The following is a 56,739-nucleotide window of genomic DNA, read 5'->3' as shown; positions in this document are numbered from 1 at the left end:
ACTCCCGCGAATTCGAGTGGGACACCGTGTGTCCGGCCGACCAGTGGAAGCACAGCCACAACTACCTGCACCACACGTTCACCAACATCATCGGCGAGGACCGCGACATCGGTTACGGCATCCTGCGGATGGCGCGTGACCAGAAGTGGAATCCCTACTACCTGGGCAACCTCGGCTATGCGACCGCCCTCATGCTCCTCTTCGAGTGGGGCGTCATGCTCCATGACCTGGAGGCGGAGAACGTGATCCAGGGCAAGCGCAAGTGGAGTGACATCAAGGGCCTGGTGAAAGGCATGTGGCGCAAGGCAGGCCGGCAGGTCCTCAAGGACTACGTCGTCTTCCCGGCGCTGACCGGCCCGCTGTTCGTTCCGACGCTCGTCGGCAACGCCGCCGCCAACCTGGTGCGCAACGTCTGGACGTACTCGATCATCTTCTGCGGCCACTTCCCCACCGGGGCACAGACTTTCACCTCGGAGGAATGCCAGAACGAGACCCGCGGACAGTGGTACCTGCGGCAGATGCTCGGCTCGGCCAACATCACCGGCAGCCCCCTGTTCCACATCATGAGCGGCAACCTGTCCCACCAGATCGAACACCACCTGTTCCCGGACATCCCCGCGAGCCGCTACCCGTCGATGTCCGCCGAGGTCCAAGAGATCTGCGAGCGCTACGGATTGCCGTACAACACCGGCTCGCTCAGTCACCAGCTGGCGTCGACCTGGAAGAAGATCGCAAAGCTGTCGCTGCCCAACTGGATGACCCGCGACGACGACGATCTGACCGTCATCGTCGAGCGCGAGAAGCCCGTTTCTGCTGCCTGACCAGCGCATTTTAGGAATCGTTTGATCAGCTGGTCCCGAGGGTACCCTCGGGACCAGCCGCACGTACGGCCGTGCGCGGACACTCACACGCGGGGACACACACCCTTCAGCACCCAGGGGGTTAGAGATGGTCGACAGCATCGAACGCAACAAGGACCTGTTCCAGGAACTGATCGAGTCGACGGCCACGCACGTCGGCCGGATCGCGACGATCATCACCGGCGCCGTAGCCGGTGTCACCCGCGAGATCGGGGAGATCGTCACCGACGGGTTCGAGATGCGTGAGGCCGCACGTAAGGCAAAGGCCGACGAGCGGGCCCGAGGCGGCGATTGGGAGATCATCGACGCCGAGTTCGCCTACGCCGAGGCGATCAAAGACGCCGACATGTCGGCGCCCTTCTCCGAATCCGAGCAGGCACGCAAAGTGACAGGAGTGGACATGGACGAGGTTCCCGACCGCATCGACGTCGGCGAGCAGACCGGAATCGACCAGGAGGGCGAGATCTCCCGTGAGGCCGAACTCGCCAACGACGGTGGTGTCACAGATCAGGACGAACCCGACGTAGCCGACCCGCGGGAGATCGCGGCCGAGGAACCCCGCATCGCACCTGACACCGATCATTTGTGAGACAGAACTCACCTCTGTTGCGATCTGGGTGAATACAACCTTTGCCAAAGCGCGGGCTCACCCGTAACTTGGTCCTGGTTTTCCTAGTTCATGGAGGTTTCTGTCGATGTCGGTGCGTGAGGTTCTCACCTTTCCCAACCCCGTGAACGACTATGCGGCCCGGACCACCGCCGGCCTGGTTGTCGTCCTCGCGATCATCGCGGTCGCGGTCAACGAACCGATCGTCTACGGCCTTCTGGCCCTCGGCTTCGCGCTGCGCGTGGCGTCGGGTCCGACGCTCTCCCCTTTCGGTCAGCTCTCGGTGAAGTTCATCGTCCCGAAGATCGTCCGCAAGGAGAAGCTCGTCCCGGGTCCGCCGAAGCGTTTCGCCCAGGCCATCGGCCTGGTGGTCAGCGGTGTCGCGTTCGTGCTCAGCCTGTTCGGTTTCGGCCTGGCCGCACAGCTCGCCACCGGCATCCTGATCGCCGCCGCGACACTCGAATCGGTCTTCGGATTCTGCCTCGGTTGCACCATCTTCGGTTTCCTGCAGCGTGAAGGCATCATCCCCGAGTCGGTCTGCGAGGCGTGCAACAACATCTCGCTGCGGAACCCCGCAGCCGTCTGACACGCAAACCCCCCTCTTTTCGGCAGAATCACCACCCCGCGAGGTGGTGATTCTGCCGAAAAGGGGTGGGTTTACATCCGCTCCCTGAGGAGCCCGGAGCTTGCGGAGGGCGTCTCGAAGGGTTAGTCCTTCACCGCGCGGTCGGGCACGGTCATCGCCATCATCATGATCTCGGTCTCGCTGTAGTCCCGGCCGGGATGTTCGGCCGCCAGATGGGCCTGGACCTTGGGGACGAAGTCGTCCTCGAGTGCGGTGATGGACTCGCCACAGGGGCAGTGCAGGTTGTATGCCATGCGTCACATCTTATCGGGCCGGCCGCTCAGTCCAGAATGCCCAGCGCGATCCCGTCGAGGATGTCGTGTTCGCTGACGACGAGTTCGGCGATACCCGCGCGTTCGGACAGCACCCGGGCCAGTTCCAGCGTGACCAGCGATCCCCCACCGATGACGTCGACGCGACCGGGATGCATCGGCCCCAGCGCGGCACGATCGGCGCGCGTCATGCCGATGAGGTCCCAGCACACGCGGTCCAGGTCGGGCAGCGAGATACGGGAGAGGTGGATCTTCTCGGAGTCGTATTCGGTGAGTCCGGCGCCGAGCACGGCGAGCGTCGTCATCGTCCCGGCAACGCCGACCCACGTGCGGGCCGACTCCACCGGCACCCGCGTGAAGGCCTCGGCCAACCGCTCTGCGGCGAACGCCTGGGCCGCGGCGATCTCGTCGGCGGTCGGCGGGTCCGACGGCAGAGTCCGTTCGGTCAGGCGCACGCACCCGATGTCCGCGGAGTATGCGGCGTGGACACCGTCGGCGTCGCCGAGCACCACCTCGGTCGAACCTCCGCCGAGATCGGTGACCACGAAAGGTCCACTGGCCGGGTCCAATTCGCCGACGGCACCGCGGAACGACAGCCGTGCCTCCTCGTCACCCGAGATGACCTCGGCGATCGCGCCGTCGGACACACATCCCAGCAGATCGGCGGTCATCGCGAAGAACTCGTCGCGGTTCGACGCGTCGCGGGTCGCCGACGTCGCGACCATCCGGACCTTCTCGACGCCCAGCGATTCCATCGTCGTGACGTAGTCGGCGAGCGCGATCCGGGTACGTTCGATCGATTCCGGCGCGAACTGTCCCGTGGCGTCCACGCCGTAACCGAGTCGCACAATCCGCATTTCGCGATGCAGGTCGACGAGGCGCCCGTCCTCCCCCGGCCGTGCGATGAGCAGACGGATCGAGTTGGTACCGCAGTCGACGGCACCGACGATCGTCACGCGTCGTCTCCGGAGGTCTCCGTCGGCGGCAAGGTCTCAGTCGGCAAGGTCTCCGGCCAGTCGGCGGGAATCGCGCTGCCGCGCAACCCATTGGCGGCCGCGAGGGCGACCGCTTCGTCGCCGAGCGGGTTGAGTCCCGGCCCCTTGGCGAGCGAGTGGGCGATCAGCACGTGCAGGCACTTCACCCGATCCGGCATCCCGCCGCCGGTGAAGTCGGTGCCGAGCGATTCGATGGCGTCGCGTTCGGCGAGGTAGTCCTCGTGCGCGCGACGGTATGCGGCGGCGAGTTCCGGGTCCGACGACAACCGGGCCGTCATCCCCTTCATGACCCCGGCCGATTCCTGCCGGCTCGCCTCGGCGGTCAGCCGCGGATCGGTCAGGTAGTACAGCGTCGGGAACGGGGTGCCGTCGGGCAGCCGCGGCGCGGTCTTGACCACCGCCGGCTGACCGTCGGGAGTGCGATAGCTGATCTCGATGACCCCGCGCGGTTCACGCCCCAGCTGGGCTGCGACGGTGGCGAGGTCGTCTTCGGACACGCTCACGGTCTCTGACCTCACTGCGCGGCGGGCGGAGTCGACAGGGTGTCCCAGAGGTTGCCGTACCAGGGCGCACGCGCGCGCTCCTCGGCTCGTTCGGCGGCCTCGCGGCGGGCCTCGTCGGCGGGGAACAACATCACGAGCGGAATCTCTCCTGGTTTGACGAATTGCAGACGCGTCCGCGCCTGGGCCTCGATGTAGGCGGGGTCGTTCTGCTCGTTGACCTTCTGCTGATAGTCGGCGACCTCGCGCCGCAGCTGTTCGTTCGACGCGGTGAGCTGCCGGAACTCCGAACGCTGACTGAAGTAGGTGCGCAGCGGCATGGCCAGCGTGAGGGCCACGACGCAGACCACGACGACGGTGATGACGAGCGTTGCGACCGTCGCCGGGGTCATCTCGAGCCGGCGGAGCCGAGCACCCAGTCCGGATCGCATCCGGCCGCGGGATGCGCTCGGGCGGGGTCGTGTGGTGACTCGCTCCCCGGACGGGGCCGGGCTGTCGGCGGCGCTGTCCTGGCCTTCGGCCGCCGCGTCGTCGCTGATCAGCTCCTGCTCACCGGTCTCGACGACCGAGACCGGTGATACAGGTCGGGCCGGCCGGCCGGACCGATCGTGTCGTCGCGTGCGACGGGCGTCGCGTACGCGCGGGTCGACCCTCCGGTCCCGCGCACGCTGACGCCCGTCACCGCGGTGACGTCGATCAGAAGCCATGAAGACAGCTAATCACGAACCAAACGAGAAACGCGGGAAGGCGAGGTCGCCCGCGTAGCGTGCCGCATCGCCGAGACCCTCTTCGATGCGCAGCAGCTGGTTGTACTTGGCGACGCGCTCGGAACGAGCGGGCGCGCCGGTCTTGATCTGGCCGCAGCTGCAGGCGACGGCCAGGTCGGCGATGGTGGTGTCCTCGGTCTCGCCCGACCGGTGGCTCATCATCGACTTGTAGCCGTTGTTGTGCGCGAGAGCGACGGCGTCGAGGGTCTCGGTCAGCGTGCCGATCTGGTTGACCTTGACCAGCAACGCGTTGGCGATGCCCTTCGAGATGCCCTCTTCGAGGCGCTCGGGGTTGGTCACGAACAGGTCGTCACCGACCAGCTGCACCTTGTCGCCGATCGACTCGGTCAGCTTGGCCCAGCCGGCCCAGTCGTCCTCGGACAGACCGTCCTCGATCGACACGATCGGGTAGTCGCTGATGAGCTTCTCGTAGAACGAGACCATGTCGTCGGCGCCGAACTCCTTGCCCTCGAGCTTGTAGGCGCCGTTCGAGTAGAACTCGGTCGACGCCGCGTCGAGCGCGATGACGACGTCGCGACCGAAGTTGTAGCCGGCCTTGCCGACGGCCTCACCGATCACGGCGATCGCGGCCTCGGTGTTCGGCAGGTCGGGGGCGAAGCCGCCCTCGTCACCGAGCGCGGTGTTCAGGCCCTGCTTGTTCAGCACCGACTTGAGCGCGTGGTAGACCTCGGCGCCGCAGCGGAGGGCCTCCTTGAAGGTGGGAGCGCCGACCGGCGCGATCATGAACTCCTGGAAGTCGATGCCGTTGTCGGCATGCTCACCGCCGTTGATGATGTTCATCATCGGGACCGGCAGGATGTGGGCGTTGGGGCCGCCGATGTAGCGGAACAGGGGCAGACCGGCCGACTCGGCGGCGCCCTTGGCGACCGCGAGCGACACGCCGAGCAGCGCGTTGGCACCGATGCGGCTCTTGTCCGGGGTTCCGTCGCAATCCAGCAGTGCCTGGTCGACGAGACGCTGTTCCTCGGCCTCGATGCCGATCACCGCGGGGGCCAGCTCGCCGAGGACGCCCTCGACGGCCTTGGTGACACCCTTGCCCAGGTACCGCTCGCCACCGTCACGGAGCTCGACGGCCTCGTGTTCCCCGGTGGATGCGCCCGAGGGAACGGCGGCGCGGGTGAAGGTGCCGTCGTCCAGGACGACCTCGACCTCGACCGTCGGGTTTCCCCGCGAATCGAGAATCTCGCGCGCACCTACCTGCTCGATGATTGCCACGACTGAACTCCGATCTCGGTGGACGTGCCGGCTGTGATGCCGGTCGGTAGGTCAAAGAGTAGTGGCTGCCCCCACGGTGCACGAGACAAGGTCTCGGGCCACGGCAGCAACCGTCCGGATCCCGGTTACCAGCCGGGCGTCGACGGAGTCAGAATCGAACACCGACGGGGTCAGAACCGAACATTGATGGAGTAGGCGTTGGCGTGATCGCGTACGTCGAGGACGTATGCCATCGAGTTGTTGTATCGGCGGATGGCCTTCTCCCACCCTTCGGCGACCGTCATGTCGTTGCCCGACGAGACGCACAGGTAGCGGGCCGCGGAGAGGGCCGCGTCGTCGATGTTGTCCGGGTCCGGCACACCGTCCCCGCTGGCGTCCACGCCGTAGCGCTTCCACGTCTCGGGGATGAACTGGAACGGCCCCATGGCGCGATCGTGGGTGGAGTCGCCGTCGAGACCGCCGCCGTCGGAGTCACGGATCTCCATATTGCCCTTGGTGCCGTCGAGCTTGACCCCGCGGATCGGCGGGCTGACGTCGCCGTTGGCGGCGACATCGGAACCACGGTAGTGCCCGTGTTTGCTCTCGACACCTGCGATTCCGGCGAGGGTCGTCCACGCGAGGCCGCATTCGGGGTGCTGCTGGCGCTGGATCTCGGCGGCGTTGCCGTAGGCCTGCAGGGACACGACCGGGATGCCGGTCGACTTCGAGATGGGCTCGGCCCACTCGCGCATCTTGTCGGCGGTCCGGCCGGGTGCGTTGATGTCGATGTAGGGCTGCGGCACCCCGGCGCCGGGCGGGATGCCCTCGGGGATGTCCGGCCTGTTCAGCGACGGGAGGTCGATGCACGCGGAGAGCAGCACCGACGATGCGATCGCCACGACACCCGCCACGAGCCCACTCCTCCACGAGCGACGATTCCGCCCCCGGCCCACCACACGCATTCCCCGTTCCACTCCTGTCTCAGGTCTGGAGCGAGCCGATGCCCGCCCGAGCGACCACGATCGCACATGTGACGGCGTGGTCCCGCACACAACACACAACCGCGTGGCTCACAAAAGACAACTGCCGGCGGTTGCGTTCGGTTCCCCGGGTCGGTCCGGACCGGGGCGCGCGTCGCCCCACGGATAGCGGGCACCACGCAGTCCACCGCGCGCGGTCTACTCCCGCTGAGCCTCGGTCGGCAGCGTCCGGCCCGAAACCCTTGACACGTAACGACTGTAGTGAGTGTCCAGACGGGGTGGCTCTCGGCTCAGCGGCGCGACCCCCGGGGACGACGCGACGGCAACGCGTCTTCCTGCGACTCCACCCGCGGCGCCTTCGCATTCAAAGCGCCCATGAAGCGTTGGGCGATGGCCGTGCCGGTGGCCTCGTCCGGCAGGTCGTCACCGGTCTCGGCGCGCCACGCGGAGAGGGTCGCGGCGAGTGCCGCACGCACCTCGGCATACGCCGGGTCCTCGGCGACATTGTTGCGCTCATGGGGATCGGAACGCAGGTCGTACAACTCGACCCGCGGCCGGTCCTGTTGTATCGCTTCGATATCCAGCGATCGTGCGGACAGGCTGTCGGCGATGTCGAGCGGCAACAACAGCGCCGGGCGGGTCGCGAAGTTCTCGATGTAGCTGTGCTCCTTGGTGCGCACGGCGCGGATCGGGTCGAAGGCGTCGTGATAGGTCTTCTCGGTGAACACCTCGGTGCGGACGGCCGCGGCCGGCTCGCCGAGCGGCCCGACGAGAGCCGACGCGTGAGAGTCACCGTCCACCTCGTCGGGGATCTCGACACCGAGCAGCTCCAGCAGGGTCGGCGTCAGGTCGACTCCGGAGAACAGGTCGTCGTAGACCTGCGGTTCGATCCCGCGCTGCGTCGGTGGCCGCATGATGAGCGCGACGCCGGTCCCCGCCGCGTAGAGCGTCGACTTCGCGCGCGGGAACGCCAGGCCGTGGTCGGTGATGAACACGATCCACGTCGACGAATCCAGACCCAGCTCGGCAACGGTGTCGAGCAGGCGCCCGACCGCGGCGTCGGCCTTGGTGATGGAGCCATGGAGACCCGCGAGGTCCTCGCGGACGTCATCGGTGTCGGGCAGGAATCCCGGGACGGCGATGCCACTGGTGTCGGACGGCTCGTACTCGTCCGCCGGGTACGGCCGATGGGTCTCGAAGAAGCCGGCGGTCAGGAAGAAGGGCCGATCCTCGTCGGCGTGGCGCCGGAGCCAGTCCTGGGACTGCTCGACCACGTGGTCGCACCGGGAGTCGGAGACGTCGACCGAGTCGAAGCCGAGGCGCTGCGGGTCCGCGCTCTCGTGTTGCATCCCGAACAGCACCGACCGGTACCCCGCGTCGGCGAGCAGCGACGGCAGTGTCCGCACATCCGCGTGGTACTCGAACCCGTGGTGGGCGAGCCCGACGAGCCCGTTGCGGTGGGGGTATCGCCCGGTGAACAGCGATCCGCGAGCCGGGGAGCACAGCGGCGCGGTGGAATGGGCGTCGGCGAAACGGATGCCGTGCGCGGCCAGCTGATCGAGGGCCGGTGACGAGACGCCGTCCGCGCCGTAGCACGTCAGATGGCGTCCGAGGTCGTGCCAGTGGATCAGGATGACGTTCTCGCGGGCCATTCCCCATGATGACGCAGATGGACGGCGGTGCCGGGGTCGCACCGACGCCGAATACCGACATACCGCCCACCGCAGCGGCCCCGCAGTTGAATTCATCGTGCGCCGAACTCCGCGGCGACGGGCGACGCACGCCCGGGTAGGGCGATGTGCCCTATGCGCCCTCCGACCCTGGGTCTACTCTCGCTATGGCTAGCCTTACAGAACAAACGGTGCCGCGGGGCGCCAAGGAGATGGACCACCGAGTGGATTACATATCGGCACTTGCCTCCAGCGGCACGTCTTTCCTCGCTGCCGGCGGGGGCCCGTCGATCTACACCCAGATGTTCGGCAGCGCCCTCATCGGTCTCCGCGAGGGTCTCGAGACCGGCATCGTGGTCATGGTCCTGGTCGCGTTCGTCGTCAAGACCGACCGCCGGGACGCCCTGAAGTGGATCTGGGCGGGCGTGGGTGCGGCAATCGCCATGACCCTCGTGGTGTTCCTCGTCATCCACTTCGGTACGTCGACGATGACGCCGCTCGCGGCCGAGACCATCGCCGGCGTCGCATCGCTGGTGGCGGTCGGAATCGTGACGTTCATGGTGCTGTGGATGAGCGAGGCCTCGTCCCACATCTCCGCCGACCTCAAGAGCGGGATGTCGAAGGCGCTCCTCGCCGGCGGTGCGTCGGTGCTGGGTCTGGCGTTCCTGGCCGTCGGACGTGAGGGCTTCGAGACCGCGCTGCTGATGGTCGGCTATGCCGAGAGTGTGTCCGGCGGGTTGTGGCCACTGCTTGGACTCGTGGTCGGGATCCTCGCCGCCATCGTGCTGACGGTGCTGATCTACCGCGGCGCCATCCGGATGAACCTCTCGGTGTTCTTCACCTACACGGGTCTGTTCCTGATCGTCGTCGCCGCCGGAATCCTCACCTACGGAATCCGCGCGCTGCAGACGGTGGGCTGGCTACCCGGTCTCGGCAACATCGCGTTCGACGTCTCCGGCACGTACGACGCCTCCTCGTGGTACGGAACCGTCCTGGGCGGCATCTTCAACGTGCGGCCGGATCCGACGGTGCTGCAGGTGCTCGTCTGGATCGTCTACGTGGTCGTGGTGACCGCGATCTTCTTCCGCCGCCAGCGAGCCGGCCGGCGGGCCGTCGCCCAGAGGACCCGAACCCCCGACGAGAGCCCCGCACCTGCGGAGCCCACCCCCGAAAGGAATCCTCAGTGAACCGTAGAACCGTGGTGGCCGCATCTGCGGCCGCGGTGGTGCTCACCCCCATCTTGCTGACCGGCTGTACCGAGAAGAGCAGCGCCGAGGGCGCGATCGCCGTGACCTCCACCGCCGACGCCTGCGAGCTGGCTTCGAACGAGGCCACGACCGGGAACATCGACTTCACGGTCACCAACTCGGGCAACAAGGTCACCGAGTTCTACGTCTACGGAAACAACAACCGCGTGCTCGGCGAGGTCGAGAACATCGGCCCCGGACTCTCGGGGAACCTGACCGTCGAGATCGTCGAACCCGGCACCTACACCGTCGCGTGCAAGCCCGGCATGGTCGGTACCGGCATCCGTACCGAGCTCGAGGTCGGCGGTGAGCGCAAGGAGAAATCCGGCGTCCCGGCCGACGTGACGGCCGCCAAGGCGCAGTACCTCGAATACGTCCGCAATCAGCTGAACACACTGCACGCCCAGACGACGACGTTCGTCGACAACATCAAGAAGGGCGATCTCGACGCTGCGCGAGCGCAATTCGGCCTCGTCCGCACGCCGTACGAACGGATCGAGCCGGTCGCCGAGTCCTTCCCCGACCTCGACCCCGCCGTCGACATGCGGTGGGACGACACCGAGGACGGCTCCCAGCCGTTCACCGGATTCCATCGCATCGAACGTTTCCTGTGGCCGCCGCAGCCCGCCGAGATCGGCGATGCGCCCGGGCAGATCACCCCGTCGGATGCCGCGAACGCCAAGGAGACCGACAACCCGCAGGCCATCGCCGGGATCGCCGACGGTCTGCTCGCCAACGTCACCAAGCTTCGCGACGAGGTCAGCAAACCCGACTTCGAGTTCGAGACACTCTCGTTCGTGAAGGGCCCGCAGGCGCTGATCGACGAGGTCGCCGCCACCAAGGTCGACGGCGAGGAGGACCGCTACTCCCACACCGATCTCTGGGACTTCGCGGGCAACCTCGACGGTTCGGAAACCGCGATCGCGACGCTGCAGCCGATCATCTCCGCCAAGAACCCGGCGCTGATGGACAAGATCACCGCCCAGTTCGCGACGGTTCGCACCTCGGTCAACTCCTACCGTGAAGGTGACGGCTACGTGTCGTACACCGAGGTCACCCCGGAGCAGCGCAAAGAACTGTCGAATCAGATCGACGCACTGTCGGCCACCCTGTCCCAGGTACCAGGAATCGTGTTGCAGCAATGAATGATCCGGCTCCCCGCCCCGACGACGCACAGACCACCGAACCCGTGAGGCGCACGACACGACGCGGTCTGTCGCGTCGTGCGATCCTCGGCGGGACCGGCGCCGGGTTGCTCGTCGCCGCGGGCGGGGTGGCCGTCGGGCGCGCCACCACCCCGGCACCGTCAGCCGATCACGTGGTCGAGTTCCGGGGTCCGCGCCAGGCGGGCATCATCACCGCCGCCCAGGATCGTCTGCATTTCGCGAGTTTCGACGTGGTCACCGACAACCGGGACGAACTCGTGTCCGTGCTGCGCCGCTGGACCGAGGCCGCCGAACGCATGACCCGTGGTGAGGAGACCGTCGCCGACGGCGCCACCGGACTCGGCGAGTACACGCCACCGGAGGACACCGGAGAAGCGTTGGGACTGAGCGCCGCTCACCTGACCCTCACGATCGGCTTCGGACCCGGACTCTTCGGTCCCAGCGCGTCGGCTCCCGACCGTCCCGATCGGTTCGGGCTCGCCGACCGTCGACCGCCGGCGCTCGTCGACCTGCCGATGTTCGCGGCCGAGAAGATCGAACCCGCACGGTCGTACGGCGACATCTGCGTGCAGGCCTGCGCCGACGATCCGCAGGTCGCGGTCCACGCGATCCGCAACCTGGCGCGGATGGCGGTGGGCGTCATGTCGGTCCGCTGGTCGCAGCTCGGGTTCGGCCGGACGTCGTCGACGACGCAGTCCCAGGACACACCCCGAAACCTGTTCGGATTCAAGGACGGAACGGCGAACCTGCGCGCCGAGGACACCGACCTCCTCGACCGCTGGGTGTGGGTCGGTCCCGAGGACAATCCACCGGCGGCGCAGTGGATGACCGGCGGCACCTACCTCGTCGCCCGCCGCATCCGCATGGACATCGAACCGTGGGACCGCGCCAACCTCTTCGAGCAGGAGCAGATCGTCGGCCGCACCAAACGGTCCGGTGCACCGTTGGGCAAGTCCGGCGAGTTCGACGACCCCGACTTCGCGATCACCTCCGGGGGCACACCGGTCATCGCGCGGAACTCCCATGTGCGGCTGGCGCATCCGGACAATCTCGGTGGCGTGCGGATTCTTCGCCGCGGCTACAACTTCACCGACGGCTCCGACGGGTTCGGCCACCTCGACGCCGGCCTGTTCTTCATCGCCTTCAACCGCGACACCGGCAAACAGTTCGTCCCCATGCAGCAGATCCTGTCCCGCCAGGACGCGATGACCGAGTACCTGATCCCCAACGGCTCGTCGACCTTCGCGATCCCACCGGGCCTCGAGCCCGGCGAGTGGTGGGGGCAGCGACTTTTCGAGTGAGGTCCTGCTCAGCCCGCGAGCACGCTCAGCCACGCCTCGCGTGAATCGAGTACGACGCCCTGCTCCCTGGCCCGTGCCTCGGCGGCGTACACCGACGCCATCAGTGCCAGAGCCTTGTCCCGGGCCTGCGCCTCGACGCTGTCGTCGCCTGCGGTGACGGTGACCGTCCAGGTCTCGGCCGGGATCGTCTCCACCGGATACGACGCGGCGGTGAGACGTTCGAGGATCTTCTGCAGCAGAGCGAGCGACGGTTGTGTGGTGGCGACCCCGTCGAGGACGGAACCGCGCTGCTTCTCGGCGGCCTTGCGTTCCTCCCATTCCCGGATCTGGGTCTCGAGGTCGGCGTGGGCGCCCGACAGCACACCGGGGGTGCGTCCCATCACCTTGGCGGTGAAACTGCGTGCGACGTCGTCGATGTCGAACGGCGACTCCGGATCGTCGGCGGCGATGCGCGCATGGAAGAGCACCTGCAGCAACAGGTCACCGAGTTCTTCCTTCAGCTCGATCTGGTCGCCGGTCTCGATGGCGTCGAGCAGTTCGTAGACCTCCTCGAGCAGGTAGCGCCGCAGTGAGTGATGCGTCTGGGTGCTCTCCCACGGTCCGTTGCGGCGCAACGTGTCCATCAGGGCGACCGAGTCGAGCAGCGCCATCCCCGACACCTTCGCCGCGGCGATGACCTGCTCACCGCGGGCGGCGCGGGCGCGGACGAGCGGGTGATCGGCGTCGGTGCTCACCAGCACGGAGTCGACGGGGGTCTCACCGAGCACCTCGTCGAAAACCGGTTCGACGTGGTCGAATTCCCAGAGGAGGACGGCGGGCACGTCCTCGGTGACCTTGACCGGTCCCGTGAGCCAGGCGCGCGCCCGGATGGGGATCAGGTCGGGCCGTGCCGGGTCCAGCAGCACCACCGTCATTCGTCGTACGTCCTTTCTCGACCCCCGACTTGCTTCTCGACCGTCCCCCGAAAACCACCCCTGGAAACCGCCCCCGAAAACCACCCTGAGCAGGCACTTCGACGACATAGTGTCACTCACACCGCCCTGACGGGTGCTTTCCAGGGGTGGTTTTCAGTGGTCAGCCGCTCGGCTCCGGCTTCAGCTGCGTCAGGAACGTGGTGAGGTACTCGATCAGCTCGTCGTCGCGCAGACGTGCCGAGCCGACTCCCCCGGTCCGCGGGATCGGGAGCGTGACCACCGAGGTCGTCGCCCGGTATGTCGCCGACGAGTACAACCGCCGCAGGCGCACCTGTTCGCTGTCGAGCAGGGGCAGCGGCGAGATCTTGACCCCCTGTCCGGCCAGACCGATCTCGGCGATCCCGCGTTCGCGGCAGCGCAGACGCAGACGTGCGATCGACGCGAGTCGGGTGGTCTCGACCGGTGGCGGACCATAGCGGTCGGTGAGTTCGACGAGAACCGCGTCTACCGCGGCGTCGTCGCCGGCCGACGCGAGTTTGCGATACGCCTCCAGGCGCAGGCGGTCGGAGTCGACGTACTCGACCGGGATGTGCGCATCCACCGGCAGATCGATGCGCACCTCGCCCGTCTCCTGCGTCTCCACGGGTTGGCCGTCGGCGGCCGCGCGATACGCCTCGACGGCCTCACCGACCAGGCGTACGTACAGATCGAAGCCCACACCCGCGACGTGACCCGATTGCTCTGCGCCGAGCACGTTTCCGGCACCGCGCAGCTCGAGGTCCTTGAGCGCCACCGCCATCCCGGCGCCGAGTTCGTTGTTCTGGGCGATCGTCGCCAGCCGGTCGTAGGCGGTCTCGGTCAGCGGACGATCGGGACTGTAGAGCAGATAGGCGTAACCGCGCTCACGACTTCGGCCGACGCGTCCGCGCAACTGATGAAGCTGCGAGAGGCCGAGGTTCTCGGCACGGTCGACGATGAGCGTGTTGGCGTTGGAGATGTCGAGACCGGTCTCGATGATGGTCGTACAGACCAGCACGTCGTATTCGCGGTTCCAGAACCCCGACACCGTGCGCTCGAGCTGGTCCTCCCCCATCTGGCCATGTGCCACGACGACTCTCGCCTCCGGGACCATGTTGGAGATGTCCTTGGCCATCTTGTCGATGGTCGAGACACGATTGTGGACGTAGAACACCTGACCGTCGCGCAGCAGCTCACGACGGATCGCGGCGGCGACCTGCTTCGGCGCGTAGGCGCCGACGTAGGTGAGCACCGGATGGCGTTCCTCCGGCGGGGTGAGGATCGTCGACATCTCGCGGATGCCGGCCATCGACATCTCCAGCGTTCGCGGAATCGGTGTCGCGGACATGGTCAGCACGTCGACGTGGGTGCGCAGCGACTTGATGTGTTCCTTGTGTTCGACGCCGAATCGCTGTTCCTCGTCGACGATCACGAGTCCGAGGTCTTTCCAGGTGATGCCGGTCTGCAGGAGACGATGCGTACCGATGACGATGTCGACCTCGCCCTTGGCCATCGCCTCGGTGATCTCGCGGGATTCCTTGGCGTCGGTGAAACGCGACAGCCCGCGCACCCGCACGGGGAATCCGCTCATCCGCTCGGTGAACGTCTGCAGATGCTGTTGCGCGAGAATGGTCGTCGGCACCAGGACGGCCACCTGCTTGCCGTCCTGGACGGCCTTGAACGCGGCACGCACGGCGATCTCGGTCTTGCCGTAGCCGACGTCGCCGACGACGACGCGGTCCATCGGGACCGGACGTTCCATGTCGGCCTTGACCTCGGCGATGACGGTCAGCTGATCGATCGTCTCGGTGAAGTCGAAGGCGTCTTCCATCTCCTGCTGCCACGGGGTGTCGGGCCCGAAGGCGTGACCCGGGGCAGCATGACGTGCGGCGTAGAGCTGTACCAGCTCACCGGCGATCTCGCGAACGGCCTTGCGCGCCTTGCGCTTCGTGTTCTGCCAGTCCGACCCGCCGAGCTTGGACAGCGAGGGCTGCTCGCCACCGACGTACCGGGACAGCTGATCGAGGGCGTCCATCGGCACGTACAACCGGTCGGCGGGCTGGCCGCGTTTGCTCGATGCATACTCCAGGACCAGGTATTCGCGACGCGCACCCGAGACGGTGCGTTCGATCATCTCGACGAACTTGCCGATGCCGTGCTGGTCGTGCACGACGAGGTCACCGGCGGTCAAGGCCAGCGGGTCGACCTGATTGCGACGCTTGGCCGGGAGTTTGCGCCCGTCGCGGACATTCGCCACGCGGGTACCGGTGAGGTCCGCTTCGGTGACGACGACGAGACCGGCGTCGGCGCAGACGATGCCGTTGCGCAGCGTCGCACCGAAGACCGCGACCTCGCCCGGCTCGGGACGATGTCCCGGCTCGGCGATCACGTACGGCACCTCGGCCTCGGACAGTCGCTCGCCGACGCGCTGGGCGGTGCCCTTGCCGGCGACGACGATCGCGGCGGTCTTGCCGTCGGACACATGGGCTCGCAGCTGGGCGAACGTGGCTGCGATCTCGCGTTCGTCGCCGCGTGGAGCGGGCCCGGGGACCAGGTCCAGCTCGAGTTCGTCCCCACTCCCGGTCGACAACGGCGACAGGGTCCACCAGGGGCGGCCCGCCTCGAGCGTCGCAGCGCGCACGTCGTCGAGCGGACGGTAGGCGCTCGCCTCCAGGTCGATGCCGACACCCGAGCGGCCGTCGATGGGTGCATTCGCACCCATCGCCGCGGCCGTCCACGACGCCTCGAGGAACTCCGCACCGGTCTTGGACAGATCGGCGGCGCGGGTCCGGACCTTCTCCGGATCGAGGACGAGCACACGCGTCCCGGCCGGGACGACCGCGGTCAGCAGCTGCATCTCGCCGTCGACGAGCGCCGGGATCAGCGCCTCCATCCCCTCCACCGGAATGCCCTCGGCCAGTTTGCCGAGCATCTCGGAGAGCGTGGTGTCGTCCGGGTTCTCCGCGGCGAGATCGCTTGCGCGCGTGCGGACCTTCTCGGTGAGGAGCAGTTCGCGTCCCGGGTGGATGCGCACCTCGGTCGCTTCGACCTCCGGCTGGCTGCGCTGGTCGGCGACCGAGAACGCCCGCATCTCGGTGATCTCGTCGCCCCAGAACTCGACGCGGACCGGGTGGTCGGCGGTCGTCGGGAAGACGTCGAGGATGCCGCCGCGGACCGCGAACTCGCCGCGGCGTCCGACCATGTCCACACGCTCGTAGGCCATCTCGACGAGTTGGGCGAGCAAGCCGTCGAAGTCGACCTCGATGCCCTCGCGCAGGGTGACCGTGGCGACGTCTCCGAGGCCCGGCGCCATCGGCTGCACGAGTGAGCGGACCGTGGTGACCACGACCCGCAGCGGCCTGTCGCCGGGATTGGCGAGACGGTGCAGCACCGCGAGTCGCTGACCCACGGTGTCCGCGCTGGGCGACAGCCGCTCGTGCGGGAGGGTCTCCCACGACGGGAATTGGGCCACCGCGTCGGCGTCGTCGAGCATCTCCGCGAGCTCGGCGGTCAGATCGTCGGCCTCCCGACCGTTGGCGGAGACGACGAGAAGCGGGGCGTCGGCGTCGGCGGCCAGGCACGAGACGAGGAATGGCCGCGCCGCATCGGGTGCGGTGATGTCGAGGCGCTGTTCGCCACGGCGTTCGCGGACCTCGCGGAAGGACTTGTCCGCACACGCGAGCGCGGCCAGACCGGACAGGGCACGGAGCGTCGACACTCCGCCGATTGTATGGGGCCGCGCTCCGCGCCCGGTCATCCGGTGGATCAGCGGACCAGGCCCGCCCCCAGCACCTCCCCTCGACGTGCCCCGGGAAGGATGGCGTAGACCGCCGATCCGATGGGCGTCGTCCACCGGTTCAGCGCGTCGTGTTCGGCCAGCCGCGCCTGGACCGGCGCGTACTGCGCGTCGACGTCGCGCTGGAAGGCGGCGAACAGGAGGCCGCTGTTCGAGGTCGGGACGTTGCCTGCGGCATCGGGTTCCGGCGGGTCGTCGTAGTTGTATCCGCGCCGGAGGAAACGCTCCACCTCGCTGCGGCGGCGAGCCCGCGCGATATGCGACGACGCCGGGATGGCGGGGAGTCCGTCGACGACCGCCTCGAAGTCCGGGTCGTCGTGTTCGGTCCCGCCGCTCAGGGGCGCCCCGTCGGCGATCCTGCGGCCGACCGAGAGTTCCTGGTCCCGCGGATCGAGCTCCTGCCACGTGTCGAGGTTCATCGCGATCCGCCGGAGCACCATCGACGTGCCGCCGGCGAACCAGGGCTGCTCGGCACCGTCGTCCCAGACGAGACTGTCGTGATCGGCCGGTCCCAGATTGACCGTCCCGTCGACCTGACCCATCAGATTCCTCATCGTCACGGACTCGTCCTGCGTCCCGCGGGCGTTGCGGAAACCCCGCTGCACCCATCTCAGACGCACACGGCCCGCGACATTCGCGGTGAGCACGCGGGTCGCGTGGGCGATCGTGATCGGGTCGTCGGCGCAGATCTGGAGCAGCACATCGGTCTGCCCCCAGCGTCGCTGGTCGAGCCGGTCGATGACGTATCGCGGCAACGGATGCAGCCAGCGCGGCCGGCGATTTTCCAGTCCCGTGCCGGTGAACGCACCGGGCCCCAGGCCCACGGTCACGGTGAGCCGGGCGGGCAGCCGGGCGAGGTCCGGTTCGCTGTCGGCGAGAGCCGGATCACCCGCGGTGAGGCGGGCTGCGTCCTCGGTCCACACCTGCAGCACGCCGGCGAGAGCCGCCTGCATGTCGCGTTCGCCGCCCGACGACACGAGGTCGAGGCCCACATAGTTCACGTGCGCGGGTGGCGGCGTCGTCACACCGGCCTGGTGGTCCCCGTAGAACTCGACCACGTCACGTCCATGGGTCGGCGCCTCGTCGGAGGCGTGGGCGGTGACCGCCTTCACACCCACGCCGAGCCCGGCGAGTCCGGCCGCACCCACGAACAGGGTGCGGCGCCTCAGCGCGGGGCCGCCGCCCCCGGACTCAGCCATCGGTGCCGGCGGCGGGCGCGCCGTGGCCCGGTGCGTAGTCCTCTCGTGCCCCGTTGAAATCACGGGCACGTGCCACGAACTCGCGCGTCGAGCCGTCGCCGAATCGCAGTGTCAGCGTGACGGTGTCGCCGGCCTTGATCGGTTGCCGCAGGTCCATCAGCATGATGTGGTTGCCGCCCGGCCTGAGCTCGACCGTCTGTTCGGGGCCGATGTCGAGACCGCCCTCGATGGGTCGCATCACCATGCCGCCGCCATCGGACGGCGCCATCTCGTGCACCTCGACGCGCCCGGCCACCTCGGTGGTACCGCCGGTGAGGGTGACCTCGGTTCCGGACGTGTTGGCGACGGTGCCGAAGGCCGCGGTCATCCCGGTGTCGGCCGACTTCACCCATTGATCGCTGATGGTCACCGATTGTGCCTGCGTGGTGGCGTCGTCGTCCGACGAACATGCGGCGAGCAGGGTGATCGGGAGCGTCGCCATGGCCAGGACCGCCAGCGGCCGACGAACGGACGAGGGAACGAAAGTTGTTGAGAACATGATTTTTTCACCTTTTGTGGTGCGCGGATCACCGCCGGCGGTCCACGGGCCGCGGCGGGAAGGAGGAAGGATGGGTCAGCGCACCGCGATGGGTGGGCCGCGCGTCGGATTCCCCGACAGCCGAGTCGGTGTGAGCGGTATGGCGTCGGCCGCCGCGACGACGAGGACGGCCCGGGGAGGGATCGACCGCTCCCCCGAGATCGCGGCGATGATCCGCGAACCGACCCGTCGCGAGCACTCCTCGGCGCCGACCAGCAACACCGCTGCGGCGGCGAGCGCCGCGAGGTGGCAGAGGAGCATGGTCGGGCCGGGTGTCACCGCGTCCACCGGCGCGTGGTGATCGCCGGATCTCATGGCGAGGTGCCCGAAGAGTTGCGCGGTGGCGAGTGCCGATCCGACCGAGAGCGCGGCAGATGCGCGACCGCGGACGCGGTCGGCGAGCCCGGCGTTCAGGACCCAGCCCAGCCCGGCACTGATCGCGAGAAGCAGAACCGCGTGCGACGGCGTCGGAGTGCCCCCGCCCGCCGCCAGTCCGTGGGCGCCGACGCCCAGCGCCGCCGACACGATTGCGGCAGCGACCGACCACCAGGGATGCACTCCCTGGTAGTCGGAATCGGAGGCCGCGCGCACGGTAGCCAATCTACCGCCTCTACTACCACTGGTCGTAGGTGCGCCGTCACACCCCGGGTCGGGCTCGCCGATATCCTCGTCGGAATGCACGGTTCCCACTCAGACGAGGTGCGGCAGATCGTCGTCGACGACGCGACGGTCGACGACCTCGACGCGGTCGCCGAGATCTATGCGCACTACGTGCAGCACACCGTCGCGACCTTCGACTACGTCGTCCCCACGCTCGAGCAGTGGCACGCCAAGCACGCCGCGATCACCGCGGCCGGCCGGCCGTTCGTGGTGGCCCGCGCGTTCGACGAGTCCGTTACGGAACAGACCGTCGGCTACGCCTACCTGGGCACGTTCCGCGGGATGCCGGCGTACGACCGGTCCACCGAGGACTCCATCTACGTCCGGCCCGGCTTCGGCGGCCGCGGCGTCGGATCAGCGCTGATGGCCGGGATGCTCGATCGTGCGAACCCCGAGAACGTCCGCCAGATCGTCGCGGTGATCGCCGCCACCGGCGGGGACGGGTCGATCGCTCTGCATTCGCGGTTCGGGTTCACCGAGGCCGGCCGCCTGCGTGCCATCGGCCACAAGGCCGGCCAATGGATCGATTGCGTCTACATGCAGAAGGACATCTGGGAGTCACGCGACCGGTAGCGGCGTCACCGGTCGAGGCCGGCGGCCTCGGCAGCGGCGTCGGCCAGACCCACGCCGGTCCCCTCGTAGATGTGGAAGGCCACGTCGGCACCCCGACTGAGCAGTTCGTCGCGTTCGTCGTCGTACTGGGCGACGACTGCGATGGTGCCGGCGAACTCTCTCTCCTCCACCCGATCGAGGGCCACCAGATTGGAGCCGTGGAACGGCATGGCGAAGACGAGGATGTCGAGGTCGGAGACCCCTTCGCACCGTTCCCAGAACCCCGTCTCGGTCGCGTCGGCCTCGATCACCCGCAGTCCGCGCGCACGGAGGTCGACCACCTTCAGGGGGTCGTTCTCCACTCCGACGACGCTCAGCCCGTACTCGTCGACGAGTCGGTTGTAGACCGAACTGCCCACCCGTCCGAGTCCGAAGACGACCGCCCGGGCGGGTGCGAGGTCGATCGTCGCGTCCTCGGGATGGGCACGCGCGGCGGCCGGCGTCGGGACGTACGCCGAGAGCCGGCTCACCCATCGGGACCCGCGGCGGTTGACGAGCGTGGAGAACACGAAACTCGCGGCGACCGCGACCGAGGTGACCACGAGCCAGTCGTCGTCGACGAGGTCCGCGTCCACGCCGGTGGAGATGACGATGAGCCCGAACTCGGAGAAGTTGGCCAGGGCGAGTCCGGCGAGGATCGAGGTGCGCCGACGCAGGCCGAACATGGCCAGCATGAAGGTGAACAGCGCCGCCTCGAGGGGCAGGAGGACCACGAGGAGCAGCCCGAGGACAACGGTGTCGAGAGTCGGCGTGACGTGCAGGCCGATCGAGACGAAGAAGCCCACCAGCAGCAGTTCACGAAGCCCGAACAGCGTGCGTGACAGCTCCGACGCCCGCGGATGCGAGGCCAGGAGCACGCCGATGACCATCGCACCGAAATCGCCCTTGATGCCGACGGATTCGAACAGCCAGTACCCCGGCACGAGTGCCATGGTCACACCGAAGAGTGTCTGCAATTCGCCGTGCCCCAGCCGGTTCCACAGTCGCCGGACGACCCATGCACCGGGAATCAGCAGCACCAGTGCGAACGCCCACGGACTGGGCGGCTCACCGCTCATCGCCGTGAGATAGGCGACGGCGACGACGTCCTGCAGGACGAGGATGCCGATCGCGATGCGGCCGTAGAGGGAGCGCGACTCCGAGCGCTCGTCGAGCACCTGGACCACGAACACGGTGCTCGAGAACGACGACGCGAAGCCGAGGAGAGCGAGCGTCTGCCAGCTCTCGCCCATCAGCATCCGGACACCGATCGTCGAGAGCAGTCCGAGGAAGCCGGTGGTGAGACCCAGGATGACCGCGAGATTGAGAGCGGTGGTGAGCAAGACCTCGCGCCGGAACAGCATCCGGAGGTCCAGCTTGAGACCGATGGTGAACAGCAGGATCGTCACGCCCAGTTCGGCGAGGGTGTCGATGATCGGCAACTGTTCGATCCCCGGCGCGTGCAGGATGAACCCGGCCGCCAGGTACCCGACGAGAGTGGGCAGGCGAATCAACCGCGCGAGAAATCCACATCCGAAGATGACCACGAGGTAGATGCCGACTGTCTCCACGCGCCGGGAGTTCCTTTCCCTCTGGGCCGCCGCGCGGCCGGAGATGTCTGGAACGTTATCGCCCGCCCGCGACGGGAGGCGCGCTGGCCACGCCGGGCGCCCACCCGGCGGCACGGAAACGGACCGCCGCGCGGCCGCGGAACAAAGCGGACCATAGTCCGGTTAGTAGAGGAATGACCGGCTCGACCTCCCCCACGCGTCAACCCGCACTGTTCCTGTCCCACGGCGCCCCACCCCTCGTCGACAGCCCCACCTGGGTCCAACAGCTGAAGACACTCGCCCGCGGACTCGGCCGGCCGACAGCGATCCTCATCGTCTCCGCGCACTGGGAGGCCGCACCCCTCACCATCGGCTCCACCGATTCACGGACACCGCTGACCTACGACTTCGGCGGGTTCCCCGAGAAGTACTACCGCGTCCAGTACCGGTCGCCAGGTGCCCCTGACCTGGCCCGCCGGGTCGCCGCGATGATGCCCGACGGCGAACCGATCGCCCACGACCCCACCCGCCGCCTCGACCACGGCGCGTACGTGCCGATGACGGTCATGTATCCCGAGGCAGACATCCCGGTACTGCAGATCTCACTACCGACTCTCGACCCCGAGCGGCTGCTCGAACTCGGCCGTCGACTCAAGCCGCTGCGCGACGAGGGTGTGCTCGTCATCGGGTCCGGATTCACCACCCACGGCCTGCCGTTCCTGCGCGACTGGCGCCCGGAGGCCACCCCGCCGAGCTGGTCGGCCGAGTTCGACGCGTGGGCCGCCGAGCGGTTCACCGCCGGAGATGTGGAGTCGCTCATCAGGTTCCGTCAGACCGCGCCCGGCATGCCGTATGCCCACCCCACGGTCGAACACTTCGCGCCGCTGTTCGTCGCATTCGGCGCCAGCGACGATGCCGAACAGCGGCCGGATCAGGTGATCGACGGATTCTGGATGGGACTCTCGAAGCGGAGTCTGGTGCTGGCCTGACCGTCGTTCAGACGTCGGCCCGGGCGCCGGGACTCAACTGTCCTCGGCGGTGGTGCGCTCGAGCGGTTCGACGTAGTCGGGACCGACGAGCGCCGGCGACGGGTCGAGGCGTGTGAGTCCGTTCCAGCACAGATTCACCAGGTGGGCGGCCACGACCTCCTTCGACGGCTCACGGACGTCGAGCCACCACTGGGCGGTCGACGACACCATGCCCACCAGGGCCTGCGCGTAGAGCGGGGCGAGTGCGGGGTCGAAGCCGCGGCGCTCGAAGTCGCCGGCCAGGATGTGCTCGACCTGACTCACCGCGTCGTTGAGAAGACTCGAGTAGGTGGCCGTCTCGCCGGTCGACGCGGTGCTGTCGCCGCGCACCAGGATGCGGAAACCGTCCGTGCGTTCCTCCATGTAGGTGAGCAACGCGAGGGCGACCTGCTGGATGCGGTACAGCGACCGGTTCTTCGACAGCGATGCCGTCACCATCTCCAGCAGGGTTTCCATCTCACGGTCGACGACGACCGCGTAGAGGCCTTCCTTACCGCCGAAGTGCTCGTAGACGATCGGCTTGGAAACGCCGGCGCGTTGCGCGATCTCCTCGATCGACGTGCCCTCGTATCCGCGTTCCGCGAACAGTCCGCGCGCCACCTCGATCAGTTGCAGCCGCCGCTGGGCGCCGGTCATCCGCGCCCGCGGTGCCCGCTGCACCTCGGCCGAACCCTCCGCCGGACGTCCGATCGCCATGCGCCAAGCCTAGGACGAGACGCCGTCGAATCACGAATGTTGCATGAACTCCCGCTCCCGATTCGCCCCCGAACGGTTAGTACAGGCTCGACCAGTACGACCAGAACCGCACCGCGATGAGCACGACGACCAGCGTCACGGCGAGCACCAGGATCAGGGCATGACTGCGCGCCACCGCGAGCGCGACACCCGACCGCGAGGTCAGTCCGCTCGCGTGGGCGTTGCGCACGCTGACGAAGACGAAGATCGGCAGCGTCACCGCCCACACCACCATGCAGTACGGGCACAGCGCGCCGATCGAGTACAGGCTCGAGTAGATCAGCCAGCAGATGAAGGCCATCGCCGCGGTCACGCCCACCTGCAGACCGGCCCAGTACCAGCCCGCCAGGCGTGCGCCCGCGAAGATCGCCACACCGGTGGTGATCACCACCGCGAACCCGGCGATACCGAGCAGCGGGTTCGGGAAGCCGAACAGCGCGGCCTGCGGCTTGGCCATCACCGAACCGCAGCTCAGCACCGGATTGAAGTTGCACGTCGGCACGTAGTCGGGGTCGGCGGCGAGTTCGAAGCGCTCGACCGTCAGCACGAACGACGCCACGAACCCGATCACCCCGCCGATGCTGAGCACCCAGGCGGCGATCCGCGTCCACGAACGGACGGCCTCCGCCAGGAGTGCCTGGTCGTCGTCGGGATCGATCCCGGTGCTGGTGGTTGTCGTATCGACTGGGGCGCTCTCACTCACCCTTCCAGGATGACACCGTCCGGGTGGTCATCGGTTCCCGATGTGCGCGGAATCGTGCCGACTCCGCATACGGCGCAAACAGTGGAGGGTGGTTCGCCCGCCGTGAGTGTGATGACGCGCGCGATCCACCAAATGTAGCCACCGTCACTCGACGATGCGTAATGTCGGATTCACCACCGGGGATGGGAACACAACCGTGCAATTGTGGGATTACATCGGCGACAATGCTCGCTCCCTCACGTTCTTGACCTATCAGCACGCGTCACTGTCGTTTCAGACCGTGCTGGTCGGCACCCTGGTCGCCATCGCGGTCGCCGCGCTGGTCTACCGGCTTCCGCTGGCGTCCGCACTCACTCTCACGTCTAGTCGTGTGGCACTGACGATTCCGTCGCTGGCCCTGCTCGCACTGTTGATCGTCCCGTTCGGACTCGGTGTGACACCGTCCTTCCTGATGCTCGCGTTCTTCGCGATGCTGCCGGTGATCGGCAACGCGGTGGTCGGCTTACGCTCGGTTCCGTCCTCGGTCGTCGAATCCGCCCGCGGCATCGGCCTTTCGCGCTGGCGCATCCTGCTGACGGTCGAGTTGCCGATCGCGTGGCCGGTGATCCTGACCGGAATCCGCGTGTCCACGCAGATGATCGTCGGCGTCGCGGCGATCGTCGCCTACGTCCTCGGCCCGGGTCTCGGATCGCTCATCTTCAACGGCCTCGCCCGACTCGGCGGCGCCAACGCCCTCGAATCTGCGCTGGCCGGAACCATTCTCATCGTCATCATCGCGCTCGTCTTCGATGCTCTCCTGGTACTACTCGGCCGACTCACCATCTCCAAGGGACTCTCATGACCGACTCCACCACCGTCCCGTCGTCGAAATCCCCGGCCCGCCAACCGTCGTCCGGCGCGACGGACCGCGTCGTCACCGGCGAATCGATCCGGCTCGAAGGCGTCGTCAAGCGTTATCGGGGCCAGACCAAGCCCGCGGTCGCCCGACTCGACCTGGAGATCGAAGCCGGTGACATCGTCGCCTTCGTCGGCCCGTCGGGCTGCGGCAAGACCACGACCCTCAAGATGATCAACCGGCTCATCGAGCCCACCGAGGGACGTATCTACATCGGCGGCCGAGATGTGACCGCGGAGAACCCGGATCGGTTGCGGCAGTCCATCGGTTACGTGATCCAGTCCGGCGGACTCTTCCCGCACTGGTCGGTGAGCAAGAACATCGGCACCATCCCGCGAATCCTCAAGTGGGACAATAAGCGTATCGCCGAGCGGACCGAATACCTGATGGACCTGGTCGGACTCGACGCCGCGACGTTCGCCGACCGTCTGCCCAAGGACATGTCCGGTGGCCAGCAGCAGCGTGTCGGCGTGGCACGGGCCCTCGCCGCCGACCCGCCCGTCCTGCTGATGGACGAGCCGTTCGGCGCCGTCGACCCCATCACGCGAGCACGCCTGCAGGACAAGCTGATCGCCATCCAGCACGAACTCGGCAAGACGATCGTCATCGTCACCCACGACTTCGAAGAGGCCACCAAACTCGGCGACAAGGTCCTGATCCTCTCCGAGGGCGGGCACATCGAACAGTTCGCCCCGCCGGAAGAGATCCTCGCCAACCCCGCCAGCCCGTTCGTCGAGGAATTCGTCGGTTCGGGTGCGACACTGGCCCACCTGACCCTCACCCGCGTACGCGACGTCGAGATCAAACAGGTGGTCACCGCGCGTGTCGGCGAACCGTCCGGCGGTGTCGTCAACCGGGCCAGAGCGGCCGGTGAGGATTGGCTGGTCGTCGTCGACGAACACGGGCGCCCACGCGCCTGGCCCTCCGTCGACGAGGTCGCCGCCAAACCCGAGGTGTCCGATTATCTCGACCCGCGGCTGCCGGTCGTCGCACAGTCCTCGACGCTCAACGACGCACTCGACTCGATGCTCGCGACCAGCCAGGGCGGCGTCCTCGTCACCGACGGCCGGGGCGCGGTGATCGGCGCACTGAACATCGCGTCGGTGATGGAGGCGATCCGCGGGCAACTCGCGGATGTCCGCGACGACGACCACCTCGGCTACGTCGACCACACCGAGGGGTCCGCACCCGTCGAGACCCCGGTCGTCGCAGCCGACGACGAGTCGTCGCCCGCCGGCGCCGAGGCAGTCGCGGCACCCGAGCCGAGCGCCGAACGATGACCGCGGTCGCCGACGAATCCGCGCGGGTCACCGCTGCCGCCGAAGAGACTGTTCAGCCACCCCGGGGCGGTTTCCGACGACGGCTCGCGAAGGTCCCCGTCGACGTCTGGTTCGAACCGCTGGTCATCATCGTCATCGGCGTCGGATTCGTGATCTGGTATCAGCGCACGACATTCACCGAGACCGAGAGTGCATCGATGTCGTGGCCGGCATTGCGGTCGACGATCCTCGATCACATTGAGCTCACGCTCGTGGCGACCGTGATCGTCGTGTGTATCGCCATCCCGCTCGGGATCGCCCTGACTCGCCCATCTCTGAAGTGGCTCAACCCGATTGCGATCAACATCGCCAACATCGGGCAGGCGGCTCCGGCGATCGGCCTGCTCGTGCTGTTCACGTTCTGGCTCGGCACCGGATTCAACACGGCGGTCGTCGGTCTCGTCGTCTACGCGGTGCTGCCGATCCTGCAGAACACGATCGTCGGTCTGCGACAGGTCGATCAGCGGACGGTCGAGGCGGCACGCGGAATCGGATTGTCCGGAGTGCGCACACTCTTCCAGGTCGAGTTACCACTCGCGGTCCCCGTCATCTTGAACGGCGTGCGCACCGCGCTGGTCATCCTGGTCGGCACCGCGACGCTGAGTACGTTCATCGGCGCGACGAGCCTCGGCACGCTCATCACGACCGGTATCACCCTGTTCCTACCGAAACTTCTCGTCGCCGGCGCGGTCCTCGTCGCGCTGCTGGCGATGACGATCGACTGGCTCGGACGACTCGTCGAACTGGCCGCGACACCGCGGGGGGTCTCATGAGAAAGACTGCCCTGTCCTCCGTTTCGGCGATACTCATGATCATGGTCGCCGGTTGTGGGTTGGTCAGCTCGTCGGGCACATTCCGCGAGGCGTTCCTGGCCGACGGGTCGACGCCCTTGGCGGGCACCGAGATCCGGGTGACGTCGAAGAACTTCAGTGAGTCCGTTCTGCTGGGCAAGATCACCGCGACCTATCTCGGCGCGGCGGGGGCGGCCGTCAAGGATCTGACGAACGCACCGGGTTCCATGTCGTCGCGCCAGGCACTCCTCAACGGCGACGCCGACATCCTGTGGGAGTACACGGGAACCGCCTGGCAGACCTACCTCGGCGAGACCGAGACCATCTCCGACCCGAACGAGCTGTGGCAACGCGTCCGCGACGCCGATCGCGCCAATGGAGCCGAATGGCTTCCGCCGGCCGCCTTCAACAACACCTACGCATTCGCGGCGTCGGCGCCGACGGCGAAACGTCTCGACGTGACGACGATGTCGGACATCGCGAAACTGCCGGTGTCGGAGCGGACGTTCTGCGTCAACGACGAGTTCCTGAGTCGTGCCGACGGTTTGATCCCGATGCTGAAGGCATATGACATCCCTCTGGGGGAGCCCGACGGCGTGCCGAAGGACAACGTCACGACCATGGACTCCGGTGTCGTCTACACCTCGACGGCACGCAGTACACCCTGCAACTTCGGCATGGTGTACTCCACCGACGGCCGGATCAAGAACCTCGATCTCACGGTGCTCACCGACGACCGGAAGTTCTTCCTGCCGTACAGCGGTTGCGTGGTCTTGAGCACGAGACTCAACAAGGAAGCACCCCAGATCGCCGAGCTGATGGCGCCGGTGTCGGCGAAGCTCACCGACGCGGTGATGCAGGAACTCAACGGCCGCATCGACATCGACGGCGAGGACCCCGCCGACGTCGCCTACGACTGGCTGAAGGCGGAGGGGTTCATCGCCTAGATGTACTGACCCGGGACGTTAGGTACGGGGTTCGGCGAGTCGGCGTGACATAGGGAAGACCTCCGAGTGAGGTGTGGAGCTGTCTAAGAACCGCTCCTCAACCCGGAGGTCTTCATGTCTCACCGTAATTCACCGTTGTCCCCGACTGGCCGGCTGCGTCTGGCTCGGTGTGTTGTCGAGGATGGGTGGCCGCTGCGGCGTGCCGCGGACCGTTTCAATGTCTCGGTGACCACGGCCAAACGGTGGGCCGACCGCTACCGCGACCACGGGCCCGCAGGGATGGTTGACCGCTCAAGCCGGCCCCGCTCATGCCCGCATCGCACCACCCGTCGCCGGGAACGACGGGTGGTGGGGTTACGCGTGTCGCGCCGTTGGGGACCAGCTCGGATCGGGTTCCACCTGGGGTTGAACGTGTCCACAGTCCACCGCATCCTCACCCGGTACCAGTGTGTGCGGTTGTCGTGGACCGACCCGGCCACCGGAGCACCGGTGCGTGCACGACGACGTGAGGTTCGCCGGTATGAACGCGAAGCTGCCGGGGACTTGATCCACGTCGACATCAAGAAGCTGGGCAGGATCCCCGACGGTGGTGGGCACCGCGTGCACGGCCGCGCCCGAGGCGGCCGCAATTCCAGTGCCCATCGCGATCCGTCCCGGCCCCGCACCGTGCATGGCCGCCCCAACCTGGGATACGCCTACCTGCACCACGCCGTCGATGATCACTCCCGATACGCCTATTCGGAGATCCTCGCTGATGAGAAGAAGGAAACCGCGACCGCGTTCATGACGCGTGCCTTGGCCCACTTTGCCTCGATCGGCGTCACGACCACACGGGTGATGACCGACAACGGGTCCTGTTACCGGTCCAGAATGTTCCGGAAACGATTGGCCGACAACGGGATCAAACACAAATGGACACGACCGTACCGGCCGCAAACCAACGGCAAGGTGGAACGATTCAACCGCACACTGCAAGAGGAATGGGCCTACGCCCGCCCCTACAACAGCGAGACCGAACGCGTGGCCGCCTTCGACGAGTTCCTGCGCATCTACAATCACGAACGCGGCCACACCGCACTCAGAGGCGACTCACCCGCCGACCGCGTACCCAACCTGGCGGGTCAGTACACCTAGAACACCCCCGCCCCCTGAGGTGCGGGGAACCCCCTGCTCCCAGCGGTGCGACCCCTCTCCCCGAGGTGCGAGGCCCCTTCGCTCCTTTCAGGCGCTACGAACCCCTGCGCCCTGAGGTGCGAGGAGCGCAAGCGACGAGCCTCGAAGGGCTGGCGACCCGAACACCTAACCCGCCGACAACAACGGCGAGGGCTCAGTACCGCCGTAGGAAACCCTGCGTTCCAACGGCATCGGGGTCCGCGGCGCCTCGGGATGCAGTGCGGCTGCGGCGGCGAAGTTCGTGCGATTGCAGGCGATGGTCGAAGTCGTGGGTGACGCTGGTGATGACGAGTTCGTCGGCCACGGTGACCCGGGCCAGGGTCCGTAGTCCGTCGACGACGACATCGTGCCCGGCGGACTCGACCGCTTCTTCGACGAAGTCGCGCCGGTGCTGCAGGACCGGGCACATGTTGGGCGCGGTCTCACGAGCGACCAGGGGGAAACATGACGATGAAGGCAGATCTCGACATCCTGCACGGGTTGTCGAGCACCCTCGAGGGGCTGTCGCAGGAGTCCGGTTCGCTGTCGGTGACGGGGGTTCCATTGACGCAGCTACTGCCCTTCGGGATCGGTCAGCAGGGTTCGCTGGCGTCGGTCGTCGAGGCAACCGGGATCGCGAGGGACGTGCATACCACGATGTGCGCTGCCGTCACCGAACGTCTGCACGAGGTGAGCAAGGCGATGAACGCCGTGGCCATCCAGTTCGCGCACTCCGATGACGACGCGGCCGTCGGCCTCGCGGACGCATACGAGCGAGCCACCGGCGACTGGAAGGCTCCGGCCCGTTGACTCCGACCCGAGGTCAGCTGGAATCCTTCTACCCGGAGCCCTTGCAGGCAATCGCCCGCGGTCTCTGTGACCTCGGAACCCAGCAACCGCCGACCGTCAAGTGCAACAGTCACTCTCGGATATCCGCGGATCGATGAAGATCGAGTTCGAAGGCATCGCGAACAGCACCACCAACCCGAGCGAGCGACGCTTCAACGAGATCCTGCGCTGGATGTACGAGGAGTTCATGCGCAACGCCCACTCCGACCGGGTCGCGGCGATGAAGCGCAACAACGACTATGCCGACGGCATGGCAGAACTGGCCGCGAACCCGAAGCACTGGTGGCACTGGTTCGCCGACTTCGGCTGCGGCACCGATGCCCGCAACACGGCCTTCGCGTCCTGGTTCGAACGCGTCGCCACGGGCAGACCCTGGGACCACAAGCCGTTCATCCGCAAGGAATGGGGTGTCGCCGAGGGCGATTACGACGGCGACCTCAACTTCGAGGAGCCCGGGACCGGCCGATCCGTCTACTACGACATGTGGTCGAACATGCACTACGGCTACGTCGGACGCGCAGCCGGCTTCGACGGGCAGACGCTCCTAGACGCGCAGAATCTCCCGGTCCCCGGGGTCGGCGGCACGAGCCGCGGCGACGACATCGCCACATCCTGGGGTGTCGAGATGTGGGAACGGTACGGCGACGACATGACCGAGGACGAGTTCGCGACCGGGGTCACCGAGATGATCGACCAGATGGCACGGGAGAAGTCCGTCGCCCCGGACACCACACCCGACATCAACCTGAAGTACGGCACCCCGTGACGTGGCTCCGGCGGCTCGGCCCCGTCTGGTGTCTCGCGCTGAGCGTCGCCGCAGCTTTCGCGGCGGTGTGGATCCAGGGCCGGCTGTACGCCGCTTGCGAACCCCAGACCGGCCCCGGCCCGGCCGACGGCCCATATGTGTGGTTCTTCGTCATCCCGGCGACCGCAGTGGTCGCACTCGCGGCGTCGAGCGCCGGTTACATCCTGACGATGCTTGCCCGAACCCCGGTCTCCTATCTCGCACCCGCCGTCGCACTCGTGGCGGCGTGCCTGGTCGTCTGGGGAGCGGTCGCGTGGAACTACGACCCCGACACCATGACCGAGATCTGGTGTAACGGAGGCAAGCCCGACTGGTGGCCGTCCTGGCTGCCGCTCTGAGGAACGGCAGATTTCGCTCCACCACCGAAACATGGGGTAGCTCCGCCACCGAAACATGGCGGTTTCTGCCCCTCAGGCATAGGCGGTATTCCTCCCCACGTTTTTCCACGCGGCATCGCGTCAGGCAACCGACCGTCCTGGGCTATCCCAGGAGGGTCTTATTCGTGCCGGCCAACGCGGCACAGCACGCCACGGCAACAAGAGGGATGAGGCAGAACGCGCTGAGCGCGTGCGGATGTCGGAGCCGCTGAAACCGGCTGCTACCAGCGAGTTTACCGTTGCTCCCCCACCAGGACTCGAACCTGGAATGCCTGAACCAAAATCAGAAGTGTTGCCGATTACACCATGGGGGAATACTGCGCTGACGATTGTGCCACAGCGCTCCGGCGACGACGTGACGCCACCGGTCGACTTCGTCTCGACTCCTGGACTTCGATCGAAGTCCAGGAGTCGAGACGAAGTCTGTCAGTCGAGTCAGTCCTTCGGGCCGCCGGCGACGTAGACGACCTGACCCGAGACGAAGCCCGCACCCTCGCTGATGAAGAACGACGCGGTGTGGGCGATGTCCTCGGGGACGCCGACGCGGTTCACCGGGATCTGGGCGGCCGAGGCCTTCTTGAAGTCCTCGAACGGGACACCGATGCGCTCGGCGGTGGCGGCGGTCATCTCGGTCTCGATGAAACCGGGGGCGATGGCGTTGGCGGTGACGCCGAACTTGCCGAGCTCGATGGCCAGGGTCTTGGTGAAGCCCTGCATGCCGGCCTTGGCGGCCGAGTAGTTGACCTGACCGCGGTTGCCGAGAGCCGAGGTGCTCGACAGGTTCACGACACGGCCCCAGCCGGCGTCGACCATGTACTTCTGCGCGGCCTTGGTGACGTTGAAAGCACCGCGCAGGTGGACGGCCATGACCGCGTCCCAGTCGTCGACGGTCATCTTGAACAGCAGGTTGTCGCGGGTGATGCCGGCGTTGTTGACGACGACGGTCGGCGCACCGAGCTCATTCGCGACCTTCTCGACGGCGGCCTGCACCGACGCCTCGTCGGCGACGTTCGCGCCGACGGCCAGCGCCTTGCCGCCCTTGTCGGTGATGGCCTTCACGGTGTCGGCGCAGGCATCGGCGTCGAGGTCCAGGACGGCGACGGCCAGGCCGTCGTCGGCGAGTCGCTTGGCCACGGCAGCACCGATGCCCCGTGCCGCGCCGGTGACGATCGCGGTCTTCTGCGTGCTCATTCATACCTCCGTTGGTCGGTGTGCGCACCGGGACGCCCGGCGCACGTATGTCGTCCGCTCCCCGCCTGCGCATCGACACCGAGCGCCGGGGGCGCCGGTCGATCGCTCGGGTGAGACGGTCCCTTGTGTTCTATCAGGTGCGGTCGGAGGACGTGTGGTGCATCACGTCGGAGCCCGTATCCACCGAAAATCGGTGCGGCGCGTTATTGCACGGTTCTACCGGTGCGTAGGATCGCACCCGACGTGAACACCGATGAAGGAAGAGGGTGGGCATTCGATGTCGGGAACGTCGTCATCTGTGGCCGTGATCGTGCTGGCCGCGGGTGCCGGTACCCGCATGAAGTCCAAGACCCCCAAAATCCTCCACACGATCGGCGGCCGATCCCTCCTCGGCCACGCCCTGCACGGCACATCGGACCTCGACCCCGATCATCTCGTCGTGGTGGTCAGCCATGAACGGGAACGGGTCTCCGCCGCCGTCGCCGACCTCGCCGGCCAACTGGGTCGTGAGATCGCGATCGCCGAGCAGGACCTGCCGCGCGGCACCGGCGACGCCGCCCGCGTCGGTTTGACCGGTCTTCCCGCCGACTTCGACGGCACGGTCGTCGTCACCGCCGCCGACGTCCCGCTCCTCGACGCTGACACCCTGCGCGGTCTCATCGCCACCCACACCGCCGACGGCGGTGCCGCGGTCACACTGACCAGCTTCATCGCCGACGACCCGACCGGTTACGGACGCATCATTCGCGCCGACGACGACTCGGTCCGCGCGATCGTCGAGCACAAGGACGCGACCGCCGAGCAGCGCGCGATCACCGAGGTCAACGCGGGTGTCTACGCGGTCGATGCCGCCGCGCTGCGGGACGCGCTCTCGAAGCTGTCCACCGACAACGTCCAGGGCGAGTTCTACCTCACCGACATCGTGGAGATCGCCCGCGACGCCGGTCAGGCGGTCCGCGGTTTCACCGTCGCCGATCCCGTCCTCGTCGCCGGCTGCAACGACCGCGCCCAGCTCGCCGACCTCGGGGCCGAGCTCAACCGCCGCATCGTCCGCCGCCACCAGATCGACGGTGTCACCGTCGTCGACCCGGCGACCACCTGGATCGACGTCGACGTGACGATCGAGGCGGATGCGCGGATCGAACCCGGCACACAGCTGTACGGCCGCACCCACATCGCCGCCGACGCGGTCGTCGGGCCCGACACCACACTGACCGACGTGACGGTCGGCGAAGGCGCGCACGTCATCCGCACCCATGGCAGCGACGCCGTCATCGGCGGCGACGCCTCCGTCGGTCCGTTCGCCTACCTGCGACCGGGCACCGTGCTCGGCGTCGCGGGCAAGATCGGCACCTTCGTCGAGACGAAGAACGCCACGATCGGCGACGGCTCGAAGGTCCCGCACCTCACCTATGTCGGCGACGCGACCATCGGCGAACACTCCAACATCGGGGCGTCGAGCGTCTTCGTCAACTACGACGGCGTGAACAAGCACCGCACCGTGATCGGCGACCACTGCCGCACCGGTTCGGACAACATGTTCGTCGCCCCGGTGACCATCGGCGACGGGGCATACACCGGCGCCGGAACCGTCGTGCGGCAAAATGTACCGCCGGGAGCCCTCGCGGTCTCGGCGGGAGCACAGCGTGTCATCGAGGACTGGGTCGTCACCAAGCGGCCCGACACCGCGGCGGCGCGCGCGGCCATCGAGGCGCACGACAAGGACCTCGGGTCCGCCTGAGGCGGTCCCGACCACGGTCTGCCGTACGCGGCAGGCAGCCCAGAAGATCGACATCGAAACGGACAGAAGAGTTTTCATGACCTGGACCACCGACAACCAGAAGAACCTGATGCTGTTCTCTGGTCGTGCCCATCCCGAACTGGCTGAAGCAGTCGCCACCGAACTGGGCATCAAGGTGACCCCACAGACTGCACGCGACTTCGCCAACGGCGAGCTGTTCGTCCGTTTCGAGGAGTCCGTGCGCGGCTCGGACGCCTTCGTGCTGCAGAGCTGCCCCTACCCCCTGAACCAGTGGGTCATGGAAGCGCTGATCATGATCGACGCGCTCAAGCGCGGTTCGGCCAAGCGCATCAGCGTGATCCTGCCGTTCTACCCCTACGCCCGCCAGGACAAGAAGCACCGCGGACGCGAGCCCATCTCGGCCCGCCTGATCGCCGATCTGCTCAAGACCGCGGGTGCCGACCGCATCATCACCGTCGACCTGCACACCGACCAGATCCAGGGATTCTTCGACGGCCCGGTCGACCACATGCACGCCCTCGGCCAGCTCGCCGGCTACGTCTGCGACAACTACGGGACCGACAACATCACCGTCGTGTCGCCGGACTCCGGTCGTGTGCGCGTCGCCGAGAAGTGGGCCGACGCCCTCAACGGCGCTCCCCTGGCGTTCATCCACAAGACCCGGGACCCGTTGGTCCCCAACCAGGTCAAGTCCAACCGCGTGGTCGGTGAGGTCGAGGGACGCACCTGCGTCCTGATCGACGACATGATCGACACCGGCGGCACCATCGCCGGGGCGGTCCGCGTCCTCAAGGACGCCGGTGCAGGCGACGTCATCATCGCCACCACCCACGGCGTCTTCTCCGATCCCGCTGCCGAGCGCCTGGCCGGATGCGGCGCCAAGGAGGTCATCGCGACCGACACGCTGCCCATCCCGGACGACAAGCGCTTCGAGAACCTCACCGTCCTGTCGATCGCCCCGCTGCTCGCACAGACGATCCGCGAGGTCTTCGAAAACGGTTCGGTCACAAGCCTCTTCGACGGCATCGCCTAGTCTTTTCAGTCCCTCTCAACGCCGCGCCCGGATGTTCTCACGAACATCCGGGCGCGGCGTTTTCGTCGGTCAGCGGAGGGCGGTGATGAGTTCGTCGACGGTGTGGGCGGATTCCAGCGGGTGGCGCAGGCGGCCGTGGCCGTGGACGGTGTAGGTGTTGCGGCGACCGTTCTTCTCGCGGGTGAGGTAGCCGTCGGCGACGAGGTCGGCGACCACGACCTGTACGGCACGTTCGGTGATGCCGACGGCAGTGGCGAGTTCACGCATGGTGAGGTCGCCGTCGCGGGACAGGCACAGCAGCACGTGGGCGTGGTTGGTCAAAAACGTCCAGTTCCGCGTTGTGGGGGTCCGCCGAGGTGTCGTGGCGTCGGGGGTGGGCATATTCGCACGATAGACCATGGTCATTTCCGGTATCCAGCTTCGTACGTTGTGGGTGGCACCGGACAGCCGTCAGCTGCGTGGCGCGGGGCACGACGCAGCTGACGATCCGGAGGGTGGCTTGTGTGCTTGCCAGGTCCGGCTCACCGGGCCCGGTCAGTGGTGGCGGGCGTGTCGGGGATCTCCTGACGGTCGATGTTGCCGGTCGCCGTCGAGGCGGTGCACGTAGCGGCGTCGACGGTGTGACCGGGGTCGTCGGCGGCGGCCGCGGAGGCGCGAGTGCGCACCCAGCTGGCGGTGACGGCGACAGCGAGGATGGCGATGACCACGGCCAGCGAGAACGTGGTGGGAATCTTGTAGATCTCGAGAAGCAGCATCTTGATGCCGACCCAGACCAGCACCACGGCCAGGCCGAGTTTGAGATAGATGAAGCGATGCATCAGGTCGGCGAGCATGAAGTACATCGCGCGCAAACCGAGGATGGCGAAAGCGTTTGAGGTGAACACGAGGAATGGTTCGCTGGTGACAGCGAAGATGGCAGGGATGGAGTCCACGGCGAACACGATGTCGGTGGTCTCCACCAGTACCAACACCGCCAGCAGCGGGGTGGCCAGGACGCGGCCGTGTTCTCTGACCCAGAACTTCTGGCCTCGGTAGCCGTCGGTGACCGGGACGAGGCGTCGGAATCCGCGGAGAACCAGGGAGCTGTCGGGGTCGATGGTCTCGTCGCGGTGCCGGGCCATTTTGATGCCGCTGGCGACGAGGAAGGCGCCGAACACACGAGCTTGTCAAGATGTCTGTGTAAGAACGTGACTCCTGGGTTTCGTGTGGTTGCTGTGGGGGACTAGTTGAGGTGGGGTTCGATGCGGTCGGGGTAGGCCAGGGCGAGTTGCCCGAGGGCCTGTTTCCAGTTCGTCACGACTTGCCCCTCGACGAGTCGTCCGGGGGCTTTGCGGGTGGCGGCGGGCTTGCCGCGTTCCTTCTCTCGTTGCCGGGCGCGTTTGTCCTCGATGTCGCAGATGGCCAGCCACAGGAGTTTGCGGACTGCGACGTCGTTGGGGAAGTGGCCGCGGTTCTTGATCACCTTGCGGAGCTGGTAGTTCAGCGACTCGATCGAGTTGGTGGTGTAGATGACCTTGCGGAGCTCGGGAGGAAACGCCAAGAACGGAAGGAACCGGTCCCAGGCACGGTCGAAAGCCATTGCCGCACTCGGGTATTTGACGCCCAGTTCCGAGTCACGGAAGGCCTCCCATTCGTGGCGGGCAGTATCGGCGTCGGGGGCGGTGTAGATCGGTTTGATCGCCCGGGCGACGTCTTTGCGGTCCTTGTAGTTCACGAATCGCATTGAGTTGCGGATCAGATGCACCACGCAGGTCTGGACTGTGGCCAGTGGCCAGGTCGCCTCGATTGCCTCGGGGAATCCAGTCAGTCCGTCGCAGCACACGATGAGCACGTCACGCACGCCGCGGTTGGCCAGATTCGCACATACCCCGGCCCAGAACTTCGCGCCTTCCTCGGCCTGAATCCAGATTCCCAGCACATGTTTGACGCCGGTCATGTCCACGCCAATAGCGATGTGGGCGTGTCTGTTTCGGACGTGTGCGCCGTCTTTGACTTTCACCACCAGGGCGTCGAGGTAGATGACGGGATACAACGCTTCCAGCGGCCGGTTCTGCCATTCATCGACCGCATCGAGGACCTCGTCGCAGATCTTGGAGATCGTTTCGTGGGACAGATCGGTGCCGATCGTCGAGGCCAGATGATGCTGGATGTCGCGTAACGTCATGCCGCCGGCATAGAGCGAGATGATCATGTCATCGAGCCCCCCGAGCCGGCGGGAGCCCTTCGGCACCAGACGTGGGGTGAAGGTGCCGGCACGGTCACGAGGGACGTTCAGCTCGACCGGCCCGGCCTCGGACTGCACCGTTTTCGCGCTCGACCCGTTCCGCGAGTTCGGCAACTCCCTCCCGGCCGGGTCGCCCTTCTCATAGCCGAGGTGATCGGTCAGTTCGGCCTTGAGACCGCGTTCGAGGGCGAGTTTGATCAGACCCGGGATCAGGCCGCCGTCGCCAGTGATCTGGACCTGGCCGGTATCGATCTGGGCCAACAGCTCATCGACCATGCCCGAGGCCTGCAGCGCTTCGGCCACCTCCGCAGTCGAACGCGGCTCGGCCAGCTCAGGCAACTGCCGGTCGCCGTTGTCGTGCTGCTTGTCGTCTAAGGCCATGCTCATAGATCTTCCTCTCACTGATGAGCACTTGGACTTACACAGACCATCTGACACCCCCGAACACATACAGGATCCAGGCAAAGCCGGCGATGAGAATGGAACCGGCGGCGATGAAGATGCCCCGGAAGACCAGCGCGCCGAGCACGCCGTAGAACAGCACCCGGTGCTGGTATTCCCGGGGCACGGCGAAGTAGGAAAAGATGACCGCGAAGACGAACACGTTGTCCACCGCGAGGGATTTCTCGATGACGTAGCCGGCGAAGTACTGGGCGGCGAACTCCGAGCCCCAGCCCCACCAGATCAGCCCGCCGAAGCCGACTGCGAGGGAGACCCATACCGCCGACCATGCCGCGGCCTCGCGCACGCCTACGACGTGGGCTTTGCGGTGGGCAAACAGGTCCACCGCCAGCATGACCACGATGACGGCCAGCACCACCGGCCACATCCACCACGGAACCGACATGATTGGTCCTTTCTCTTCGCTCGTGCACGGTGGCCGTGGCAACGCTGCCGAGCAGGATTTCCCGCGGAATCTGAGTCGAGGTCGCCCTGCGACACCTGAACCACGAGTACGTACGTTCCCCCCGAATGATTCCTGAACTACAGTTCGCATGTCAATATTGACGAATATTTTTTCGCCAGTTATTTTTCTGCTGTCGGCACGGCGCCGACGACCGACCCAGAAAAGTCGAGGAGAAGTTCGATGCGCGTACACGATGTGATGGTTCGCCCGGTGGTCACGGTCTCCACCGACACCCCGGTACGCAGGGCGGCGGTGACGCTGACCGAACGCGGATTTGCGGCGTTGCCGGTGCTCGATCATCAGCAGCGGCTGGCCGGGGTCCTCACCAGCGGTGACGTGCTACGTGCCGGCGAATCGGGACCCGATGTGACCGTGTCCGAGGTGATGAGCACCCCTCCCGTGGCAGTGGCCGGCCATCAGGACCTCACCGAGGTGGTGCGGATGCTGTTGGGTCACGGGGTGCGCTCGCTGCCGGTCCTCGACGCAGAAGGCCAGGTGCAGGGCATGTTCAGCCGAGGGGACGCGCTGCGGCTGATGCTGCGCCCCGACGAGACCATCTCCGCCGCCGCTCAGGTCCGCCTCGACGACTACTTCGGTCCGCGGCGCTGGTTCGCGCTCGCCCGCGACGGCGCGGTCACCGTCACCGGCACCGCCGTCGGTGAGTCCGAACGCCGTATCGCCATCGCCCTGGTCCGCACCGTGCCCGGCGTGCGCGAGGTCACCCTCGCCACCAGATCATCCTGCGGCTAAGTGCCGGTCATCCGCCGGGTCTCCGACGGCGCGACCCCGTACTTGCGCCGGTAGGCGGCGGCGAACCGGCCGGTGTGCATGACGCCCCAACGGGTCGCGATGTCGGTGACGGTCGAGGTTCCGCCGCAGGTCATCAGGTCGTTGTGGATGCACTCGAGCCGGACGTCGAGCACGTACTCCATGGGACTCATCCCAACGCATTCGCGGAAGCTCTGCTGCAGGCGCCGCGCGCTGACCGTCCCGATCTCCGCCAGCTCACCCACGGTCCAGGGCCGGGCCGGGTCGGCGTGGATGGCGTCGATGACGCGCTTGACCATACGGAGGACGGGTACCGGCCATCGGTTCGTCGGTGTCGGGTAGCGCCGCCAGCACCAGGGCGGTGGTGAGCATGCCGCCCAACTGTTCGGCCATCCGCGGGTTGCGCAACAGGATGCCCTCGCACTGCGCGACCTGCTGACGCGCCGACCTCAGCAGCCCGAGCCATTCCGCGCCGGCGCCGGTGCGCAGATCGAGCTGGCGGGTCAGTGACCTGCCGGGGCGGCCGGCGATCCGGTCGATCTCACGCTGCAGGTAGTCGCGCTCGACCTTGAAGCCGATGATCTCGCAGCTCTTGCTCCAGTTGGTGATGACCGTCGGGGTGTCTGGCGGGTTCAGTGTCGCCTGACCTGGTTCGGAGACGATCTCCCGACCATCGGTGACCGACGCGATGCTGCCGGACAGCGGGATGTTGATGGCCCAGGCCCCCGGATGGTCGGTGTCGATCGACACATCCGCACCGAAACCGATCCGCGCGAGCACCGTCGCAGCGATCGGCGTCGACTCCAGGCGATAGCGGGAGGCGTCGTCGCGGGACAGCGGCCGCAACTCATGGGGGAAATAGGCATCCGCGACGACCTCGTGGACCTCGTCCCAGTCCGCGATACCCGAACCCACGACGCGACGCGGCGTAGGCGCTTCCTGCGACGCCGGCACCCCCGCGCGGTGTGCCCCCGAAAGGGGCGGCTCTGCCCTCACACGGTCCAGCGTAACTGTGACTGCCATCACTTCCCGCGATCAGAAGCGATCCAGATCGCACGGTTGCGCACATCGGATCGACCCTTCGCAATGCGGATCGACGGGATGTGATCGCGGTCATACGTTGGGTCGCACCGCCAGACCAGACACTGTTCGAGCACGAAGGAGCCGATCCCCATGGACCAACGCACGATGCGCAACATCTTCGGCCAGTTCGCCACTGGCGTCACCGTCATCACCTGCGCGAACGACGAGGGCACGCCGCACGGCGCGACGGTCACCGCGTTCACCCCGATCTCGATCGAACCCCGCCTGTGCCAGGTGACTCTCACCCGCAAGTCCAAGGCGTGCGGCTTCCTCGACGACGCCCCGTTCGCGGTGAACATCCTGAAATCGGATCAGCTCGACACCGCCATGCACTTCGCCGGCAAGCCGCAGGACCCCGGTCCCGAATGGAACAACCAGTGGCTGGTTCCCGCCCTCGCCGGCACGGCCGCCACCTTGATCTGCTCGCCCTGGGCGTCCTACGACGGGGGCGACCACATCATCTACATCGGCGAGATCGTCGACGCCCGCGTGGACACCGAGGCCGAACCGCTTCTCTTCTACCGCAGCAAGTTCCACGAGCTCGGCGACACCTCCGGGGCGGCCGCCTACTGCGGCAGTCTCGACGACCCGCACAGCCGGTGGTTCGACGCGACCGCCCGCTTCCACCCGACCTGCGTGCCGGTCGGCGCACCCGCCTGACCCCACCCCATCCCGGCTGTCAACGACATCGACCGTCACACAACACAAGTGAGGACCATCATGACCGCAACCGACATCGCCCTCGACACCGAGACGACCAACAACGTGGACCGGTCGAAGGTGAACGTCGCCGCCGACTCCGAGGCCAACCGCACCGAGAACTTCGCCACTAGGCCCATGACCGGCGACGAGTACATCGAGTCACTGCGTGACGACCGCGAGATCTGGCTCAACGGCGAGCGGGTGAAGGACGTGACGACCCACGAGGCCTTCCGCAACCCGATCCGGATGACCGCGCGCCTCTACGACGCCATGCACGACCCGGCGACCAAGGACAAGGTCACCGCACCCACCGACACCGGCAACGGCGGCGTGACCATGCCGTTCTTCCGCGCACCGAAATCGGCCGACGACCTGCGCGCCGACCGCGACGCCATCGCCACCTGGGCGCGGATGACCTACGGCTGGATGGGCCGCAGCCCCGACTACAAGGCCAGCTTCCTCGGCACCCTGCACGCCAACTCCGAGCTGTACGCGCCGTTCCAGGCCAACGCCGAGCGCTGGTACAAGGAGTCGCAGGAGAAGGTCCTGTACTGGAACCACGCCATCATCAACCCGCCGGTCGACCGCCAGCTCCCGCCGGACGAGGTCGGTGACGTGTTCATGAAGGTGGAGAAGGAGACCGACGCCGGCCTCATCGTCTCCGGCGCCAAGGTCGTCGCGACCGGTTCGGCCATCACCAACTACAACTTCATCTCCCATTACGGTCTGCCGATCAAGAAGAAGCAGTTCGCCCTGATCTGCACCGTCCCGATGGACGCCCCGGGGGTGAAGCTGATCTGCCGCTCCTCCTATACCCAGCAGGCCGCGGTCATGGGCACCCCGTTCGACTACCCGCTGTCGAGCCGGATGGACGAGAACGACACCATCTTCGTCTTCGACAAGGTGCTCGTCCCGTGGGAGAACGTCTTCATGTACGGCGACGTCGACAAGATCAACGCCTTCTTCCCGCAGTCCGGCTTCCTGCCTCGCTTCACCCTCCAGGGTTGCACCCGTCTCGCGGTCAAGCTCGACTTCATCGCCGGCCTGCTCCTCAAGGCCCTCGACTGCACCGGCGCCGGCGGGTTCCGCGGCGTGCAGACCCGCGTCGGTGAGGTCATCGGATGGCGAAACCTGTTCTGGTCGTTGAGCGATGCCATGGTCAACAACCCCGAGCCGTGGATCGGTGACACCGTCATCCCGAAGCTCGAGTACGGCCTGACCTACCGCATGTTCGCCCAGCAGGGTTATCCCCGCGTGAAGGAGATCATCGAGCAGGACGTCGCCTCCGGTCTGATCTACCTGCCGTCGAGCTCGGCGGACTTCAAGAGCCCCGACGTCCGCCCGTACCTCGACAAGTACGTCCGCGGCTCCGACGGCATCCTCGCCGTCGATCGCGTGAAGGTCATGAAGGCGCTGTGGGATTCGATCGGCAGCGAGTTCGGCGGCCGCCACGAGCTCTACGAGCGCAACTACGCCGGGAACCACGAGGGCGTCAAGGCCGAACTCCTCATGTTCGCCGACGCACGCGGCACCGTCGGGGAGATGAAGGGTCTCGCCGAGCAGTGCATGTCCGAGTACGACCTCGACGGCTGGACCGTGCCAGACCTCATCGGCAACGACGACGTCAGCTACTTCGCCAACCGCTGAACCTCCCTCTCGCACAGCCCATACAAACGAGGAGACATCATGACCACCATCGAACGGCCGACTGCCGTCGACAACCCGGCCGCCGTCGAATCACCGACCGCGGCCGGCTCCGGAAGCGCCGCGACCGCGGCCTTCGCGGGCCATCGGTTCACCGCCGACACCTCACCGGAACGTCTGTCGGCCATCGCATCCGAGGCCTTCGCCGGTTTCAGCGCACTGATCGACAAATACGAGATCACCTACGACGAGTACCGGGTCCTCAAGCAGTGGCTCATCGACGTCGGCGAGGGCGGTGAGTGGCCGCTTCTGCTCGACGTGTTCGTCGAACACGACATCGAAGAAGTCAACTCGCGGAAGTTCAAGGGCACCAAGGGAAGTATCGAAGGCCCCTACTACCTCCCCGATTCCCCGCTGTTGCCCGCCCGTTGCACCCTTCCGATGCGCAGCAGTGACGCCCGCGAGACACCGCTGGTGATGCACGGTCAGGTCACCGACCTCGACGGCAACCCGATGGCGGGTGCCACGATCGAGATCTGGCACGCCGACGCCGAGGGCTACTACTCGGGATTCGCACCGCATATCCCGGACTGGAACCTGCGCGGCACGGTCGTGACCGATGGTCACGGTCGCTACGAGATCACCACGATCCAGCCCGCGCCGTATCAGATCCCGACCGACGGACCGACCGGCAAGTTCATCGAGGCCGCCGGATGGCACCCGTGGCGTCCGGCTCATCTGCATCTGCGGGTGTCGGCCAAGGGGCGGCATCCGATCGTCACCCAGCTGTACTTCGCGGGTGGTGACTGGCTCGACAGCGACGTCGCCTCGGCGACCAAGCCGGAGCTGCTCCTCGACCCGAAACCCGATGCGGACGGACGGAACGTCGTGCAGTATGACTTCGCACTCGATCCCGAGTAGCGAGCACGCCCGCAGAACGGGTTCGCGAGCGGTCCGGGTTCTCCCCCTCTGGAGCCCGGGCCGCTTTCGGCTGGGTACGGTGTATTTCGTGGACGCGACGATCTATCACAACCCGAAGTGCTCGACCTCGCGCAAAGCGCTGCAGGCCCTCCGCGACGCCGGCATCGAGCCGGCTGTCGTCAAGTACCTCGACGAGCCCTACACGCGCGAACAGCTCGTAGCGCTGTTCGCCGACGCCGGGGTCACCCCCGCGCAGGCCGTACGCAAACGCGAGACTCTCTACAAAGAGCTCGACCTCGCGTCGGCCACCGATGATCAGATCCTCGACGCGATGGTCGAACACCCCATCCTCGTCGAGCGGCCGATCGTCGTGACCGACAAGGGAACCCGCATCCCCCGGCCGATCGAGAAGCTCGACGAGATTCTCTGAAGGGGCGTCGGTCCCGAACGGATCGGGACTTTGGTCAGCGATTCGTACATCTTTGTGCCAGAACGCGATTCAGCTGTTCCAGGCACCCTCGATCGCGAGTAGCGTGGCTCACGACGCCGGCCGTCGACCGTTGATCCCTCTCCCTTTGGAGGTGCCGTGAGCGACCACGAAGCAAAGATGATCATCCTGTCCACCGAGAACCTGGACGAGTCGATCACCTTCTACACCGAGACCCTGGGCATGTCGCTGAAGTTCCGCGACGGCGCCCACTTCGCCGCACTCGACGCCGGCGCGGTCACGCTCGCCCTCGCCACCTCCGTCGACCACCCCATCCCGGGCAAGGTCGTCGTCGGAATCAAGACCGCCGACGTCGACGCCGCCGCGAAGGCGATCGAGGCCGGCGGCGGCGCCATCGTGAAGGGCCCCTACGACGACGCGCACGAACGCCGTGCCGTGGTGTACGACAACCAGGGCAACGGCCTGGTCTTCTACAGCCCGCTGGCCAGGTAGTCCCGGTTCGGCGCGGGTAACGGCTTCTGCACCGCGGGCAGGGCGAGCGCGGCAACGCCTCGCACCAGCCCCTTCGTCATGTCGAAGTAGTCGAAGTAGTCGCGCCACACCGCGATCCGGCCTTCGCGGATCTCGAAGCGGCCGCACACCCAGAACTGCAGATGCAGCCGCCCGAAACGCAGCTCGTCGACACGCTCGGTGAGCACGACACCCGCATCGTCGGAGCTCACGTTGACCATGCGGTAGTTGAAGCCGATCCACGATCTCTTCGCGACGCCGCCCAGCACCCCGGCGACCTTCCGCTTGCCGTGGATGGTCGGCAGCGACACGTTGGTGTAGGCGATGTCGTCGTCGACGCACGCCAGCGCACCTGCGGTGTCGTTACGGACGAACGCGTCGAGGAATGCCGTCACGATCTCGATCGGGGTTTGTGAGGTCATGGCAGCCAAGTATGCCCTGCCACCGGCCGCCGAGGCGCCGTGATGTGACATCCCGGCAGGTCATCGACTATCCTGACCGACGTTGTCTCGGCGAGGGTGATCCAGTCACCGTGATCGGCGCGACCATCGCAGTCTCCTCGGGTGCCCGCATGCGGCCCGGTGGGTGTCCGCGGTCGGAATCCGTGCCCGTTGCTCGTCGCGACGGACGAACGACCGCAACCACTGATCAGAGGAGATCATCATGGCAACTCAGGCCTCCAAGCTGTCCGTCAGCACCCGCACCGAAAAGGGCAAGGGCGCCGCTCGTCGCGCTCGTCGTGAGGGCAAGGTTCCCGCCGTGCTCTACGGCCACGGCACCGACCCGCAGCACCTGCACCTCCCGGCCCGCGACTTCGCCGCGATCCTGCGTAACAACGGCCTCAACGCCATCATCGATCTCGACATCGAGGGCTCCAGCCAGCTCGCGCTCACCAAGCAGGTCGACGTTCACCCGATCCGCAACTACATCGAGCACGCCGACCTGCTCATCGTTCGCCGCGGTGAGAAGGTGACCGTCGAGGTCGCCATCGTCGTCGAGGGTGACGCGGCGCCGGGCACCCTGGTCGTCCAGGACGCCAGCGTCGTCGAGGTCGAGGCCGACGCCCTGTCGATCCCCGAGCAGATCGTCGTCAACGTCGAGGATGCCGAGGCAGGCACCTCGATCCACGCCTCCGATCTGGACCTGCCGGAGGGCGTCACCCTGACCGCCGATCCGGAGACCCTGATCGTCGCCGTGAACGAGGCCCAGGCCGTCGCCACCGAGTCCGAGGCCACCGAAGGTGCCGAGGAAGAGGCTGCTGCCGAGGCTCCCGCGGAGTCGGAGTAATCCGACCCCGAGACTGCTCGACTCGAGTGGTGAAACTGCCCCAGTGGTGAAATTGATTGTCGGACTCGGTAATCCCGGGTCCAAGTACGAGAAGACGAGGCACAACGTCGGCGCGATGGTCGCCGACGCCCTCGTCGACTCGGCAGGCGAGCGCTGGAAGGTTCACAAGAAGTCCGGTGCTGAGGTCGCCGAGGTACGCCTCGGCGGCCAGTCTGTTCTCGTGGCCAAGTCACGCGTCTACATGAACGAGTCCGGCCGGCAGATCGGTCCGCTGGCCAAGTTCTATTCGGTCACGCCGGCCGACCTCATCGTCGTGCATGACGAACTCGACATCGATTTCGGCGCGGTGCGTCTCAAACGCGGCGGTGGCGAAGGCGGCCACAACGGGCTGCGTTCGATCAGCCAGGTGATGGGCACCCGCGACTACCTGCGCGTACGCATGGGCATCGGCCGTCCACCCGGCCGGCAGGACCCCGCCGACTTCGTGCTGAAGCCGTTCCCGTCCGCGGACCGGGCCGAGGTCGAGCTGATGATCCGCAACGGATGCGACGCCGTCGAACTGCTCGTCTCCCAGGATCTGGAGAGCGCACAGAACACCGTGCACGCCTGGTAGGCGTGCACGGTGTTCCCCTGCTCCCTGAGGAGGCCCGGAGCCTGCGAAGGGACAGTCCCCCTGCTCCCTGAGGAGGCCCGGAGCCTGCGAAGGGACAGTCCCCCTGCTCCCTGAGTGTCGCGCACGGCGTCGACGATCCAGCGGAACGGCATGAAATCGCTCAGTCCCTGCAACCATTCCGGTCCGAGCGTCATCGGCAGCAGGATTCCCGACAACAACAGCACCGGCATCATCACCATGTTGATGAGCGGGGCCATCACGTCCTCGCTCTTGGTGGTCAGTGCCAGGGCATTCGACGCCGCGGCGCACGCACCACCGATGAGCAGTGTGATGAGGATGCCGAGGATCACGCCGATCATCGATCCGCGCATGCCCATGGCGAATCCGAGAGTGACCAGGATCAGGGCCTGCACCAGCAACTGCAGCATGTCGCGCATCAGGCGACCGGTGAGCAGTGCGGTCCGGCTCGCCGGAGTCACCCGCTCTGCCTCGATGACCCCCTCGCGCCATTCCCCGATCAGGCTGAAGCCGGCGAACAGCGCCCCGAACAGTCCCAGCTGCACGAGCAGACCCGGCACCAGGAAGGTGTACGGATTGTCGGCGCCACCGGGGAACTGGGCGACCAGCGGTTTGAGCAACGGCCCGAACAACAGCAGATACAGGATCGGCTGCATGACACCGATCAGGACCAGGCGGGATTACGCAGGTTCATCCGGATCTGACGCCGGAACACGATGGTGCTGTCACGGACGAAACTGTTCATCGGGCGACCTCCTGCTCGGTGCGGCGGGTTGCGTCGTCGGAAACGGTTGCGGGAGAGACTGCATCGGGGTCGACCCCGGGCACGTCACCGACGGGATCGCCGGCGGTCTCCGCGTCGCGCAGGGACCTGCCCGTGAGGGTGAGGAAGACATCGTCGAGGGTCGGGCGGATGACCTCGATGGAATCGAGCGAGATTCCCGACGCGTCGAGGTCACGGAGCAGTCCGGGCACGGCCCGGCCCGCGCGCGGCACCCGGCCGCGAACGTGGCGGCCGGCCACCTCGATCCTTCCGTCGCCGTCACCCCCGGTGACCGACGCGAGTTTCTCTGCGGCCGTGGTGACCGCCGCCGCGTCGGCGACCTCGAGCGACACCAGATCGCCGGAGACCTGGGCCTTGAGGTTGTCGGGGGTGTCGGCGGCGACGATCCGTCCGTTGTCGATGATGAGGATCCGGTCCGAGAGTTCGTCCGCCTCGTCGAGATAGTGCGTCGTGAGGAACACCGTCGCGCCGCGCTCGCTGCGCAGCCTGCGGATGTGCTCCCACAGGTTGGCCCGGGCCTGCGGGTCGAGGCCCGTCGTCGGCTCATCGAGGAAGACCAGCGACGGTTCGTGGACGAGGCCCATCACGATGTCGAGGCGCCGCTTCTGCCCCCCGGACATGTTCTTGGGCATCCGTTCCCACAGGCCGTCGAGCTGCAGTTCCGAGAACAACGCCTGGCCTCGCCGGGTCGCCTCGGCTCTCGACAACCCGTACAGCATCCCGTGGTCGACGATCTCGTCGCCCGCCTGCGCCTGGCTGAACGTGCCACCGGCCTGGGACACGTACCCGATACTGCGACGCACCGAAACCGGATCTTCGACGACGTCGTAGCCGTTGACCGTCGCGGTGCCCGCGGTGGGCCGCAGCAGTGTCGTCAGCATCCTCAGTGTGGTCGTCTTGCCCGCTCCGTTGGGCCCGAGGAAGCCGACCACCTCCCCCTCGGCCACGTCGAGGTCGACGCCGTCGACGGCTCGTACCTCGCGCTTCTTCTTTCCTTTCCCGGTATGGAACACCTGGACCAAACCGCGCGCATGAATCATGCGGACTCTCCTTCTCCCACTTGGCTGCCTGTCGTGCCGGACGCGCACCTCGTCGTGTGCTGATCGTCGTATCGAGCGGCCGATTTCCGACGCTGACGTGAGGTATCGACCGATCTGCGCCTCAGTTTTCATCGCAATGAGGACACATTCGGTCCTCTTCGGCGGTGGAGATCGGAATCGGCCGGTAACGATGTGCGAAGGGGAGGTGGTACTTCCCAGTAAGTGACCCGGTGAGTACCGTCGTATGGCGGGTCACATATTCGGAAGGAAGACCATGGCAGTCATCGCGGACACCTCAGGGATCAACAACATCGGCATGCTCGGTATCGGCGCCTATCGCCCCGAGCGTGTGGTCACCAACGACGAGATCTGCGAGCACATCGACTCCTCCGACGAGTGGATCTACACCCGTACCGGCATCAAGACCCGCCGCTTCGCCCGCCGCGACGAGAGCGTCATGGAGATGTCCGTCAACGCCGGACGCAAGGCGATCGCGAACGCCCTCCTGCACGGCTCCGACATCGACGCCGTCATCCTCGCCACCAACACGCATCTGCTCCTGACCCCGGCCGGGGCAACCAAGGTCGCCACCGAACTCGGCTGCAACGGCGTCCCCGCCTTCGACGTCACCGTCGGCTGTGCCGGCTTCGGCTACGGCATGGCCCTCGCGTCGGACATGATCCGCGGCGGCAGCGCCACCAACGTGCTGGTCATCGGCGCCGAGCAGCTGTCGATCGCCCTGGACATGACCGACCGCACCAACTGCTTCATCTTCGGCGACGGCGCCGGCGCCGTGGTCGTCGGCCCGACCGAGGAACAGGAACTCGGACCGGTCGTCTGGGGTTCGGACGGCTCGCAGTTCAACGCCATCCGCCAGGACTTCGACTGGGTGACCTTCCTCGACGGTGACCGCGTCCAGCGCCCCTACCTCCGCATGGAGGGCACCGCGGTGTTCCGCTGGGCCGCCTTCGAGATGGGCAAGGTCGCCGTCCGCGCCCTCGAGGCCGCGAAGATCGGCTCCGAGGAACTCGACGTCTTCGTCCCGCACCAGGCCAACGCACGCATCAACGAGCTGCTCGCCAAGAACCTCAAGCTGCGCGAGGACGCCGTCGTCGCCAACGACATCGAGTACACCGGCAACACCTCCGCCGCCTCGATCCCGCTCGCCATGGAAGACCTCCTCTCCACCGGCAAGGCGCAGCCGGGCCAGACCGCCCTCCTCCTCGGCTACGGTGCCGGACTCTCGTACGCCTCGCAGGTCGTCAAGCTTCCGCCGGTGCCGTTCGAGTAGGACACCTCCGCACGCCGTTCAGCATTAGGTATCGCCAGGCGATACCTAATGCTGAATCTGTTTCTGGGGATCTGTTCTTGGAGCGGAACCGATCTGCTGTCCGGTACGTCCAAGGCCCATGCATGTACCACCCCGACTCCGTCAAGTCGCGCTCGAACACGACGGAGTGATCACGGCCGCCGATGCCCGTTCGGCTGGGCTGGCCCGCGCCGCTGTGCAGCGTCGGATCAAAGCCGGCAGCTGGGTCTCTCACGGGCGAGGGATCTACACGCTCGCGGACCACCCGTTGACCTTCCGAACGCGAGCGCGGCTGGCGGTACTGAAAGCCGGCCCGGGAGCTGCGCTGTCCGCGTCGGCATCGGTGTGGTGGCAGGGTCTCGGCGCCCTCCCGGCCACGATGACCGTCACCGTTCCGCGGAACAGTCACGCGCGACAACTGCAGGGTGTGCGCTTGCGTTACCGGGCACTCGACGACGCCGAGGTGATCGTGCGGTCTGGCCTCCGCGTGACCTCGCTCCCACTGTCGCTCCTCGAAGCCGCGATCGAGGACAGCATCACCGTCGTCGACAACGCCCTGCTTCGCCGTCGCGTCTCGGTGAAGCAGCTGACCGAGGCCGCCGCGCGTCGAACAGGTACACCCGACGAGCGACCCATGGCCGACATCCTCGAGCTCCTCGGCCCCGGCGCCCGGTCGGCCGCCGAACGGATCGCGGTCTCCCTCCTGCATGCCGACGACGTCGCCGGCTGGACGGCGAACCACGCGACCGACGGTTACGTCGCTGATCTCGCGTTTCTCTCGCAGCGACTCATCGTCGAGATCGATGGCTTCGCGTACCACCGAGATGCGGCCGCGTTTCAGCGAGACCGTGAACGGCGCAACGATCTCACCGCGGCCGGGTGGACCGTCCTCAACTTCACCTGGGCAGACTTGACCGAGCGACCCGACCAGTTCGTCGCGCGCATCCGTCGAGCACTCGCCGCGGCCGCCTGACCCATCGAATCAGCAATAGGTATCGCTTACCGGTACCTATTGCTGAACCCTCTCGGTTTGGTGGCCCCCGACCAGCCGAGTAGCCTCGAATCTCGTGAGTTCTGACGTCGCAACCGAGGTCAAGCGTCGACGTACCTTCGCGATCATCTCCCATCCGGACGCCGGCAAGTCGACGATGACCGAGGCGTTGGCCTTGCATGCGCGCATGATCAGCGAGGCGGGTGCGATCCACGGCAAGGCGGGACGCAAGTCCACCGTCTCCGACTGGATGGAGATGGAGAAGGCCCGTGGCATCTCGGTCAGCTCCACCGCGCTGCAGTTCAACTATGCCGCCGAGCACAGCGACGCGAACATTCCGAGCGTGATCAACCTGGTCGACACCCCCGGTCACGCCGACTTCTCCGAGGACACCTACCGCGTGCTGACGGCGGTCGATGCGGCGGTGATGCTCATCGACGCCGCCAAGGGCCTCGAACCGCAGACCCTGAAGCTCTTCCAGGTGTGTCGCCACCGCGGTATCCCGGTGATCACCGTCATCAACAAGTGGGACCGTCCCGGCCAGACCCCGCTGGAGCTGATCGACGAGATCACCGAGCGCATCGGCCTCACCCCGACCCCGCTGTTCTTCCCGGTCGGCATCGCCGGCGACTTCCGCGGTCTGCTCGACCGTCGCACCGGCGAGTATGTGCACTTCACGCGCACGGCCGGCGGGGCGAAGATCGCCCCCGAGGAGATCATGAGCGCCGACGACGCCGCGGCGCGCGAAGGCGACGAATGGACCGCCGCCGTCGAGGAGAGCGAACTGCTCTCCGAGATGGGTCAGGACCACGACCAGGAGCTGTTCCTCGCCGGCCAGACCTCGCCGATGATCTTCGCCTCGGCGATGCTGAACTTCGGGGTGCGGCAACTGCTCGAGGTGCTCGTCGAGCTCGCTCCGCCGCCGGCCGGTCGCCTCGACATCGAGGGCAACGAGCGCCCGGTGACCGACCCCTTCAGCGCCGTCGTCTTCAAGGTGCAGGCCGGCATGGACTCGAGCCACCGAGATCGGTTGGCGTACATGCGGATCGTGTCCGGCGAGTTCGAACGCGGCATGGTCGTCACGCACGCGCAGACCGGAAAACCGTTCGCCACCAAGTACGCCCAGGCCGTGTTCGGCCGGGATCGCTCCACGGTCGACACCGCATATCCGGGCGACGTGGTCGGACTGGTGAACGCGACCGCACTGGCCCCAGGCGACACCCTCTTCGACGGCCCGAGGGTCCAGTTCCCGCCGATCCCCTCGTTCGCACCCGAACACTTCTCGACGCTGCGCGCGACGACGGCCGACAAGTACAAGCAGTTCCGCAAGGCGATGGACCAACTCGACAGCGAGGGCGTCGTGCAGGTGCTGCGCAACGACACCCGCGGCGACATGTCGCCGGTCCTCGCCGCGGTGGGCCCCATGCAGTTCGAGGTCGTGACCGCGCGGATGAAGGCCGAGTTCAACGTCGACACCATCATCGAGCCGCTCGGGTACACGCTGGCCCGACGCACCGACGCCGAGAGTGCACCCGAGCTCGACCGCCAGCGCGGCGTCGAGGTGTTCACGCGCACCGACGGCGCGATCCTGGCGCTCTTCAGCGACAAGTGGCGCCTGCAGTACATCGAGAAGGAACATCCCGACCTGACGCTGCAACCCCTTGTCGCCGCGGCGGATTGACCCGATGAGGCGTCACCTCGTACGCACCCGTGGTGTCGGGGCGCTGATCGTGGTGTCCGCGACGGCGCTCCTGATCTCGGGCTGCGCCGGCGGTCAGCCGCCGGCCGCGACGTCGACGAGCGTCGCACCCACCCCGACCGCACGGCCGATCGATCCCGCGAAATGCGCCGAGAAACCGCTACAGGGCAATGTCGACCGCGGCGGCCACGGCCTCGACTTCCGTTCCGGCGACATCCGGATCGCGATCACCGAACAGGCAGCCACGACGGCCGGTCTCCCGGCAGCCGGCAACCGCGAGACCTCCGAGGAAGCGACCACCTGCTACGAGTTCGCGCGGTGGGGTCCGGCGCGGCCCGATGTCCCGCCGGATTCGCTGTTGTTCGTGTTCAAGGGAACCGGGACCGACGGCGCCCAGATCGAGTTCCCCGTCAGCGAATTGACCGGTGGCACCGTCCCGCCCGCCGGTGGCGGACCACGCCCCACCGCCGGCCCTCTGACCACACCGATCAATGCCCAGATCGGGGTCTCGGTCGACGGTGTCTACCACCAGTCCTCGGCGTGCCGGCTCAGCATCAGCGGGATGTCGGGCAAACTCGCCGCGGGTTCGTTCACGTGCCCGGAGGCCTCCCGCGTCGATGCCAATCCGTTCGCGCCCGACGACGACGTCGCCTACGACACCGACGAGTCGTCGACGAGCCGGAGACCCGACGCCGGCACCCCGTCGACAGTCGTCCTGTCCGGACGGTTCCAGGTCACTCCGTAGGGGTTTCGGCTCACGCACCCACGATCCGCGCGACCACCGCCGGGTCGACGTCGTCGATGGCGGCGGGGTCGAAAGACGGGTTGCGGTCCTTGTCCACCAGCACCGCGCGCACTCCCTCGAGGAAGTCGTTGGTCGCCGTGATCTGTTGCGCCGCATGCAGTTCCCGGTCGAAGCACTCGTCGATCCCCGACTGCGCGCCGGCGTTGATCATCGCGGCCGTCACCCACAGGCTGGTGGGTGAGGCCTTCTCCAGCAGGCCGATCATCTCCGCGGCCCAGTCGTCGCCGATCGCACCGCGCAGGCCGCCGACGATCGCGTTGACGTTGTCGTCGGCGAAGTACTCCCCGATCTTGCGCAGCGGGACGTCGCTGGTCTCGGTGGTCCCCGACGACGCCAGCGCATCGGCAAGGGGATCGCCGGAACGGATCGATTCGGCGACTCCGGCCAGATCGGCCGACGCGACGAAATGCGTTGCCAGGCCGACGGCCACCGCGTCGATCCCGCGGATACGGGCCCCGGTGAGGCCCAGCCACATGCCGACGCCCTCGGGCAACCGCGGGAGGAAGTAGGTGGAGCCGATGTCGGGGAAGAATCCGATCGCGGTCTCGGGCATCGCGATCATCGCCTTCTCGGTCACCACCCGGATCTCGCCGTGGACGCTGATGCCGAGGCCGCCGCCCATGGCCGCGCCGTCGATCAGGCTGACATAGGGCTTGGGGTAGTCGGCGACCATCTGGTCGAGGCGGTACTCGCTGTTGAAGTAGCGCGTGATCGCCGTGGTGTCCCCGTCGAGCGAATAATCGCGTATCGCACGGATGTCACCGCCCGCGCAGAACGCGCGGTCGCCGGCCGAGGTGACGAGCACCGTCTCGATCGAGTCGTCGTCACCCCACTCGCCGAGCGTGGCGTACATGTCGTCGATCATGGTCTGGTCCAGCGCGTTCAGGGCTTTCGGCCGGTCGAGGACGATCTCACCGACGCCGTTGGACACCGAGGTGCGAATGAAGGACATGCCCTCAACCGTAGCGGTGCCGGAGGTCCGGGTTCATCGCACCGGAATGAGACCGGGAGAAAACGCGTTGGCAGACCCGAGGACATCTACTACGGTGAATTCCGCAGTTGCCGGCGACACGAGGAGTGATCCCACCCGATGAAGAACTGAAGTGGCCCCCGCCGACGCGCGATGTCGATGAGACACCCGTCGGTGAATCCGAACCACTTCAGGAGTTCTCGTGTCCACTGCCCTGCCCTCTTCTGCGCAGTCCCCGTCTTCTCCGGGATCGTCGATCGTGTTGTCCGACGTCTCGTTCAGCTGGCCCGACGGCACCGTCGTCTTCGATCACCTCAACCTCACGCTGGGTGCGTCGACGTATTCGTTGATCGGCGCCAACGGTGCGGGTAAATCGACGTTGCTCGGCTTGATCGCGCAGCGCCTGCGCCCGGCATCGGGCAGTGTCAGCATCGCCGGCACCGGGCCCGCACCGGAGGTCGGGATCGTTCCGCAGGACCCGCAGTCGGACCCGGGATCGACCGTGTCCGCAGCGCTCGGGATCGACGGCATCCGCGACGCGATCCGTCGCATCGAGGGCGGGTCTGTCGACCCCGCCGACTTCGATGCCGTCGGCGACGACTGGGACGTCGACGAACGGGCGATCGGACTCCTCGAACAGATGCGTCTGCCCGCCGATCTCGATCGGCGGGTCGGCGCCCTGTCCGGTGGCGAGGCGACGCTGTTGTCGATCGTCGCCGCGCTCATGCGCCGACCGTCGGTACTGCTCCTCGACGAACCGACGAACAACCTCGACACCGGCTCGCGAACAAGGCTTTTCGATGCCATCGACACCTTCGCCGGCACGGTGGTCGTGGTGAGTCACGATCTCGAACTGCTCGAGCGCGTCGACGCGACACTCGAGTTGTACCGGGGGCGGGTCCGCGTGTTCGGTGGTCCGTACTCGCACCACCGCGACATCGTGGACGCCGAGCAGGAGGCCGCCGAGGCCGCGGTCGCCAACGCGGCCGGCGATCTGCGAAGACAGCGCCGTGAGCTGGTCGACGCCCGGATCAAGCTCGATCGCCGCGCCCGCACCGCGGCGACCGCCGAACGGGAGAAGCGGGTGCCGAAGATCATCGCGCACAAGCGCCGAAGCGAGGCCCAGGTGTCGGCCGGGAAGCTGCGCAACACCCATCGTGACGACGTCGCGGCGGCCGCTTCCCGTCTGGACGGGGCACGCGAGGAGATCCGGGACGATCGCACCGCCGGGATCGTGGTGCCGGAGGTCGAACTGGCGCCACGCACCCAGGTCGTCACCGATGATCGGTTGCGGATCGATGGTCCGGAACGGATCGCGCTCGTGGGGCCCAACGGATGCGGGAAGTCGACGCTGATCGCGGACCTCATCGCACGCGAGGCCATCGCGGTGCCGTATGCGTATGTGCCGCAGCAGATCGTCTTCGACGACCCGTCGCTGTCGGTCGCCGGCCTGGTGTCCGCGCATCACCCGGACAACGGCACTCAGGAGGTGCGTTCGCATCTGGCGCGGTTCCTGTTCCGCGGCGCCCGCGCCGACCGTGCGCTCGAGGAGCTCTCCGGCGGTGAGCGGTTGCGCGTCGGCCTCGCCGACGCGCTGCTCGGGGACCCGATCCCGAGGCTGCTGATCCTCGACGAACCGACCAACAACCTTGACCTCGACACGGTCACCCAGCTGGTCGGCGCGCTCGAGAGGTGGAATGGCGCGCTGCTCGTCGTCTCGCACGATGCCGGGTTCCTGGAGCGGGTCGGGATCGATCGTCGCGTCGCGGTGGGTGGGTCATCGTCAGCGCAAACCTTCGATCCATAGGTAGTTCCTCACGGCGCCTGAGCCGCCCCCACTTTGAGCGTCACCGGCCTCTCGTGATCGGATGACTGTTACGCACCGCAACAGCCATCGGGTGCGCCGCGACGATGACAGCCCAGGAGGTCGGATGACCACGATCGAGGTGACCGGTCGGCTCCAGCAGCAGGCCTGGGCCGACAAGGTGCTCCCGCCGGTCGAAGAAGTGCGGCCGGGGCTGTGGTCGATCCCGGTGCCGATGGGTCCCAACCCGTTGCGGTACGTCCTGGTCTACGCCCTCGCGCTGCCCGACGGCGGTCTCGCGCTCATCGACGTGGGCTGGCCGTCGGACGAGTCGTGGCAGGCGCTCGTCGACGGCATCCGGGGCACCGGCCACGACGTCACCGACGTGCGCTCGGCGGCCATCACGCACTTCCATCCCGACCACTTCGGCCTCGTCCCGAGGCTGCTCGAGCACACCGACGCCGAGCTGCTGATGCACCGCGACGATGCCTGCCACCTGCGCTATCACTCCGACGACGAGGTCGAACGTCAGCTCGACGAGGCCCGGTGGGAGTTGCGCGTGCTGGGTGCCCCGGCCGACGTCGCCGGACTCGGACTCGTCGACTTCGTCCGGCTACCCGACGGCCGGACCGTCGACCGAGAGCTGACCGCGGACGCCCCCCTCGACATCCCCGGCTGGAACCTGCGCGCCATCTGGACGCCCGGTCACACCCCGGGCCACCTCTGTTTCGCCGACGACGACGCGGGAGTCATCTTCACCGGCGACCACCTGCTGCCGCGGATCAGCCCCAACGTCTCGACCAGCCCGATGCAGACCCAGAGCCCGCTCGCGGACTACCTCGTCTCCCTGGCGAACACCGAGCGGATGCGAGACCACGAGGCCCTGCCCTCCCACGAATACCGGTTCCGCGGTCTGGGTGCCCGGGTCACCGGGTTGCTGTCTCATCACGAGGAACGGCTCACCGAGATCACCGAGGCGGTCGCCGCGCGTCCCGAGTCCACCGCGTGGGAGATCACCCAGGCCGTCCGCTGGTCCCGGCCGTTCAGCGACCTCAACCTCACGATGAAACGCCTCGCGCTGCGCGAGACCGACGCTCACCTGCTGGTCCTGAGTG

General features: G+C 67.1%; 54 protein-coding genes, 1 tRNA gene and 5 pseudogenes (2 of these 60 only partly in view). 32 read left to right on the top strand and 28 right to left on the bottom strand.

Annotation, left to right across the window (positions count from 1 at the left end; genetic code table 11):
- The 3 genes from IHQ52_RS10645 to IHQ52_RS10635 all read left to right on the top strand — a co-directional run.
- On the top strand, positions 1–821 hold the 3' portion of the coding sequence (locus IHQ52_RS10645) for a fatty acid desaturase family protein (protein ID WP_006434338.1). The gene continues 400 nt to the left of window position 1, outside the view; the window shows 821 of its 1,221 coding nt (coding positions 401–1,221); the start codon falls outside the window, past its left edge; its stop codon occupies positions 819–821.
- Positions 822–948: 127 nt separating this feature from the next.
- A complete protein-coding gene (locus IHQ52_RS10640; RefSeq protein WP_096273642.1) occupies positions 949–1,449 on the top strand; it encodes a hypothetical protein in 501 nt (166 codons plus the stop codon).
- A gap of 106 nt (positions 1,450–1,555) precedes the next feature.
- Positions 1,556–2,053, top strand: coding sequence for a DUF4395 domain-containing protein (locus tag IHQ52_RS10635; RefSeq protein ID WP_096273640.1), 498 nt, complete (start codon positions 1,556–1,558; stop codon positions 2,051–2,053).
- Between the two features lie 122 nt (positions 2,054–2,175).
- Here IHQ52_RS10635 and IHQ52_RS10630 read toward each other — a convergent pair whose 3' ends face one another.
- The 8 genes and pseudogenes from IHQ52_RS10630 to IHQ52_RS10595 form a co-directional block, all read right to left on the bottom strand.
- Positions 2,176–2,346 carry a hypothetical protein gene (locus IHQ52_RS10630; protein ID WP_182156268.1) on the bottom strand — a complete coding sequence of 57 codons (171 nt, stop codon included), beginning with the start codon at positions 2,344–2,346 and terminating at the stop codon, positions 2,176–2,178.
- A 26-nt stretch (positions 2,347–2,372) separates the two neighbouring features.
- Positions 2,373–3,320, bottom strand: coding sequence for a Ppx/GppA phosphatase family protein (locus IHQ52_RS10625; RefSeq protein ID WP_096273638.1), 948 nt, complete (start codon positions 3,318–3,320; stop codon positions 2,373–2,375).
- Positions 3,317–3,862 (bottom strand): DUF501 domain-containing protein, encoded by a 546-nt coding sequence (locus IHQ52_RS10620; protein WP_006434332.1) that lies wholly within the window; start codon positions 3,860–3,862, stop codon positions 3,317–3,319. The genes IHQ52_RS10625 and IHQ52_RS10620 overlap by 4 nt, the downstream gene beginning before the upstream one ends.
- An 11-nt stretch (positions 3,863–3,873) precedes the next feature.
- Positions 3,874–4,566 (bottom strand): septum formation initiator family protein, encoded by a 693-nt coding sequence (locus IHQ52_RS10615; RefSeq protein WP_006434330.1) that lies wholly within the window; start codon positions 4,564–4,566, stop codon positions 3,874–3,876.
- 12 nt (positions 4,567–4,578) lie between these two features.
- Positions 4,579–5,862: a phosphopyruvate hydratase gene (eno, locus tag IHQ52_RS10610; RefSeq protein ID WP_006434329.1), complete on the bottom strand. Its 1,284-nt coding sequence runs from the start codon at positions 5,860–5,862 to the stop codon at positions 4,579–4,581.
- Between the two features lie 170 nt (positions 5,863–6,032).
- Positions 6,033–6,803 carry a lytic transglycosylase domain-containing protein gene (locus IHQ52_RS10605; RefSeq protein WP_024497805.1) on the bottom strand — a complete coding sequence of 257 codons (771 nt, stop codon included), beginning with the start codon at positions 6,801–6,803 and terminating at the stop codon, positions 6,033–6,035.
- 147 nt (positions 6,804–6,950) lie between these two features.
- Positions 6,951–7,058, bottom strand: a pseudogene (locus IHQ52_RS23835) (SUMF1/EgtB/PvdO family nonheme iron enzyme); the annotation flags it as partial.
- A 53-nt stretch (positions 7,059–7,111) separates the two neighbouring features.
- Positions 7,112–8,473, bottom strand: coding sequence for a sulfatase family protein (locus IHQ52_RS10595; RefSeq protein WP_096273634.1), 1,362 nt, complete (start codon positions 8,471–8,473; stop codon positions 7,112–7,114).
- 242 nt (positions 8,474–8,715) lie between these two features.
- Here IHQ52_RS10595 and efeU point away from each other — a divergent pair, with 242 nt between their 5' ends.
- The 3 genes from efeU to efeB are packed head-to-tail and all read left to right on the top strand — an operon-like array spanning position 8,716 to position 12,205.
- Positions 8,716–9,678 carry an iron uptake transporter permease EfeU gene (gene efeU / locus IHQ52_RS10590; RefSeq protein ID WP_024497807.1) on the top strand — a complete coding sequence of 321 codons (963 nt, stop codon included), beginning with the start codon at positions 8,716–8,718 and terminating at the stop codon, positions 9,676–9,678.
- Positions 9,675–10,883 carry an iron uptake system protein EfeO gene (gene efeO, locus IHQ52_RS10585; RefSeq protein ID WP_006434325.1) on the top strand — a complete coding sequence of 403 codons (1,209 nt, stop codon included), beginning with the start codon at positions 9,675–9,677 and terminating at the stop codon, positions 10,881–10,883. Before efeU ends, efeO begins: the two co-directional genes overlap by 4 nt.
- Positions 10,880–12,205, top strand: coding sequence for an iron uptake transporter deferrochelatase/peroxidase subunit (efeB, locus tag IHQ52_RS10580; RefSeq protein WP_006434324.1), 1,326 nt, complete (start codon positions 10,880–10,882; stop codon positions 12,203–12,205). The genes efeO and efeB overlap by 4 nt, the downstream gene beginning before the upstream one ends.
- Positions 12,206–12,213: 8 nt before the next feature.
- On the opposite strand, the gene IHQ52_RS10575 is transcribed toward efeB, so the two are convergent.
- From IHQ52_RS10575 to IHQ52_RS10555, 5 genes are all read right to left on the bottom strand, one after another.
- The gene (locus tag IHQ52_RS10575) at positions 12,214–13,119 is read right to left on the bottom strand and encodes a nucleoside triphosphate pyrophosphohydrolase (protein ID WP_006434323.1); all 906 of its coding nucleotides are present in this window, start codon (positions 13,117–13,119) and stop codon (positions 12,214–12,216) included.
- A 160-nt stretch (positions 13,120–13,279) separates the two neighbouring features.
- Positions 13,280–16,855, bottom strand: coding sequence for a transcription-repair coupling factor (mfd, locus tag IHQ52_RS10570; protein ID WP_191834851.1), 3,576 nt, complete (start codon positions 16,853–16,855; stop codon positions 13,280–13,282).
- Positions 16,856–16,902: 47 nt separating this feature from the next.
- Positions 16,903–18,132 (bottom strand): Dyp-type peroxidase, encoded by a 1,230-nt coding sequence (locus IHQ52_RS10565; RefSeq protein WP_024497810.1) that lies wholly within the window; start codon positions 18,130–18,132, stop codon positions 16,903–16,905.
- Positions 18,125–18,670: a copper chaperone PCu(A)C gene (locus tag IHQ52_RS10560; RefSeq protein WP_024497811.1), complete on the bottom strand. Its 546-nt coding sequence runs from the start codon at positions 18,668–18,670 to the stop codon at positions 18,125–18,127. The genes IHQ52_RS10565 and IHQ52_RS10560 overlap by 8 nt, the downstream gene beginning before the upstream one ends.
- 75 nt (positions 18,671–18,745) lie before the next feature.
- Positions 18,746–19,300 carry a hypothetical protein gene (locus tag IHQ52_RS10555; RefSeq protein ID WP_024497812.1) on the bottom strand — a complete coding sequence of 185 codons (555 nt, stop codon included), beginning with the start codon at positions 19,298–19,300 and terminating at the stop codon, positions 18,746–18,748.
- A gap of 84 nt (positions 19,301–19,384) precedes the next feature.
- On the opposite strand from IHQ52_RS10555, the gene IHQ52_RS10550 reads away from it, so the two are divergent.
- On the top strand, positions 19,385–19,942 hold the full coding sequence (locus IHQ52_RS10550; protein WP_191834849.1) for a GNAT family N-acetyltransferase: 558 nt from the start codon (positions 19,385–19,387) through the stop codon (positions 19,940–19,942).
- 5 nt (positions 19,943–19,947) lie between these two features.
- On the opposite strand, the gene IHQ52_RS10545 is transcribed toward IHQ52_RS10550, so the two are convergent.
- Positions 19,948–21,531: a cation:proton antiporter family protein gene (locus tag IHQ52_RS10545; protein ID WP_191834848.1), complete on the bottom strand. Its 1,584-nt coding sequence runs from the start codon at positions 21,529–21,531 to the stop codon at positions 19,948–19,950.
- Positions 21,532–21,704: 173 nt separating this feature from the next.
- Here IHQ52_RS10545 and IHQ52_RS10540 point away from each other — a divergent pair, with 173 nt between their 5' ends.
- Positions 21,705–22,499, top strand: coding sequence for a dioxygenase family protein (locus tag IHQ52_RS10540; RefSeq protein ID WP_191834847.1), 795 nt, complete (start codon positions 21,705–21,707; stop codon positions 22,497–22,499).
- 33 nt (positions 22,500–22,532) lie between these two features.
- Here IHQ52_RS10540 and IHQ52_RS10535 read toward each other — a convergent pair whose 3' ends face one another.
- Entirely contained in the window at positions 22,533–23,234 is a 702-nt protein-coding gene (locus tag IHQ52_RS10535; protein ID WP_006434314.1) for a TetR/AcrR family transcriptional regulator, read from the bottom strand.
- 76 nt (positions 23,235–23,310) lie between these two features.
- The gene (locus IHQ52_RS10530) at positions 23,311–23,976 is read right to left on the bottom strand and encodes a vitamin K epoxide reductase family protein (RefSeq protein ID WP_096273626.1); all 666 of its coding nucleotides are present in this window, start codon (positions 23,974–23,976) and stop codon (positions 23,311–23,313) included.
- A gap of 196 nt (positions 23,977–24,172) precedes the next feature.
- On the opposite strand from IHQ52_RS10530, the gene IHQ52_RS10525 reads away from it, so the two are divergent.
- The 5 genes from IHQ52_RS10525 (at position 24,173) to IHQ52_RS10505 (ending at position 29,062) form a co-directional block, all read left to right on the top strand.
- On the top strand, positions 24,173–24,817 hold the full coding sequence (locus IHQ52_RS10525) for an ABC transporter permease (RefSeq protein ID WP_024497817.1): 645 nt from the start codon (positions 24,173–24,175) through the stop codon (positions 24,815–24,817).
- Positions 24,814–26,151, top strand: a complete 1,338-nt coding sequence (locus tag IHQ52_RS10520) for an ATP-binding cassette domain-containing protein (protein WP_191834846.1) — start codon at positions 24,814–24,816, stop codon at positions 26,149–26,151. The genes IHQ52_RS10525 and IHQ52_RS10520 overlap by 4 nt, the downstream gene beginning before the upstream one ends.
- Positions 26,148–26,963: an ABC transporter permease gene (locus tag IHQ52_RS10515; RefSeq protein WP_191834845.1), complete on the top strand. Its 816-nt coding sequence runs from the start codon at positions 26,148–26,150 to the stop codon at positions 26,961–26,963. The genes IHQ52_RS10520 and IHQ52_RS10515 overlap by 4 nt, the downstream gene beginning before the upstream one ends.
- A complete protein-coding gene (locus IHQ52_RS10510) occupies positions 26,960–27,928 on the top strand; it encodes a glycine betaine ABC transporter substrate-binding protein (RefSeq protein WP_191834844.1) in 969 nt (322 codons plus the stop codon). The genes IHQ52_RS10515 and IHQ52_RS10510 overlap by 4 nt, the downstream gene beginning before the upstream one ends.
- A 114-nt stretch (positions 27,929–28,042) precedes the next feature.
- On the top strand, positions 28,043–29,062 hold the full coding sequence (locus IHQ52_RS10505) for an IS481 family transposase (RefSeq protein WP_238063993.1): 1,020 nt from the start codon (positions 28,043–28,045) through the stop codon (positions 29,060–29,062).
- Positions 29,063–29,255: 193 nt separating this feature from the next.
- Here IHQ52_RS10505 and IHQ52_RS10500 read toward each other — a convergent pair.
- Positions 29,256–29,441: pseudogene (locus tag IHQ52_RS10500) on the bottom strand (hypothetical protein); the annotation flags it as partial.
- Positions 29,442–29,545: 104 nt separating this feature from the next.
- On the opposite strand from IHQ52_RS10500, the gene IHQ52_RS10495 reads away from it, so the two are divergent.
- From IHQ52_RS10495 to IHQ52_RS10485, 3 genes are all read left to right on the top strand, one after another.
- Positions 29,546–29,890, top strand: coding sequence for a hypothetical protein (locus IHQ52_RS10495; protein WP_006437023.1), 345 nt, complete (start codon positions 29,546–29,548; stop codon positions 29,888–29,890).
- A 133-nt stretch (positions 29,891–30,023) separates the two neighbouring features.
- Positions 30,024–30,695: a polymorphic toxin type 44 domain-containing protein gene (locus tag IHQ52_RS10490; RefSeq protein WP_006437024.1), complete on the top strand. Its 672-nt coding sequence runs from the start codon at positions 30,024–30,026 to the stop codon at positions 30,693–30,695.
- Positions 30,692–31,072, top strand: a complete 381-nt coding sequence (locus IHQ52_RS10485; RefSeq protein WP_006437025.1) for a hypothetical protein — start codon at positions 30,692–30,694, stop codon at positions 31,070–31,072. The genes IHQ52_RS10490 and IHQ52_RS10485 overlap by 4 nt, the downstream gene beginning before the upstream one ends.
- Positions 31,073–31,353: 281 nt before the next feature.
- Here IHQ52_RS10485 and IHQ52_RS10480 read toward each other — a convergent pair.
- Positions 31,354–31,425: transfer RNA gene (locus IHQ52_RS10480), tRNA-Gln, on the bottom strand.
- A 121-nt stretch (positions 31,426–31,546) separates the two neighbouring features.
- The gene (locus IHQ52_RS10475; protein ID WP_006437026.1) at positions 31,547–32,302 is read right to left on the bottom strand and encodes an SDR family oxidoreductase; all 756 of its coding nucleotides are present in this window, start codon (positions 32,300–32,302) and stop codon (positions 31,547–31,549) included.
- A gap of 277 nt (positions 32,303–32,579) precedes the next feature.
- Here IHQ52_RS10475 and glmU point away from each other — a divergent pair, with 277 nt between their 5' ends.
- Positions 32,580–34,043: a bifunctional UDP-N-acetylglucosamine diphosphorylase/glucosamine-1-phosphate N-acetyltransferase GlmU gene (gene glmU, locus IHQ52_RS10470; protein ID WP_040004824.1), complete on the top strand. Its 1,464-nt coding sequence runs from the start codon at positions 32,580–32,582 to the stop codon at positions 34,041–34,043.
- Positions 34,044–34,119: 76 nt separating this feature from the next.
- Positions 34,120–35,097 (top strand): ribose-phosphate diphosphokinase, encoded by a 978-nt coding sequence (locus IHQ52_RS10465; RefSeq protein ID WP_006437029.1) that lies wholly within the window; start codon positions 34,120–34,122, stop codon positions 35,095–35,097.
- A 69-nt stretch (positions 35,098–35,166) separates the two neighbouring features.
- Here the strand turns inward: IHQ52_RS10465 and IHQ52_RS10460 are convergent, their stop codons facing one another.
- The 4 genes and pseudogenes from IHQ52_RS10460 to IHQ52_RS10445 form a co-directional block, all read right to left on the bottom strand.
- On the bottom strand, positions 35,167–35,478 hold the full coding sequence (locus tag IHQ52_RS10460) for a helix-turn-helix transcriptional regulator (protein ID WP_051995414.1): 312 nt from the start codon (positions 35,476–35,478) through the stop codon (positions 35,167–35,169).
- A 140-nt stretch (positions 35,479–35,618) separates the two neighbouring features.
- Entirely contained in the window at positions 35,619–36,254 is a 636-nt protein-coding gene (locus IHQ52_RS10455; RefSeq protein WP_420871244.1) for a TerC family protein, read from the bottom strand.
- A 65-nt stretch (positions 36,255–36,319) separates the two neighbouring features.
- Positions 36,320–37,708: an IS256 family transposase gene (locus IHQ52_RS10450; RefSeq protein WP_238064244.1), complete on the bottom strand. Its 1,389-nt coding sequence runs from the start codon at positions 37,706–37,708 to the stop codon at positions 36,320–36,322.
- Positions 37,709–37,763: 55 nt separating this feature from the next.
- Positions 37,764–38,168: pseudogene (locus IHQ52_RS10445) on the bottom strand (TerC family protein); the annotation flags it as partial.
- 240 nt (positions 38,169–38,408) lie between these two features.
- Here IHQ52_RS10445 and IHQ52_RS10440 point away from each other — a divergent pair.
- Positions 38,409–38,978: a CBS domain-containing protein gene (locus tag IHQ52_RS10440; protein ID WP_238064243.1), complete on the top strand. Its 570-nt coding sequence runs from the start codon at positions 38,409–38,411 to the stop codon at positions 38,976–38,978.
- Here the strand turns inward: IHQ52_RS10440 and IHQ52_RS10435 are convergent.
- A pseudogene (locus tag IHQ52_RS10435) lies at positions 38,975–39,950 on the bottom strand (AraC family transcriptional regulator). The gene IHQ52_RS10440 and the pseudogene IHQ52_RS10435 overlap by 4 nt on opposite strands.
- Before the next feature lie 219 nt (positions 39,951–40,169).
- Here IHQ52_RS10435 and IHQ52_RS10430 point away from each other — a divergent pair.
- The 5 genes from IHQ52_RS10430 to IHQ52_RS10410 all read left to right on the top strand — a co-directional run bounded on the left by IHQ52_RS10430 (position 40,170) and on the right by IHQ52_RS10410 (position 44,286).
- The gene (locus tag IHQ52_RS10430; RefSeq protein ID WP_096273583.1) at positions 40,170–40,739 is read left to right on the top strand and encodes a flavin reductase family protein; all 570 of its coding nucleotides are present in this window, start codon (positions 40,170–40,172) and stop codon (positions 40,737–40,739) included.
- A 60-nt stretch (positions 40,740–40,799) separates the two neighbouring features.
- Positions 40,800–42,428, top strand: coding sequence for a 4-hydroxyphenylacetate 3-hydroxylase family protein (locus tag IHQ52_RS10425; RefSeq protein ID WP_238064242.1), 1,629 nt, complete (start codon positions 40,800–40,802; stop codon positions 42,426–42,428).
- 39 nt (positions 42,429–42,467) lie between these two features.
- Positions 42,468–43,346, top strand: a complete 879-nt coding sequence (gene catA / locus IHQ52_RS10420; RefSeq protein WP_006437036.1) for a catechol 1,2-dioxygenase — start codon at positions 42,468–42,470, stop codon at positions 43,344–43,346.
- 88 nt (positions 43,347–43,434) lie between these two features.
- A complete protein-coding gene (arsC, locus tag IHQ52_RS10415; RefSeq protein ID WP_006437037.1) occupies positions 43,435–43,776 on the top strand; it encodes an arsenate reductase (glutaredoxin) in 342 nt (113 codons plus the stop codon).
- Between the two features lie 156 nt (positions 43,777–43,932).
- Positions 43,933–44,286: a VOC family protein gene (locus IHQ52_RS10410; protein ID WP_006437038.1), complete on the top strand. Its 354-nt coding sequence runs from the start codon at positions 43,933–43,935 to the stop codon at positions 44,284–44,286.
- Here the strand turns inward: IHQ52_RS10410 and IHQ52_RS10405 are convergent.
- Positions 44,265–44,726, bottom strand: a complete 462-nt coding sequence (locus IHQ52_RS10405) for a limonene-1,2-epoxide hydrolase family protein (protein WP_238064241.1) — start codon at positions 44,724–44,726, stop codon at positions 44,265–44,267. The genes IHQ52_RS10410 and IHQ52_RS10405 overlap by 22 nt on opposite strands.
- Positions 44,727–44,967: 241 nt before the next feature.
- Between IHQ52_RS10405 and IHQ52_RS10400 the strand changes: the two genes are divergently transcribed.
- Positions 44,968–45,591: a 50S ribosomal protein L25/general stress protein Ctc gene (locus IHQ52_RS10400; protein WP_006437040.1), complete on the top strand. Its 624-nt coding sequence runs from the start codon at positions 44,968–44,970 to the stop codon at positions 45,589–45,591.
- Positions 45,592–45,637: 46 nt separating this feature from the next.
- The gene (pth, locus tag IHQ52_RS10395) at positions 45,638–46,204 is read left to right on the top strand and encodes an aminoacyl-tRNA hydrolase (RefSeq protein ID WP_040004825.1); all 567 of its coding nucleotides are present in this window, start codon (positions 45,638–45,640) and stop codon (positions 46,202–46,204) included.
- Positions 46,205–46,317: 113 nt separating this feature from the next.
- Here the strand turns inward: pth and IHQ52_RS10390 are convergent.
- Both IHQ52_RS10390 and IHQ52_RS10385 read right to left on the bottom strand, forming a co-directional pair.
- Positions 46,318–46,967: pseudogene (locus tag IHQ52_RS10390) on the bottom strand (ABC transporter permease); the annotation flags it as partial.
- Positions 46,964–48,046 (bottom strand): daunorubicin resistance protein DrrA family ABC transporter ATP-binding protein, encoded by a 1,083-nt coding sequence (locus IHQ52_RS10385; RefSeq protein WP_006437043.1) that lies wholly within the window; start codon positions 48,044–48,046, stop codon positions 46,964–46,966. The gene IHQ52_RS10385 and the pseudogene IHQ52_RS10390, both read right to left, overlap by 4 nt.
- A gap of 274 nt (positions 48,047–48,320) precedes the next feature.
- On the opposite strand from IHQ52_RS10385, the gene IHQ52_RS10380 reads away from it, so the two are divergent.
- From IHQ52_RS10380 to IHQ52_RS10365, 4 genes are all read left to right on the top strand, one after another.
- Complete coding sequence (locus IHQ52_RS10380; RefSeq protein WP_238064240.1) at positions 48,321–49,337, top strand: beta-ketoacyl-ACP synthase III; 1,017 nt, start codon at positions 48,321–48,323, stop codon at positions 49,335–49,337.
- Positions 49,338–49,455: 118 nt separating this feature from the next.
- Positions 49,456–50,328, top strand: a complete 873-nt coding sequence (locus IHQ52_RS10375) for a DUF559 domain-containing protein (RefSeq protein WP_238064239.1) — start codon at positions 49,456–49,458, stop codon at positions 50,326–50,328.
- Between the two features lie 94 nt (positions 50,329–50,422).
- Positions 50,423–52,027, top strand: a complete 1,605-nt coding sequence (locus IHQ52_RS10370; RefSeq protein ID WP_182156322.1) for a peptide chain release factor 3 — start codon at positions 50,423–50,425, stop codon at positions 52,025–52,027.
- A gap of 4 nt (positions 52,028–52,031) precedes the next feature.
- On the top strand, positions 52,032–52,790 hold the full coding sequence (locus tag IHQ52_RS10365; RefSeq protein ID WP_159405149.1) for a hypothetical protein: 759 nt from the start codon (positions 52,032–52,034) through the stop codon (positions 52,788–52,790).
- A gap of 10 nt (positions 52,791–52,800) precedes the next feature.
- Here the strand turns inward: IHQ52_RS10365 and IHQ52_RS10360 are convergent, their stop codons facing one another.
- Positions 52,801–53,802 carry an enoyl-CoA hydratase/isomerase family protein gene (locus IHQ52_RS10360; RefSeq protein ID WP_006437048.1) on the bottom strand — a complete coding sequence of 334 codons (1,002 nt, stop codon included), beginning with the start codon at positions 53,800–53,802 and terminating at the stop codon, positions 52,801–52,803.
- A 220-nt stretch (positions 53,803–54,022) separates the two neighbouring features.
- Between IHQ52_RS10360 and IHQ52_RS10355 the strand changes: the two genes are divergently transcribed.
- Complete coding sequence (locus IHQ52_RS10355) at positions 54,023–55,627, top strand: ABC-F family ATP-binding cassette domain-containing protein (protein ID WP_006437049.1); 1,605 nt, start codon at positions 54,023–54,025, stop codon at positions 55,625–55,627.
- Between the two features lie 124 nt (positions 55,628–55,751).
- Positions 55,752–56,739 carry the 5' portion of an MBL fold metallo-hydrolase gene (locus tag IHQ52_RS10350; RefSeq protein ID WP_006437050.1) on the top strand. 155 nt of this gene lie beyond the right edge of the window, so only the first 988 of its 1,143 coding nucleotides appear in the window; it begins with the start codon at positions 55,752–55,754; its stop codon lies off the right edge, out of view.

The organism is Gordonia amicalis, from assembly GCF_022059885.1.
Lineage (GTDB): Bacteria > Actinomycetota > Actinomycetes > Mycobacteriales > Mycobacteriaceae > Gordonia > Gordonia amicalis.
Note: the sequence above shows the minus strand (reverse complement) of the source record. Positions and strands in the feature narration are given on the sequence as shown.

Coding starts and splice junctions, on each gene's coding strand:
- IHQ52_RS10640 (WP_096273642.1), top strand. CDS start 949: ATGGTCGACAGCATCGAACGCAACAAGGACCTGTTCCAGGAACTGATC.
- IHQ52_RS10635 (WP_096273640.1), top strand. CDS start 1,556: ATGTCGGTGCGTGAGGTTCTCACCTTTCCCAACCCCGTGAACGACTAT.
- IHQ52_RS10630 (WP_182156268.1), bottom strand. CDS start 2,346: ATGGCATACAACCTGCACTGCCCCTGTGGCGAGTCCATCACCGCACTC.
- IHQ52_RS10615 (WP_006434330.1), bottom strand. CDS start 4,566: ATGGCTTCTGATCGACGTCACCGCGGTGACGGGCGTCAGCGTGCGCGG.
- IHQ52_RS10605 (WP_024497805.1), bottom strand. CDS start 6,803: ATGCGTGTGGTGGGCCGGGGGCGGAATCGTCGCTCGTGGAGGAGTGGG.
- IHQ52_RS10595 (WP_096273634.1), bottom strand. CDS start 8,473: ATGGCCCGCGAGAACGTCATCCTGATCCACTGGCACGACCTCGGACGC.
- efeB (WP_006434324.1), top strand. CDS start 10,880: ATGAATGATCCGGCTCCCCGCCCCGACGACGCACAGACCACCGAACCC.
- IHQ52_RS10575 (WP_006434323.1), bottom strand. CDS start 13,119: ATGACGGTGGTGCTGCTGGACCCGGCACGGCCCGACCTGATCCCCATC.
- IHQ52_RS10565 (WP_024497810.1), bottom strand. CDS start 18,132: ATGGCTGAGTCCGGGGGCGGCGGCCCCGCGCTGAGGCGCCGCACCCTG.
- IHQ52_RS10560 (WP_024497811.1), bottom strand. CDS start 18,670: ATGTTCTCAACAACTTTCGTTCCCTCGTCCGTTCGTCGGCCGCTGGCG.
- IHQ52_RS10550 (WP_191834849.1), top strand. CDS start 19,385: ATGCACGGTTCCCACTCAGACGAGGTGCGGCAGATCGTCGTCGACGAC.
- IHQ52_RS10540 (WP_191834847.1), top strand. CDS start 21,705: ATGACCGGCTCGACCTCCCCCACGCGTCAACCCGCACTGTTCCTGTCC.
- IHQ52_RS10535 (WP_006434314.1), bottom strand. CDS start 23,234: ATGGCGATCGGACGTCCGGCGGAGGGTTCGGCCGAGGTGCAGCGGGCA.
- IHQ52_RS10520 (WP_191834846.1), top strand. CDS start 24,814: ATGACCGACTCCACCACCGTCCCGTCGTCGAAATCCCCGGCCCGCCAA.
- IHQ52_RS10515 (WP_191834845.1), top strand. CDS start 26,148: ATGACCGCGGTCGCCGACGAATCCGCGCGGGTCACCGCTGCCGCCGAA.
- IHQ52_RS10510 (WP_191834844.1), top strand. CDS start 26,960: ATGAGAAAGACTGCCCTGTCCTCCGTTTCGGCGATACTCATGATCATG.
- IHQ52_RS10505 (WP_238063993.1), top strand. CDS start 28,043: ATGTCTCACCGTAATTCACCGTTGTCCCCGACTGGCCGGCTGCGTCTG.
- IHQ52_RS10495 (WP_006437023.1), top strand. CDS start 29,546: ATGACGATGAAGGCAGATCTCGACATCCTGCACGGGTTGTCGAGCACC.
- IHQ52_RS10490 (WP_006437024.1), top strand. CDS start 30,024: ATGAAGATCGAGTTCGAAGGCATCGCGAACAGCACCACCAACCCGAGC.
- IHQ52_RS10475 (WP_006437026.1), bottom strand. CDS start 32,302: ATGAGCACGCAGAAGACCGCGATCGTCACCGGCGCGGCACGGGGCATC.
- glmU (WP_040004824.1), top strand. CDS start 32,580: ATGTCGGGAACGTCGTCATCTGTGGCCGTGATCGTGCTGGCCGCGGGT.
- IHQ52_RS10465 (WP_006437029.1), top strand. CDS start 34,120: ATGACCTGGACCACCGACAACCAGAAGAACCTGATGCTGTTCTCTGGT.
- IHQ52_RS10460 (WP_051995414.1), bottom strand. CDS start 35,478: ATGCCCACCCCCGACGCCACGACACCTCGGCGGACCCCCACAACGCGG.
- IHQ52_RS10450 (WP_238064244.1), bottom strand. CDS start 37,708: ATGAGCATGGCCTTAGACGACAAGCAGCACGACAACGGCGACCGGCAG.
- IHQ52_RS10440 (WP_238064243.1), top strand. CDS start 38,409: ATGCGCGTACACGATGTGATGGTTCGCCCGGTGGTCACGGTCTCCACC.
- IHQ52_RS10430 (WP_096273583.1), top strand. CDS start 40,170: ATGGACCAACGCACGATGCGCAACATCTTCGGCCAGTTCGCCACTGGC.
- IHQ52_RS10425 (WP_238064242.1), top strand. CDS start 40,800: ATGACCGCAACCGACATCGCCCTCGACACCGAGACGACCAACAACGTG.
- catA (WP_006437036.1), top strand. CDS start 42,468: ATGACCACCATCGAACGGCCGACTGCCGTCGACAACCCGGCCGCCGTC.
- IHQ52_RS10405 (WP_238064241.1), bottom strand. CDS start 44,726: ATGACCTCACAAACCCCGATCGAGATCGTGACGGCATTCCTCGACGCG.
- IHQ52_RS10400 (WP_006437040.1), top strand. CDS start 44,968: ATGGCAACTCAGGCCTCCAAGCTGTCCGTCAGCACCCGCACCGAAAAG.
- IHQ52_RS10385 (WP_006437043.1), bottom strand. CDS start 48,046: ATGATTCATGCGCGCGGTTTGGTCCAGGTGTTCCATACCGGGAAAGGA.
- IHQ52_RS10380 (WP_238064240.1), top strand. CDS start 48,321: ATGGCAGTCATCGCGGACACCTCAGGGATCAACAACATCGGCATGCTC.
- IHQ52_RS10375 (WP_238064239.1), top strand. CDS start 49,456: ATGCATGTACCACCCCGACTCCGTCAAGTCGCGCTCGAACACGACGGA.
- IHQ52_RS10365 (WP_159405149.1), top strand. CDS start 52,032: ATGAGGCGTCACCTCGTACGCACCCGTGGTGTCGGGGCGCTGATCGTG.
- IHQ52_RS10360 (WP_006437048.1), bottom strand. CDS start 53,802: ATGTCCTTCATTCGCACCTCGGTGTCCAACGGCGTCGGTGAGATCGTC.